44 protein-coding genes (1 of these 44 cut by a window edge) are annotated in these 43,466 nt (G+C 67.1%); 19 read left to right on the top strand and 25 right to left on the bottom strand.

The features are described from left to right. On the top strand, nucleotides 1-84 hold the 3' portion of the coding sequence (locus FBZ90_RS14330; RefSeq protein WP_145733118.1) for a hypothetical protein. 147 nt of this gene lie to the left of the window's left edge; the window shows 84 of its 231 coding nt (coding positions 148-231); its start codon lies off the left edge, out of view; its stop codon occupies nucleotides 82-84. A gap of 48 nt (nucleotides 85-132) precedes the next feature. On the opposite strand, the gene FBZ90_RS14335 is transcribed toward FBZ90_RS14330, so the two are convergent. The 5 genes from FBZ90_RS14335 to FBZ90_RS14345 all read right to left on the bottom strand — a co-directional run bounded on the left by FBZ90_RS14335 (nucleotide 133) and on the right by FBZ90_RS14345 (nucleotide 3,703). Then, entirely contained in the window at nucleotides 133-447 is a 315-nt protein-coding gene (locus FBZ90_RS14335) for an STY0301 family protein (protein WP_145733120.1), read from the bottom strand. Nucleotides 448-458: 11 nt separating this feature from the next. Then, nucleotides 459-821, bottom strand: a complete 363-nt coding sequence (locus FBZ90_RS28805; RefSeq protein WP_420872603.1) for an STY0301 family protein — start codon at nucleotides 819-821, stop codon at nucleotides 459-461. After that, nucleotides 821-1,291, bottom strand: coding sequence for an STY0301 family protein (locus FBZ90_RS28385; RefSeq protein WP_420872600.1), 471 nt, complete (start codon nucleotides 1,289-1,291; stop codon nucleotides 821-823). The genes FBZ90_RS28805 and FBZ90_RS28385 overlap by 1 nt, the downstream gene beginning before the upstream one ends. After that, complete coding sequence (locus FBZ90_RS28810) at nucleotides 1,173-1,463, bottom strand: BPSL0067 family protein (RefSeq protein WP_145733122.1); 291 nt, start codon at nucleotides 1,461-1,463, stop codon at nucleotides 1,173-1,175. The genes FBZ90_RS28385 and FBZ90_RS28810 overlap by 119 nt, the downstream gene beginning before the upstream one ends. Nucleotides 1,464-1,741: 278 nt before the next feature. After that, complete coding sequence (locus FBZ90_RS14345; RefSeq protein WP_145733124.1) at nucleotides 1,742-3,703, bottom strand: S9 family peptidase; 1,962 nt, start codon at nucleotides 3,701-3,703, stop codon at nucleotides 1,742-1,744. A 226-nt stretch (nucleotides 3,704-3,929) separates the two neighbouring features. Between FBZ90_RS14345 and FBZ90_RS14350 the strand changes: the two genes are divergently transcribed. Next, nucleotides 3,930-5,000 (top strand): lysine-2,3-aminomutase-like protein, encoded by a 1,071-nt coding sequence (locus tag FBZ90_RS14350; RefSeq protein ID WP_145733126.1) that lies wholly within the window; start codon nucleotides 3,930-3,932, stop codon nucleotides 4,998-5,000. 141 nt (nucleotides 5,001-5,141) lie between these two features. Here the strand turns inward: FBZ90_RS14350 and FBZ90_RS14355 are convergent, their stop codons facing one another. The 3 genes from FBZ90_RS14355 to FBZ90_RS14365 form a co-directional block, all read right to left on the bottom strand. Then, nucleotides 5,142-5,888 carry a DUF599 domain-containing protein gene (locus tag FBZ90_RS14355; protein WP_145733128.1) on the bottom strand — a complete coding sequence of 249 codons (747 nt, stop codon included), beginning with the start codon at nucleotides 5,886-5,888 and terminating at the stop codon, nucleotides 5,142-5,144. A gap of 92 nt (nucleotides 5,889-5,980) precedes the next feature. After that, complete coding sequence (gene maiA, locus FBZ90_RS14360; RefSeq protein WP_145733130.1) at nucleotides 5,981-6,649, bottom strand: maleylacetoacetate isomerase; 669 nt, start codon at nucleotides 6,647-6,649, stop codon at nucleotides 5,981-5,983. Between the two features lie 27 nt (nucleotides 6,650-6,676). Further along, nucleotides 6,677-7,768, bottom strand: a complete 1,092-nt coding sequence (locus tag FBZ90_RS14365; protein WP_246130408.1) for a fumarylacetoacetate hydrolase family protein — start codon at nucleotides 7,766-7,768, stop codon at nucleotides 6,677-6,679. Between the two features lie 369 nt (nucleotides 7,769-8,137). Here FBZ90_RS14365 and FBZ90_RS14370 point away from each other — a divergent pair, with 369 nt between their 5' ends. Continuing rightward, the gene (locus tag FBZ90_RS14370; RefSeq protein ID WP_145733132.1) at nucleotides 8,138-8,614 is read left to right on the top strand and encodes a MarR family winged helix-turn-helix transcriptional regulator; all 477 of its coding nucleotides are present in this window, start codon (nucleotides 8,138-8,140) and stop codon (nucleotides 8,612-8,614) included. A 200-nt stretch (nucleotides 8,615-8,814) separates the two neighbouring features. Here FBZ90_RS14370 and FBZ90_RS14375 read toward each other — a convergent pair whose 3' ends face one another. Beyond that, nucleotides 8,815-11,013 carry a xanthine dehydrogenase family protein molybdopterin-binding subunit gene (locus FBZ90_RS14375; RefSeq protein ID WP_145733134.1) on the bottom strand — a complete coding sequence of 733 codons (2,199 nt, stop codon included), beginning with the start codon at nucleotides 11,011-11,013 and terminating at the stop codon, nucleotides 8,815-8,817. Between the two features lie 2 nt (nucleotides 11,014-11,015). Then, nucleotides 11,016-11,480 (bottom strand): (2Fe-2S)-binding protein, encoded by a 465-nt coding sequence (locus FBZ90_RS14380; protein WP_145733136.1) that lies wholly within the window; start codon nucleotides 11,478-11,480, stop codon nucleotides 11,016-11,018. A gap of 653 nt (nucleotides 11,481-12,133) precedes the next feature. Here FBZ90_RS14380 and FBZ90_RS14385 point away from each other — a divergent pair. The 3 genes from FBZ90_RS14385 (at nucleotide 12,134) to FBZ90_RS14395 (ending at nucleotide 15,196) form a co-directional block, all read left to right on the top strand. Then, on the top strand, nucleotides 12,134-13,144 hold the full coding sequence (locus tag FBZ90_RS14385; protein WP_145733245.1) for an amino acid ABC transporter substrate-binding protein: 1,011 nt from the start codon (nucleotides 12,134-12,136) through the stop codon (nucleotides 13,142-13,144). Nucleotides 13,145-13,311: 167 nt separating this feature from the next. Beyond that, nucleotides 13,312-14,562, top strand: a complete 1,251-nt coding sequence (locus FBZ90_RS14390; RefSeq protein WP_145733138.1) for a dicarboxylate/amino acid:cation symporter — start codon at nucleotides 13,312-13,314, stop codon at nucleotides 14,560-14,562. 433 nt (nucleotides 14,563-14,995) lie between these two features. Continuing rightward, nucleotides 14,996-15,196: a hypothetical protein gene (locus FBZ90_RS14395; RefSeq protein ID WP_145733140.1), complete on the top strand. Its 201-nt coding sequence runs from the start codon at nucleotides 14,996-14,998 to the stop codon at nucleotides 15,194-15,196. A gap of 146 nt (nucleotides 15,197-15,342) precedes the next feature. Here FBZ90_RS14395 and FBZ90_RS14400 read toward each other — a convergent pair whose 3' ends face one another. The 4 genes from FBZ90_RS14400 to FBZ90_RS14415 all read right to left on the bottom strand — a co-directional run bounded on the left by FBZ90_RS14400 (nucleotide 15,343) and on the right by FBZ90_RS14415 (nucleotide 18,864). Next, the gene (locus tag FBZ90_RS14400) at nucleotides 15,343-15,567 is read right to left on the bottom strand and encodes a hypothetical protein (protein ID WP_145733142.1); all 225 of its coding nucleotides are present in this window, start codon (nucleotides 15,565-15,567) and stop codon (nucleotides 15,343-15,345) included. Nucleotides 15,568-15,885: 318 nt separating this feature from the next. Continuing rightward, the gene (gene hslU, locus FBZ90_RS14405) at nucleotides 15,886-17,196 is read right to left on the bottom strand and encodes an ATP-dependent protease ATPase subunit HslU (protein ID WP_145733144.1); all 1,311 of its coding nucleotides are present in this window, start codon (nucleotides 17,194-17,196) and stop codon (nucleotides 15,886-15,888) included. Nucleotides 17,197-17,204: 8 nt separating this feature from the next. Further along, nucleotides 17,205-17,765 carry an ATP-dependent protease subunit HslV gene (hslV, locus tag FBZ90_RS14410; protein ID WP_145733146.1) on the bottom strand — a complete coding sequence of 187 codons (561 nt, stop codon included), beginning with the start codon at nucleotides 17,763-17,765 and terminating at the stop codon, nucleotides 17,205-17,207. 178 nt (nucleotides 17,766-17,943) lie between these two features. After that, the gene (locus tag FBZ90_RS14415) at nucleotides 17,944-18,864 is read right to left on the bottom strand and encodes a hypothetical protein (RefSeq protein ID WP_145733149.1); all 921 of its coding nucleotides are present in this window, start codon (nucleotides 18,862-18,864) and stop codon (nucleotides 17,944-17,946) included. A 227-nt stretch (nucleotides 18,865-19,091) separates the two neighbouring features. Here FBZ90_RS14415 and hisB point away from each other — a divergent pair, with 227 nt between their 5' ends. From hisB to hmpA, 8 genes are all read left to right on the top strand, one after another. Next, the gene (gene hisB, locus FBZ90_RS14420; RefSeq protein ID WP_040849280.1) at nucleotides 19,092-19,715 is read left to right on the top strand and encodes an imidazoleglycerol-phosphate dehydratase HisB; all 624 of its coding nucleotides are present in this window, start codon (nucleotides 19,092-19,094) and stop codon (nucleotides 19,713-19,715) included. A 31-nt stretch (nucleotides 19,716-19,746) separates the two neighbouring features. Then, nucleotides 19,747-20,412: an imidazole glycerol phosphate synthase subunit HisH gene (gene hisH / locus FBZ90_RS14425; RefSeq protein ID WP_145733151.1), complete on the top strand. Its 666-nt coding sequence runs from the start codon at nucleotides 19,747-19,749 to the stop codon at nucleotides 20,410-20,412. 67 nt (nucleotides 20,413-20,479) lie between these two features. Continuing rightward, complete coding sequence (locus FBZ90_RS14430; RefSeq protein WP_145733153.1) at nucleotides 20,480-21,073, top strand: GNAT family N-acetyltransferase; 594 nt, start codon at nucleotides 20,480-20,482, stop codon at nucleotides 21,071-21,073. Between the two features lie 8 nt (nucleotides 21,074-21,081). Further along, nucleotides 21,082-21,822 carry a 1-(5-phosphoribosyl)-5-[(5-phosphoribosylamino)methylideneamino]imidazole-4-carboxamide isomerase gene (hisA, locus tag FBZ90_RS14435; RefSeq protein ID WP_145733155.1) on the top strand — a complete coding sequence of 247 codons (741 nt, stop codon included), beginning with the start codon at nucleotides 21,082-21,084 and terminating at the stop codon, nucleotides 21,820-21,822. Next, nucleotides 21,822-22,583 carry an imidazole glycerol phosphate synthase subunit HisF gene (gene hisF, locus FBZ90_RS14440; protein ID WP_145733157.1) on the top strand — a complete coding sequence of 254 codons (762 nt, stop codon included), beginning with the start codon at nucleotides 21,822-21,824 and terminating at the stop codon, nucleotides 22,581-22,583. The genes hisA and hisF overlap by 1 nt, the downstream gene beginning before the upstream one ends. A gap of 4 nt (nucleotides 22,584-22,587) precedes the next feature. Continuing rightward, nucleotides 22,588-22,935 (top strand): phosphoribosyl-ATP diphosphatase, encoded by a 348-nt coding sequence (locus FBZ90_RS14445; RefSeq protein WP_145733159.1) that lies wholly within the window; start codon nucleotides 22,588-22,590, stop codon nucleotides 22,933-22,935. A gap of 136 nt (nucleotides 22,936-23,071) precedes the next feature. After that, nucleotides 23,072-23,434 (top strand): histidine triad nucleotide-binding protein, encoded by a 363-nt coding sequence (locus FBZ90_RS14450; RefSeq protein WP_145733161.1) that lies wholly within the window; start codon nucleotides 23,072-23,074, stop codon nucleotides 23,432-23,434. Between the two features lie 197 nt (nucleotides 23,435-23,631). Then, the gene (hmpA, locus tag FBZ90_RS14455; protein WP_145733163.1) at nucleotides 23,632-24,846 is read left to right on the top strand and encodes an NO-inducible flavohemoprotein; all 1,215 of its coding nucleotides are present in this window, start codon (nucleotides 23,632-23,634) and stop codon (nucleotides 24,844-24,846) included. A 94-nt stretch (nucleotides 24,847-24,940) separates the two neighbouring features. Here hmpA and FBZ90_RS14460 read toward each other — a convergent pair whose 3' ends face one another. From FBZ90_RS14460 to dnaK, 3 genes are all read right to left on the bottom strand, one after another. Then, nucleotides 24,941-25,522, bottom strand: a complete 582-nt coding sequence (locus tag FBZ90_RS14460) for an LOG family protein (protein WP_145733165.1) — start codon at nucleotides 25,520-25,522, stop codon at nucleotides 24,941-24,943. An 80-nt stretch (nucleotides 25,523-25,602) separates the two neighbouring features. Further along, nucleotides 25,603-26,745, bottom strand: a complete 1,143-nt coding sequence (gene dnaJ, locus FBZ90_RS14465; RefSeq protein ID WP_145733167.1) for a molecular chaperone DnaJ — start codon at nucleotides 26,743-26,745, stop codon at nucleotides 25,603-25,605. Nucleotides 26,746-26,922: 177 nt separating this feature from the next. Next, nucleotides 26,923-28,842, bottom strand: a complete 1,920-nt coding sequence (gene dnaK / locus FBZ90_RS14470; protein ID WP_145733169.1) for a molecular chaperone DnaK — start codon at nucleotides 28,840-28,842, stop codon at nucleotides 26,923-26,925. Nucleotides 28,843-29,536: 694 nt separating this feature from the next. Between dnaK and FBZ90_RS14475 the strand changes: the two genes are divergently transcribed. Continuing rightward, entirely contained in the window at nucleotides 29,537-29,743 is a 207-nt protein-coding gene (locus FBZ90_RS14475; RefSeq protein WP_145733171.1) for a hypothetical protein, read from the top strand. Between the two features lie 237 nt (nucleotides 29,744-29,980). Here the strand turns inward: FBZ90_RS14475 and FBZ90_RS14480 are convergent, their stop codons facing one another. From FBZ90_RS14480 to FBZ90_RS14490, 3 genes are all read right to left on the bottom strand, one after another. Next, the gene (locus FBZ90_RS14480) at nucleotides 29,981-31,372 is read right to left on the bottom strand and encodes a hypothetical protein (protein ID WP_145733173.1); all 1,392 of its coding nucleotides are present in this window, start codon (nucleotides 31,370-31,372) and stop codon (nucleotides 29,981-29,983) included. Between the two features lie 129 nt (nucleotides 31,373-31,501). Continuing rightward, entirely contained in the window at nucleotides 31,502-32,350 is an 849-nt protein-coding gene (locus FBZ90_RS14485) for an ABC transporter permease (protein ID WP_145733175.1), read from the bottom strand. A 4-nt stretch (nucleotides 32,351-32,354) separates the two neighbouring features. Beyond that, the gene (locus FBZ90_RS14490) at nucleotides 32,355-33,191 is read right to left on the bottom strand and encodes an ABC transporter permease (RefSeq protein WP_145733247.1); all 837 of its coding nucleotides are present in this window, start codon (nucleotides 33,189-33,191) and stop codon (nucleotides 32,355-32,357) included. A gap of 164 nt (nucleotides 33,192-33,355) precedes the next feature. Here FBZ90_RS14490 and FBZ90_RS14495 point away from each other — a divergent pair, with 164 nt between their 5' ends. Further along, complete coding sequence (locus FBZ90_RS14495; RefSeq protein ID WP_145733177.1) at nucleotides 33,356-33,967, top strand: regulatory protein RecX; 612 nt, start codon at nucleotides 33,356-33,358, stop codon at nucleotides 33,965-33,967. Nucleotides 33,968-33,988: 21 nt separating this feature from the next. On the opposite strand, the gene FBZ90_RS14500 is transcribed toward FBZ90_RS14495, so the two are convergent. Continuing rightward, nucleotides 33,989-36,463 carry a mechanosensitive ion channel domain-containing protein gene (locus tag FBZ90_RS14500; protein ID WP_246130409.1) on the bottom strand — a complete coding sequence of 825 codons (2,475 nt, stop codon included), beginning with the start codon at nucleotides 36,461-36,463 and terminating at the stop codon, nucleotides 33,989-33,991. A 302-nt stretch (nucleotides 36,464-36,765) separates the two neighbouring features. Between FBZ90_RS14500 and FBZ90_RS14505 the strand changes: the two genes are divergently transcribed. Further along, nucleotides 36,766-37,464: a sulfite oxidase-like oxidoreductase gene (locus FBZ90_RS14505; RefSeq protein WP_420872601.1), complete on the top strand. Its 699-nt coding sequence runs from the start codon at nucleotides 36,766-36,768 to the stop codon at nucleotides 37,462-37,464. Between the two features lie 10 nt (nucleotides 37,465-37,474). Next, nucleotides 37,475-38,116, top strand: coding sequence for a glutathione peroxidase (locus FBZ90_RS14510; protein WP_246130410.1), 642 nt, complete (start codon nucleotides 37,475-37,477; stop codon nucleotides 38,114-38,116). 15 nt (nucleotides 38,117-38,131) lie between these two features. Here the strand turns inward: FBZ90_RS14510 and FBZ90_RS14515 are convergent, their stop codons facing one another. After that, a complete protein-coding gene (locus FBZ90_RS14515) occupies nucleotides 38,132-40,174 on the bottom strand; it encodes a PAS domain-containing sensor histidine kinase (protein WP_145733179.1) in 2,043 nt (680 codons plus the stop codon). A gap of 234 nt (nucleotides 40,175-40,408) precedes the next feature. On the opposite strand from FBZ90_RS14515, the gene FBZ90_RS14520 reads away from it, so the two are divergent. Beyond that, a complete protein-coding gene (locus FBZ90_RS14520; RefSeq protein ID WP_246130411.1) occupies nucleotides 40,409-40,726 on the top strand; it encodes a DUF1289 domain-containing protein in 318 nt (105 codons plus the stop codon). Between the two features lie 29 nt (nucleotides 40,727-40,755). Here FBZ90_RS14520 and FBZ90_RS14525 read toward each other — a convergent pair whose 3' ends face one another. From FBZ90_RS14525 to FBZ90_RS14535, 3 genes are all read right to left on the bottom strand, one after another. Then, nucleotides 40,756-41,013, bottom strand: a complete 258-nt coding sequence (locus tag FBZ90_RS14525) for a hypothetical protein (RefSeq protein WP_145733181.1) — start codon at nucleotides 41,011-41,013, stop codon at nucleotides 40,756-40,758. Nucleotides 41,014-41,320: 307 nt separating this feature from the next. Next, nucleotides 41,321-42,271 (bottom strand): glutathione synthase, encoded by a 951-nt coding sequence (gshB, locus tag FBZ90_RS14530; RefSeq protein ID WP_145733183.1) that lies wholly within the window; start codon nucleotides 42,269-42,271, stop codon nucleotides 41,321-41,323. Between the two features lie 115 nt (nucleotides 42,272-42,386). Beyond that, complete coding sequence (locus FBZ90_RS14535) at nucleotides 42,387-43,277, bottom strand: SirB1 family protein (protein ID WP_246130412.1); 891 nt, start codon at nucleotides 43,275-43,277, stop codon at nucleotides 42,387-42,389. Nucleotides 43,278-43,466 lie beyond the last annotated feature (189 nt).

A 43,466-nucleotide genomic window follows, 5' to 3' on the forward strand; every position in this document is an offset into this window, starting at 1 on the left:
GCCGACAGCGCCTACCTGGACGGTCTGGCGGCGGAGATTCGGATGCATCCACAGCAATTCGCGGCACGATCCGTGACGCTGTGAGCGGCCTTTCCAACAGGACAGGGGATACAAGGGCTGATCAAGAAGCTTTCAGTGGCAGCGTACCGACAGTTCAATGGGCTTCTTCTCGGTGACCACGCAGCGGTCGACCTTATCCTTCAGTTCCACATCGGTGACGGTACCGCTGGCGTATGTGCAGCGGATAGTCACCATCCGCCCGGCTTTGTAGACTTCACCCACCGTGAAAGTGTCCTGCCCCGCCCCTTCATCATCTGGAGCCAGGTTGAACATGTCCTCCGGCTTGCCGTCGAACACATTGATGTATTGAACGGAATCGCCGGCGCGAACCGGGCACATGCTGGGTACGGTCGCCAGAATCAATGCTGCAAGTACAAGGCCAGTCATGCCACCGCCACCTACTGACACCTGAGCATTTCACCCATCGGGGTATTCTCAGAGAACAAGCATTTACTGATCTTTTCCTTCAATTCGACATCGACGGAAAAGGCGCTGGCATAGTTGCATCTTACGGTCACGAAGCGGCCGTCTTGATAGATGCCTGAAACAGTATACGTATTCCGTCCAGTCCTGTCGTCATCAGGCGCCAGGAACATTTCTTCCTCTGGCTTACCATTGAATATGTAGATGTTTTTGACAGGATCGCCAGGACGGGCTGGGCAAATTTCCTGCGGCGCCGCGAAGGCCACTTCTTTACAAGCGCCGCAGAGAAGCAGAGTTAGTGACGCTCTGATCAATGGACCGCATGAGCAGTGAAACATTAGCGGCACTGAACTGTCACCTCTCCGGACTTCCCTCTTGAGGCCGTGCACTGTTTAACCGGATCTTTCAGCTCCACATCCGCGCTCGCGCCACTTTCGTACTTGCACCGGATGGTGGCCACTCGACCATCTTTGTGGATATAGTCCAGCGTGAACTTGTCCTCCTTTGGATTTTTGCCGGTTTCATCGTCGGGGGCGAGATTTACCAAATCCTCGGGTTTTCCATTGTACACGCTGACGTATTTAACGGGATCACTACCGCGAACGGGACATACGCTTGGCGTTGTCGCCAATGCCGAACCCGATGACATCAAGCTGACAAGTAATGGAAGTAGGAATCGTCGAGCCATATCAGTGCTCGACGATAAAGAATTTATTGCCGGCGTTTGAGACGCCTCGCCCTTTCCATAAAATAAGCCGAAGCGAAACCGCTTGAGGGGCAGCGCCGGTGATCCATTGATCATATACATAAATTCCATCACCGGTTTGATGGTCGTAAATAGCGGCACGTCCATAATAATGGCCATTCGAATCGAATGTCGCTATCACGGTTCCCGCAACAATATTCTTGTTTCCCTTTACGGGGTCACCCCGTCTCCACAATCCCGTGCTTACCGGAAGGGAGGGGCATACCTGCGTCACGTAGGAAACGCATTGCCCACAATAGTCCGGTTGTGTCGGGTATCGTCAGGAGGTGGGGTTCATAGGGCCCTAGCGCCGATATGCGGGAACAGACCCATTTCCCTATGGGCGCCTTGGGATTGGCGGTGTAGCCGATGGCCACGAACGGCATGAGGCATCGCTCCGAAATCCGAACCTGCGATAGGAGGATCGGTCAAAATTCCGGCGCGGCAATGGCCTCGGGGAAAAAAATCGGGCTGCCGTCGACGGGCGGGCGTTTCCACCCGCCCCTTCCCCGCTCACTTCAGATTGTCGATCGCCACCCCCGGCAGGGTGTCCGCCGGCGTGAAGCCGAAGATGCGGCCGTAGAAGTACAGTTCCGCCTCCTGCGCGCGGATGATGCTGTCGGCCTTGCGGAAGCCGTGCTGCTCGCCCTCGAACTCGATATAGGCGACAGGCACGCCCTTGGCCTTCAGCGCGTTGACGATGCTGCGCGACTGGGCGGGAGGAACCACCGCGTCCTCCGCCCCCTGGAAGGTGATGAGCGGGGCGGAGAAGCCGTCCAGGTGCCGCAAGGGGCTGCGGGCGTCATAGACGGCCTTGCCCGCCGGATAGGGGGCCACCAGGCTGTCCAGGTAGCGGCTTTCGAACTTGTGGGTGTCCTTGGCCAGGGCCTCCATGTCCGACACGCCGTAGTAATTGGCGCCAGCCTTGAACACATGCGTGAAGGCCAGGGCCGCCAGGGTGGTGTAGCCGCCGGCACTGCCGCCCCGGATGGCGGCGCGGTTGGCATCCGCCAGGCCGGCCTTGTCCAGATAGGCCACCACCGCGGTGGCGTCCTGCACGTCGGTGATGCCCCAGTTGCCGCGCAGACGGTTGCGATAGGCGCGGCCATAGCCGGTGCTGCCGCCATAGTTCACGTCCACCACGGCGAAGCCCCGGCTGGTCCAATACTGGATGCTCATGTCCAGGGAGGGTTTGGCCGCGCTGGTGGGGCCGCCATGAACCTTGACCAGCAGGGGTGGCTTCTCCCCCGCCGGGGCCCGGAAGGCGGGGTTGGTGGGGGCGTAGTAGAAGGCGTGGGCCATACGCGCCTGGCCGTCCGGGCCGGGCGCGGTGGGGAACACGACGGGCCGGGCGCGGGACACCAGGCCGGCATCCAAGTTTTCCGGCGCCGGGCGGCGCAGCACCGTGGGGGCACCGGTGGCCAGGTCGACCGTCACCACCGCCGGGGTGGCGTCGGCGAAGCTGGCGATCATCACCGCCTGGCCGGGACCAGCCAGGCGCACGCCGGTGATGCCGACGACGGGCAGGTCCAGGTCGCGCGCCGTCCCCGTCTTCAGGTCGATCACCGCCAGCCGGTCAAGGCCCTGGCTGCTGTAGCGCGCCACCGCCTGGCCTTGCCCCGTCAGGGCATAGGTCGTGAGACCCAGGTTCCACAGGGGGCCACCGAACTCTGCCGCTCGCGCCGAGACGGCACGCGTGGCGCCATCCCGCCAAGCGTAGAGGTTCCACCAATCGCTGCGGTCGGAGATGAAGTAGAGGGTGCCGTCGGCATCCCACTGCGGCTCCAGCACCGATTCCTCATGCCCGCCGGCCACCACCGTGGGGCTGCCCAGGCCCTGGGGCGTGATGTCGGCCACGTACAGCGTGGTGGTGTCCCACGGCATGTTGGGGTGGGACCAGGCGATCCACGCCAGCCGCTTGCGATCCGGGCTGAGGCGGGGGTAGGCCACGAAATCGCTGGCGCCGAACAGCACGGTGCCGGCATCGCCCGGCTGGTCCACTGCCAGCGAGACGATCGCGTTTTTCGCTTCCCCGGGGGCGGTGTGATCCTCGCGCACGCAATAAAGGTGGCCGGGCGCGCCGGCCACGCAGTCGGCATAGCGGTAGCCCTCCGGCGTCAGCGGCTGCGCCGCGCCGCCAGCCTCGGGCAGGGTGTACAGGCGTTGGTCGGCGAAGTTGCTGAAGTATAGGCGACCGCCAACGGCCAGCAGGGCGCCGCCGCCATATTCGTGGACGCGGGTGCGGGCGTTGACCGCCGGTCCCGTCAGCTCGCGTATGCCGCCGGCGCCATTGGGCGTCACCACAGCGTAGCGTCCCTTCTCGGCCGGACGGCTTTCCAGCCAATAGGGCACGCCGCCGTCCACCGTCAGGTCACCCAGGCGCACCTCGCTGCCGGCCAGCATCTGGGCGGTGATGGGCGAGGCCCAGGTGCCATGGGCGGCGGTCTTCTTCTCAGCGGCGGTCGCGTTCGTCATCACAAGCCCCATCAGCAACGCCGCCATCGCGGCCCGTTTCAACCCCATCGCCCGTCCCTCGTCCCACTGTTCGCCCCCGCGTTGGTGGGCAGTGTGCCCCAAGCGCGGTGGGCGCGCCAACGCCGATGCGGGGGGCCCATGCGGGCGGGCCGCTTGACGAGGGGGCGCCCAAGGTCGATCTAAACCCGTGTTTCCATTGTTCCACGCACCGCCAGGGAGAGGCCCCATGGGCATCGCCGTTCGCCAGCTCGCCCCGCGCAAGGCCCCCATCCGCACCCCGGATGGCTTGGTCGAGGCCGGCCTGGCCGAGCCCGCCGCCCTGCCCGTGCTGGAACAGGTGGCGGCCAGCTTCGCCGTGTCGGTCACCGACCAGATGGCCGGCCTGATAGACCCCACCGACCCGAACGACCCCGTGGCCCGCCAGTTCATCCCGGCGGGGGAGGAGCTGGAGACCACCCCCGGCGAACTGGCCGACCCCATCGGCGACGGGCCGCACAGCCCGGTGAAGGGCATCGTCCACCGCTACCACGACCGCGTGCTGCTGAAGGCCGCCAACGTCTGCCCGGTCTACTGCCGCTTCTGCTTCCGGCGGGAGATGGTGGGCCCGGGCAGCGAGACCCTGGACGGGGCGGAGCTGGACGCCGCCCTCGCCTATATCGCCGAACACGAGGAGGTGTGGGAAGTCATCCTGACCGGGGGCGACCCCCTGGTCCTGTCCCCCCGCCGCCTGGCCGAGATCGTCACCCGCCTGGACGCCATCCCCCATGTCGGCATCGTCCGTTTCCACACCCGCGTGCCGGTGGTGGACCCCGACCGCGTGACGCCGGAACTGGTGGCGGCCCTGAAGGGCAAGCGCATCGCCAGCTGGTTGATGCTGCACGCCAACCATTGGCGCGAGCTGAACGACGCCGCGCGCGGCGCCATCGCCCGCCTGGTCGACGCCGGCATCCCGCTGCTGTCGCAGACCGTGCTGCTGAAGGGCGTCAACGACGACGCCGACACCCTGACCCGCACCTTCCGCGCCCTGGTCCAGGCGCGGGTGAAGCCGCATTACCTGCACCAGGGGGATTTGGCCAAGGGCACGGCCCATTTCCGCACGACGATCCAGCGTGGCCGCGCCCTGATGCGTGAGTTGCGCGGCGATGTCTCCGGCCTGTGCCAGCCCACCTATGTGCTGGACATCCCCGGCGGCCACGGCAAGGTGCCCCTGACCGCCGACTACCTGGCCCCCGACGGCGAAGGCGGCTGGACCGTCACCGACCCGCGCGGCGGCCGGCACGCTTATAGCGAAGAGTAGTTTTAAAACTCCCTCAGCGCCGGGCGCGGCCATCCGGCCGGCAGGCTTGTCCTCCCTTTTCAGTCCGCTGATGCTCCCCGAAAAGGTCCGGCGGCCGCAGTCGCGGCCTACAGCGGCATGATCAAGATGCCGCCGGTGGGATCAGCCCCCTTCGGGCGGCAGGGGGCGGGTGCGTTCGGGCAGCACCATCTGCACCGCCGTGCCGAAGCGGCGCACGGCGTGGAAGGCGCGGGAGTGGAAGTGGCGGCGGACCAGCACCACGATCACCAGGGCGGTGGAGGCCATGAAGGCCAGGGGGTGGACGAACCAGCCCAGCGCCGCGAAGCCGAAGTAATAGGCCCGCACCCCGGCGTTGAAGCTCTGCACCGCCAGGGAAAGGAGGGTCGCCGCCGCGTCCGCCGCCTCTTCCACATCCACGCTGGGCGGATGGTTGGTGGCGTCGGGCATGGCGCCGATCAGGGCGCAGGTATAGTTGTACTGCCGCACCGCCCAGGTGAACTGGAAGAAGGCGTAGACCAGCACGCCCAGCAGCAGGAACAGCTTCACCTCCACCAGGGCGCCCGACGCGGTGCTGGCAACGTGCATCTTGTCCACCAGGGCGGCCAGCCGGTCGGCATTCACCAGGGCGCTGAGGTCGCCGGCGATCAGCAGCACGGTGGTGGAGGCGAAGAAGGACACGCTCTGGATCAGGTGGCCCAGCAATTGGCCGTCCAGCAGGCGGGTGTCGCGCGCCTGCATGTTGCGCATCCACACCTCGCGCACCGTGCGCATGTGCAGGTTCAGGCTGGCCGGCGCCCCCGGCAGGCGGAAGATGACGTTATAGCCGCCCCACAACACGAAGAAGGTGGTGAGGGCCAGAAGGTCCAGCGGCGCCAGGTCAAAGGGCATGGGCGGGGCTGCGATCGGAGAGGGATGGAAGGCCCCGCATCATGCCTTGAGCCCGCCCGCCAGGCGAGCGGAAGCTTGAGGCCCTCGCGCCGTCAGGCCGCGGGCGGCGCGTCGGCCTGGCACTCCGGCGCGGCATCGGCGAAGGCCGGCAGGGCCAGACAGGCCTGGTCGATGGCCACCAGGGTGGGGCAGGTGGACAGGTCGGCGTTGAAGCGCCGGGCGTTGAACATCTGCGGCACCAGGGTCAGGTCCGCCAGACCGGGCGCGTCGCCGACGCAGAAGCGCCCCACATGGGGCCTCACCATCGCCTCCACCGCCGCCAGGCCGGCTTCCATCCAGTGGCGCACCCAGCGGCCGGCCCGTTCCTCATCAACGCCCATTTCACCCTTCAGGTATTTCTGGACGCGCAGATTGTTGAGGGGGTGGATGTCACAGGCGATGGCCAGCGCGACGGCACGGGCACGGGCCCGGGCGATGGGGTCGGCCGGCAGCAGGGCGGGGGTGGGGTACACCTCGTCCAGATACTCCACGATGGCCAGCGATTGGGTCAGCAGGTGATGGCCGGTCGCGTCATCCACCGCGAGGGTGGGCAGCTGGCCCTGCGGGTTCAGGGCCAGGTAGTCGGGCTTCAACTGCTCCCCGCCATCGCGCAGCAGGTGCACCGGCACCTGCTCGGCCGTCAGACCCTTCAGGTTCAGGGCGATGCGCACGCGATAGGCGGCGGAGGAGCGGAAATAGGTGTACAGCGCGAGCGAGGCCATGAGGCGGTCCTTGTGGAAGATCGCCCGTCAGGGCACCGGGACGGGAACGGGCTCGGGCGCCACCGGCTGGGGCTGGTATTCGGCCACCGTCTGCTCGATGGCGCCGAAAATGCTGGCGCCGGCGGCGTCCCGCATCTCGAGGCGCACGCTGTCGCCGAAGCGCAGGAAGGGCGTCCGGGGTTGGCCCTGCAGCAGGGTTTCCACCGTGCGCACCTCCGCCAGGCAGGAATAGCCGACACCGCCCTGGGCGATGGGCAGGCCCGGCCCGCCGTCCGGCCCCCTGTTGGACACGGTGCCGGACCCGATGATGGTGCCGGCGACCAGCGGCCGCGTGCGCGCAGCATGCGCGATCAACTGGCCGAAATCGAAGGTCATGTCGACTCCGGCGTTGGGCCGGCCGAAGGGGTGGCCGTTGATAAAGGACAGCAGGTCCAGGTGCAGCTTGCCCTCACGCCAGGCGTCGCCCAGCGCGTCCGGCGTCACCGCCACGGGGGCGAAGGCGCTGGACGGCTTGGACTGGAAGAAGCCGAAGCCCTTGGCCAGTTCCCCCGGGATCAGGCCGCGCAGGGACACGTCGTTGACCAGCATGACCAGGCGGATCAGGCCGCGCGCCTCCGCCGCCGACACGCCCATGGGCACGTCGCCGGTGATGACCGCCACCTCCCCCTCCAGGTCGATGCCCCAGGCCTCGTTGGCCATGAGGATGGGATCGCGGGGGCCGAGGAAGCTGTCGGATCCGCCCTGGTACATCAGCGGGTCGGTCCAGAAGCTGGGCGGCATGTCGGCGCCGCGCGCCTTGCGCACCAGTTCCACATGGTTGACGTAGGCCGAGCCGTCCGCCCACTGGTAGGCGCGGGGCAGCGGCGCCATGCAGACGGCCTCGTCGAACGCCTCGAACGGGGCAATGCCCTCATCCAGTTCGGCGGCCACCTCCGCCAGGCGGGGGGCCACCTGGGCCCAGTCGTCCAGCGCCTGCTGCAGCGTGGCGGCGATGCCCGGCACCGCGCGGCAACGCGCCAGGTCGGCCGATACGACGACCAGGATGCCGTCACGGCCCACCTTGGCCTGCAAGGCGCCATCCAATGTCCGGTCCAGCGATTTCAGGGTAGCCAACTTCATGGGGGCCCTTCTTCAGTCGTCTTCACGGCCGCCGCGACCTTGAGGCGGAGCCCGGCGGGCCAGCAGGGTCGGCAGGAAAAACGGCGCCCTCAAGGCGGCCGACACATCCACGAGGGATGGCGGCGCCTTGAGACCACGAAAGAACGGGGCTGTTTCCTCCCAACCCGTCTTCCATCCCCGGGGCGGCGCCCGTTAAGGCAACCCCAATGACGGGATGGACAGCGGTCGGTTTTATCGTTTCAAATGAAACGTTATAATTACAGTAGGCTGGGTTGGCTTGCCCTGTCAAGCGGCCCCCTGCCGCAGGCGCCACCGCCACCGTCTTGTTACAGGCCTCTTGTTGCAGGCCCCCTTGGTCATAGGCCCCCCATGCCCCCCGATTTGCGTCTGAACCGCTTCCTGCCCTATCGCCTGAACATCCTGTCGAAGAAGGTCAGCCTGGCGCTGGCCACACGCTATCAGGAACGCTTCGGCCTCAGTATTCCGGAGTGGCGGGTGTTCGCCACCCTGGGCCAGGAACAGCCGCTGTCGTCCAACGACATCGTGGAGCGGACGGCCATGGACAAGGCCAAGGTCAGCCGGGCGGTGAACCGGCTGGTGGCCGCCGGGCTGCTGGACCGCCAGCCCCACCCCCATGACCAGCGCCTGTTGCGCCTGTCGTTCAGCCGCAAGGGGCGCGACCTGTACGCCCAGGTGGCGCCGGAGGCCCTGGCCTGGGAAGCGCAGCTGCTGTCCGTGCTGACCGACGCCGAACGCGCCCAGCTGTGGGCGCTGATCGAACGGCTGGAACAACGGGTGGCCGAGGAGATTCCCGCGTCCACGCCGCTGTCGGATTCTTTGGATTAATTCCTCAGGCGCCGGCAGGCCCATCCGGGCCTTTGGCTCATCCTCAGCTTCCAGTCCGCTGCGCTCCCCGGAAGCTTCCGGCGGCCATCTATTTACATAACAAAAGGTCGCAGCCTACAGCGGCACGAGGCCAAACCTCCTGCCGCTGCTTGGCGCGTCAAGGCGACGGTGGCGGGACAAGGGCCACCGTCGCGCTTCACTCACACGCTGACCGACCCGGCGAAGGGCAGGTCGCGGATGCGCTTGCCGGTCAGGGCGGCGATGGCGTTGGCCACCGCCGGCCCCAGGGGCGGCACGCCCGGTTCGCCCACCCCGGTGGGCGGGTTGGCGCTGGGGACGATGTGCACCTCCACCTTGGGCATCTCATCGATGCGCAGGCAGCGGTAGCTGTCGAAGTTGGACTGGTCGACCACGCCGTCGGTCATGGTGATGGCGCCGAACATGACAGCGCCCAGGCCGAAGCCGATGCCGCCCTCCATCTGCGCCTTGACCACGTCCGGCGTGACGGCGATGCCGCAATCGACGGCGCAGACCACACGCTCCACCTTGATGCGGCCCTTGTCGTCCTGCGACACCTCGGCCACATGGGCGACGACGGAACGGAAGCTTTCCGCCACCGCCACGCCCCGCGCCCAGCCCTTGGGCAGGGGCTTGTCCCAGCCGGCCTTTTCCACCGCCAGGTTCAGCACCGCCAGGTGGCGCGGGTGCTTTTCCATCAGCGTGCGGCGGAAGGCCACGGGGTCCTGCTTGGCCTCAGCCGCCAGTTCGTCGATGAAGGTTTCCACGGCGAAGGCGGTATGGGTGGACCCCACCGACCGCCACCACAGCACCGGCACGGGCGAGGTGGTGGTGTGCAGGTCCACCAGGCGGTTGGGGATGGTGTAGGGGATTTCCGCCGCGCCCTCGACCGAGGTCGCATCGGGCTTGCCCGGCTGGTCGAACGGGCCGCCGGCCATGATGCTCTGCCCGACGATGCGGTGGCGCCAGGCCAGCACGCCGCCGTCCGCGCCCAGCTTGGCCTCCATGCCATGGACGTACAGCGGGCGGTAGCGCCCGCCACGGACGTCATCCTCCCGCGACCAGATCAGCTTCACCGGCCGTCCAGCCAGCTTGCCGCCCTGCACCTTGGCATCCGCCAGCGCCTTGGCGATGGACACACCCTCGACGATGTAGTCCGACTCGACATTGGCGCGGCGGCCGAAGCTGCCGCCGGCATAGACGGTGTGGATGGTCACCTGTTCCGGCTTCAGACCAGCGGTCTTGGCGGCGTTGCCCTGGTCGATGGTCTGGAACTGGTCGCCCGCCCAGATCTCACAGGCATCCTTGTCCAGCTTGACCACGCAGGTCAGCGGTTCCATGGGCGCGTGGGCCAGATAGGGGAAGGTGAATTCCGCCTTCACGGTCTTGGCCCCCTTCACGGCGTCGACATCGCCCTCCTTGGTCACCAACTGGCCGGGCTTGGGCAGCAGGGCCTTGTAGTCGGCGATGATGGCGTCGGTGCCGCGCTTCTCGGCCTTGGACTCGTCCCAGGTGACTTTCAGCGCCTCCCGCCCCTGATGGGCCGCCCAGTAGGAGGTGGCCAGCACGGCCACGCCGCGCGGAATCTCCACCACCTCGACCACGCCCTTCACCGCCTTCGCCGCCTTGGCATCGATGGTCTGGGCCGTGGCGCCGAAGCGGGGCGGACGCTGCACCACCGCCACCAGCATGCCCGGCTGGACGACGTCGATGGCGAAGGTGGCCTTGCCGGTCGTCTTCTCCGCGCTGTCCTTGCGCGGCAGCTTGGTGCCCACCAGGGTGAAAGACTTGGGGTCCTTCAGCGGCACGTCCGCGGGCACGGGCAGGGTCGCGGCCGTCGCGGCCAGATCACCAAAGGTGGCCTTGTGCGTGCCGGAGGACACCACGCCCTTGGACACGGTGATGGCGGAGGCCGGCACGCCCCAGGTCTGGGCGGCGGCGGCCACCAGCAGAGCGCGGGCCGTGGCGCCGGCCTGGCGCAGCTGGGTCCAGGAATTATAGACGGAGGTGGACCCGCCCGTCCCCTGGATGGGACCGAAGGCGGTGTTGTTGTACAGCTTGGCGTTGGCGGGGGCGTGTTCCGCCCGCATCTGCGCCCAGTCGGCGTCGATCTCCTCCGCCACGATGGCGGTCAGGCCGGTGAAGACGCCCTGCCCCATCTCCAAATGCTTGATCAGCACGGTGACGGTGTTGTCCGGCGCCACCTTGACAAAGGCGTTGGGCTCGAAAGCCTTGGCGGCCACCGCGGCGGCCTCGGCCCGGCGGCTGGTACCGGTCCAGGTGAAGCCCACCATCAGGCCGACGCCGGCCCCGCCGGTGACCTGCAGGAAACGGCGGCGGGAGGCGCCTTCGGGGCTTTGGGTCATGTGTCCATCGGGCATGATCAGATCTCCAGCGCCTTGGCCGCTTCGTGGATGGCGGCGCGGATGCGGACATAGGTGGAGCAGCGGCAGAGGTTGCCGCTCATGGCGCTGTCGATGTCCTGGTCGGTGGGCTTGGCGTTATCGGTCAGCAGGGCGACGGCCGACATGATCTGGCCCGACTGGCAATAGCCGCACTGGACGACGTCCAGCTTGACCCAGGCGTCCTGCACCGCCCTGGCCACCTTGCCCTCGATGCCCTCGATCGTGGTCACCTTGGACCCGGCGATGGAGCCGATGGGGGTGGAGCAGGCGCGCACGGGCTGGCCGTCGACATGCATGGTGCAGGCGCCGCACTGCGCGGCGCCGCAGCCGAACTTGGACCCCGTCTTGCCCGCGATCTCCCGCACCGCCCAGAGGAGCGGCATGTCGGGATCGGCATCGACCGACCAGGGCTTTCCGTTGAGGGTGAGTTTGATGGGTGGCATGGCTTCCAATCCTGGGGGCTGGTCGTGCGGTTTCCCGTTCCACCCGCGCCCCCTGACGGCCATCCGGCGGGAAGCATGGGCCCAGGCCAAAGCCCACCCGATGCGGCGGATGGCGAAGGCGGCCCCTGATCAGGGATGCGAGGATGCGGGATGGCGGGCAACCCCACGCCCGCCGAAGTCATCGCTTTACCATGATCGTGTAGAAATGGCCAACTCGGCCAAATGGTGGTCTTGCGAAATCGCCCGATTATTCCCATGTGACAGCCGGTCCGGACGCCCCTGTCGCGGCCTTTACTTTGCTGGACCCGCTATTTCCATTCAGATATAGCGTTCATTCCATCAATCCAAACAGTTGACCTTATTGTTGTCATCGCGCGGAAACATCGTCCGCCGAGCCCTCGGCACTAGGCGCGCGCCCGGCCCTTTTGTATCCTGCGGCCGACGGCGACGACGCCTTGGACGCCAAACGGCGAGGGGGACTAAGCCGTTGAGGGGCAAGGCGACCCTCTCCGCACGGGACTCGGGGCAATGGTATGGGGCGGGGCATGGGGCGAGCCGGAATAGCGCAGGCCACACGATATGGAGCGCGGCACGCACTGCGGCGGCGTGGCGCGCGCGCGGCGGTGTCACTGCTGCTGGGCCTGGCGCTGACGATGGCCGCCGCGCTGGCGCCCCCGGCGCGGGCGGCGGCCAAGGCCCCCGTCGCGGGCGGCACGCTGGAGCAGGTGCGCCAGCGCGGCGCCCTGCGCTGTGGCGTCAACACCGGGCTTCCGGGGTTCGGCGCGCCGGACAGCAACGGGGAATGGTCGGGACTGGACGTGGATGTCTGCCGCGCCGTCGCCGCCGCCGTGCTGGGGGACGCGCACAAGGTGCATTTCATCCCCCTGGGCAGCCGCCAGCGTTTCAGCAGCCTGGCGGCCGGTGAGATCGACCTGCTGTCGCGCAACACCACCTGGACGCTGAGCCGCGATGTGCAGGGCATGGAATTCGCCCCGCCCGTCTATTACGACGGCCAGGCCTTCATGGTGCGCCGGTCCTTCCATGCCCGCAGCGTGCGCGAACTGGATGGCGCCACCATCTGCGTGCAGCAGGGCACCACCACCGAGGTGAACCTGGCCGATTATTTCCAGTCCACGGGCATGAAGTACACCCCCCTGGCCATCGAGGACCTGGGGGAGTTGGTGGCCGCCTTTTTCGCCGGCCGTTGCGACGCCTACACCACCGACGCGTCGGCGCTGGCCGCCACCCGCGCCGCCCAGACGACCAGCGCCGACGATTACCTGATCCTGCCCGAGCTGATCTCGAAGGAGCCGCTGGCGCCCGCCGTGCGCAAGGGGGACGAACAGTGGTTCGATATCGTGAAGTGGACCATCTATGCCCTGATCGAGGCGGAGGAGCGCGGGATCACCAAGGCCAACGTGCAGGACAACCTGGCCTCGGCCGCACCGGGCGTGCAACGTTTGCTGGGCGTGCGTACCGGGGCCGGCCTGGGCAAATCGCTGGGCCTGGACGACCAGTGGGCGGTGCGCATCATCGCCCAGGTGGGCAATTACGGCGAAGTGTTCGAGCGTAATGTGGGCCGCAATTCCGTGCTGCGCCTGAACCGGGGGCTGAACGCCCTGTGGAACCAGGGCGGCCTGATGTACGCCATGCCCATACGGTGATCGAAAGACACAACAATTCCGGTAGGGACGAGCCTTCCGGGCAAAGGCCGCCGTTGTGTCGGGACCGGTTTCAAGGCAAGTAGACAGCAACAGAAAATTTGACCGCGCCACAGTCGCCCCGCCGGATCGACCGGGGCGGGGCGCTGGCCATCGGGGGATAGGTTTCAATGCAGCAAAAGCGCTTCACGCTGTTCGTCCTGGGCGCGATGGTCGCCGGCATCGCGGTGGGCGCCGTCGGGCACAGCCTGCCGGCGGCCGATGGGGCCTCGCTGGCCAGCACGCTGTCCATCCTGACGGACATCTTCCTGCGGCTGATCAAGATGATCATCGCCCCCCTGGTGTTTTCCACCCTGGTGGTCGGCATCGCGCATATGGAGGATGTGGCCGCCATTGGCCGCGTGGGCGTGAAGACGCTGGGCTGGTTCCTGTTGGCCGGCATCGTCTCGCTGGTCCTGGGCCTGGTCATGGTGCAGATTCTGGAACCCGGCGTGGGCATGGCCCTACCCGACCCGACCACGGGCGGCAAGGCACCGGACGCCGCCGTCTTCACCCTGAAGAACTTCATCGAGCACACCGTGCCCCGGTCGGTCATCGAGGCCATGGCGAACAACGAGATCCTGCAGATTGTCGTCTTCTCCATCTTCGCCGGCATCGCCATCGCCTCGGTAAAGGACAAGGTGCCGGTGGTGGTGCACCTGGTGGAACAGATCGCCACCGTCATGCTGAAGATCACCAGCTACGTCATGATGTTCGCGCCCATCGCCATCTTCGCGGCCCTGGCCGCCACGGTGACGACGCAGGGGCTGCAGGTGCTGGGCAGCTACGTGAAGTTCGTGGGCGGCTTCTACCTGGCCATGGCGCTGCTGTGGGGGGTGCTGCTGCTTGCTGCCGTGCCCTTCATTGGCGGCCGCGTGCGCGAACTGGTCAGCGCCATCCGCCAGCCGGTGCTGCTGGCCTTCTCCACCGCCAGTTCCGAGGCGGCCTACCCGCGCACCCTGGAACGGCTCCAGGCCTTCGGGGCGGCCCGCAAGATCGTCAGCTTCGTCCTGCCGCTGGGGTATTCGTTCAACCTCGACGGCTCGATGATCTACTGCACCTTCGCCACCATGTTCATCGCCCAGGCCTATGGCATCCACATCAGCATTGGCCAGCAGGTGGAGATGCTGGGCCTGCTGCTGCTGACCAGCAAGGGCATCGCCGGCGTGCCGCGCGCCTCGCTGGTGGTCATCGCCGCGGCCCTGCCCTTCTTCCACATCCCGTCGGAGGGCATGGTACTGGTGCTGGCCGTCGACCACCTGCTGGACATGGGACGCAGCGCCACCAACGTGGTGGGCGTGTCCGTGGCCGCCGCCGTCATCGCCAAGTGGGAAGGATTGCTGGGCACCGGCCACTTGGCCGACGGGGAAGAGGACATCTGACCGCCTCTGGTAACGGCATCCTTTGGGTGGTGGAAGGACGCACCCCTGATCAACGGCGGGCCCTCGGGCCCGCCGTTTTCCGTTCCGCTTTTGGCCGGCATTTGGTTAACGGCTTGTACCGCCACGCCTTTCTGGCCCTTCCTGCGGCAGGGCGCCCTACCCCGCCCGGAGCGCGACAATTCCAGGGCCCCGGCACCGTACAACCGATTATACGGCAAGGGTATGCCCGATGGCTGCTGACATTGGCGTCCACAAACCCGACATGCCCCTGTCATAGCCGTCTGCCATGGTCATGCTTGACCCATGGCGGCGGATGGCCGGCCTGGCCCCTGGTGAAAAAGGGGGGTGGGCCTTGGAACCCCGGGCCTGACGCAGGCTTCTGACGCAGGCTTGGGACGATGCCCGAGACGGGCCCCAGAAGGGAGGGTGAAACATGATGATGGTGCACCACGAACCCCGCCTGACCGACATGCTGGAGGACCCGGTGGTCCGCCTGATGATGGAGCGCGACGGCGTTTACCGCGACGATGTGCTGAAACTGATGCGCAGCGTGGCCCAAAAGACCACCAAGCCCGCCGTCAAGGCGGCCCCTGCCAAGGTTCCTGCGGCGGATGCCGTGCTGGGACATGCCTGATACCGCCCGCCGTCAGCCCGCCGCCCCCTGAACCACCGCTGGGGCGGCGGCGGAAGCGTACCCTGCAAACGAAACTCAGCGATTCGACAAATAAAAAGGGCGACCCAAAGGCCGCCCGGCGAACAACGGAACCTGATCAAGCCAGGTTATTGTTCGGCCGGAGCCCCCGACAATTGGGCCGGTACCTTGGCGGGAGCGGCATTTGACTCGCCCGATGACGACCACGCCGCCAGCAGGATCATGCCCACGGCGGTGACGGCCAGCAAAAGCCAGCGCCCGGCGCTCTTGTCCGCCGTTGGTCTCACCCGAACCAGTGGCAGGTCCGCCACCGTCTCTCCTGCATCGCTGTTCATCTTGCCCCCGGATGTCATGTTCCTGGGTTGATCCTGTGCGGGAACAATAAAGTTACCCGTGGGGCCTATCAAACCCCCCTTAAGGTATAAATAGTCTATATTTTCATTAAACAGAGTCTCTGTGTCATAGATCACACACTTCGGTCGCAAATGAAATTTAAGTCAAATAATCCATTAACGGATTAAAAAGCCAAGACACCGTTGTCTGAACCCGGCGTCCGTGTCCCGTCTTGGGTGGACGTGACGGCGGCGCGCGGCGCCCCAAAAAGCGCTCACGAAAAAGGGCGGGACCCTACGGCCCCGCCCTTCCCGCTGTCGACCCTCGGGCCGACGGCGTTACAGGATGAACTTGCTGAGGTCGGCGTCCTTGGCCAGGTCCGACACCTTCTCCCGCACATAGGCGGCGTCGATGGCCACACTGCTGCCGGCCTGGTCGGCGGCGGTGAAGCTGATCTCCTCCAGCAGGCGTTCCAGCACGGTGTGCAGGCGCCGTGCACCGATGTTCTCCACCGTGCTGTTGATCTGCACCGCCAGGCGTGCCAGTTCGTCGATGGCGTCGTCGGTGAAGCTGAGGGCCACGTCCTCGGTCTTCAGCAGGGCCACGTACTGCTTGATCAGGCTGGCCTCCGGCTCCGTCAGGATGCGGCGGAAGTCCTCCTCCGTCAGCGGCTTCAGTTCCACGCGGATGGGCAGGCGGCCCTGCAGCTCGGGCAACAGGTCCGACGGCTTGGCGACGTGGAAGGCGCCGGAAGCGATGAACAGGATGTGGTCCGTCTTCACCGCGCTATGCTTGGTGTTGACCGTCGTACCCTCGATCAAGGGCAGCAGGTCGCGCTGCACCCCCTCGCGGCTGACGTCGCCGCCGCCCCGGTTCTCGGAGCGGGCGGTGATCTTGTCGATCTCATCCAGGAAGACAATGCCGTTCTGCTCCACGGCGTGGATGGCCTCGGCCACCACCGTCTCGTTGTCCAGCAGCTTGTCGGACTCCTCGGCCATCAGCACCGTGTGGCTTTCGGACACGGTCATGCGGCGGGCCTTGGTACGGCCGGCGAAGGCCTTGCCGAAGATGTCGCCCAGATTGATCATGCTCATGCTGCCGCCGGGCATGCCGGGGATGTCGAAGGCCGGAGCGGACGCGGCGTTGTCCTGCACCTGGATTTCGATCTCCTTATCGTTCAGCTGGCCCTCGCGCAGCATCTTGCGGAACTTCTGCCGGGTTTCGGCCGAGGCCCCCTCGCCCACCAAGGCGTCCAGCACCCGCTCCTCGGCGCGCAGTTCGGCCTTTGCCGCCACCTCCTTGCGCAGGCGCTGGCGGGTCAGGGTGATGGCGATCTCCACCAGGTCGCGGACGATCTGTTCGACGTCGCGGCCGACATAGCCCACCTCGGTGAACTTGGTCGCCTCCACCTTCAGGAAGGGGGCCTGGGCCAATTTGGCCAAGCGGCGGGCGATCTCGGTCTTGCCCACGCCGGTCGGGCCGATCATGAGGATGTTCTTGGGCAGAACCTCCTCCTTCAGGCCTTCCGGCAATTGCTGGCGGCGCCAGCGGTTGCGGAGCGCGATGGCCACGGCGCGCTTCGCATCCTTCTGGCCGACGATGTAGCGGTCCAGTTCCGAGACGATTTCGCGGGGGGAGAACGAGGTCATCGCCGGGCTCACATCTTTTCCAGGGTGATGTTGCGGTTGGTGTAGACGCAGATGTCGGCGGCGATGCCCAGCGCCTTGCGGGCGATGGCCTCCGCATCCAGGTCCGGCTGGTCGATCAGGGCACGGGCGGCGGCCAGGGCGTAGGGGCCGCCGGAGCCGATGCCGATGATGCCGTCCTCCGGCTCCAGCACGTCGCCATTGCCGGTCAGGATCAGGCTGGCTTGGCGGTCGGCCACGGCCATCATCGCCTCCAGGCGGCGCAGGTAGCGGTCGGTGCGCCAGTCCTTGGCCAGCTCCACGGCGGCGCGGGTCAACTGGCCCGGATACTGTTCCAGCTTGGCCTCCAGCCGCTCGAACAGGGTCATGGCGTCGGCCGTGGCGCCGGCGAAACCGGCCATGACCGAACCGCCGGCCAGCGGCCGCACCTTGCGGGCGTTGGACTTCATCACCGTGTTGCCCACAGACACCTGGCCGTCACCGGCCACCACCACCTGTCCGTTCTTGCGGACGGAAAGGATGGTGGTGCCGTGCCACTGGATGGGGTCGTGGGTCTTGCCATAGTCGGACATGGGAAGCGGTTCCGGTTGGAAAGCGGGAAATCGGATAAGGGCCCACGGTATGTGGGATGGCGATGATGCGGGTCAAGCCAGGGCCGGACCGGCGGCGTTGAGTTCGCAGCGCGAAAAAGGCCAGACTCTCGGGAGCCTGGCCTTTCACTGTCATCACAATTGAGGGACCCGGTGGGCCTTAAAGCGGGATGGCCGGATAGGCATCGTACGTGCCTTTCAAATCCAGGCGGGTGAAGCCGGCTGCTGCCAGGCGGTCAGCCGCGGCCCCGTCGTCGGAACTATACATGACGGCGCCATCGGGATGTCCGGAGGCCGCCTTGGCCGCAGCGACGACGTTGAAGTGGTCCTGGAAAATTGTGACGTTGACGGATCGGGCGTTGGCGGCCTGCTCCTGGGCGGCGGCGGCCGTCGCCCCCAGCGCTGACGCCTGGGCCACCGACGCCTGGTATTGCGCCATCAAGTCGTCGGGAACGGCCTGCCCCGAGTCGGTCAGCTTCTGAATTTGCTGCTGAATGGCACCCGCGTTCCCGACGGCCGAGAACACAGCGCCATATGCGGCCTGCGCCACGGCCTGACGATCGTCCCGCTGGGTGGCCAGGGCCTGTTCATCATTGGACAACGGAACCTGCGCCATCGCCTTGTCGAAGCTGGTGGTGTCCGCCCAATATTGCAGGCCCTTCACGGCGTCTTCAGCGCTGACCTGGCCGCTGTTCACCAGCCCTTCCAGCTTCGCCTTGGCCTTGTCATCCATGACGTTGAAGAAATCCGCAGCCCGCCCGGTCAGGGCCGCCCCCAGCTTGCTGACCATCACCGCATCGCCCTGCGCCGGGGAGACGTCGCTGCTCTTGCCCTGGGTCGGCACGCTGCCAAACGTCTTCGCGGCGGCGGATTTCTTACTGGGCTGGAATAGGGCGCTGGTCGTATCGGGCATCGTGGCTTGGCTTTTTTTACCCAGCACGGACTTGAGGATCGACTGACCGGCGCCGGCATTCAACACGCTGAATAAATCGGAACTGGTCACGTCAACATCCCCTTCCCTGACACTCAGATCGAGATCGATCAGGTTGACAACACCCAAGCCTTTACGACCAAAGGCCACATTATCCAGCCTAGGGCATTCTATCAAAGAGAGAATAAATAAATGAAACTATCGTTAACGCATGAGCCGGCGGCGCCATCGTTGGCGCCGCCCCAAGCCCCGCGACGGGCACGCGCGCCCCCTGCACGGACGTTGTGCCGTAAATCCCGGCCCGCAACGACCACCCATGCGCCAAACAGGGCCTTCCGCCCCTTTCACGGTAACAGCCTTGCTGCTAAGTAGTGCTTATGGACAGGAACGAACCAGCAGGCGCCCGCAGCAGCACTGTGGAGCGCAAGACCAAGGAAACGCAGATCAGCGTGACCGTGGATCTCGACGGTACCGGGCGCTACGACGTGTCGACCGGCATCGGCTTCCTTGACCATATGCTGGAGCAGCTGTCGCGCCATTCGCTCATCGACCTGACGGTGCGCGCGGTGGGCGACCTGCACATCGATTTCCACCATACGACCGAGGATACCGGCATCGCCATCGGCGAGGCCGTGGCCAAGGCCCTGGGCGACCGGCGCGGCATCAACCGCTATGGCCACGCCTACATCCCCATGGATGAGACGCTGACCCGCGCGGCCATCGACCTGTCCAACCGGCCCTACCTGATCTGGAAGGTGCATTTCACCCGCGACAAGCTGGGGGAGATGGACACGGAACTGTTCAAGGAATGGTTCCAGGCCTTCGCCTTCGCCGCCGGCGCCACCCTGCACATGGAAAACCTGTACGGGGAGAACAACCACCACATCGTGGAGAGTTGTTACAAGGCCCTGGCCCGCGCACTGCGTGCCGCCATCGAGATCGACCCGCGCAAGGCCGACGCCGTGCCCTCCACCAAGGGTGTGCTGGGCGGCTCGCTCTGATCCTTCCTTCCAGTCACAGGGTTCGCCTCCCATGACCGCGACCTCTCCCGCCTCCGTGGCGCTCATCGACTATGGTTCCGGCAACCTGCGTTCCGCCGCCAAGGCGGTGGAACGGGCGGGGCATGAGGCGGGCCATCACGGCCTGACGGTCAGCGTCACCGCCGACCCGGACGCCATCGCCAAGGCCGACCGCATCATCCTGCCCGGCGTGGGCGCCTTCGCCGATTGCATGGGCGGGCTGTTGGCCGTGGACGGGCTGCGCGACGCGCTGGAAGAGGCCGTCATCCATCGCGGCCGGCCCTTCCTGGGCATCTGCGTCGGCATGCAGCTGATGGCGCGCGAGGGCCGGGAACACGGCGTGCATCCTGGCCTGGGCTGGATCGATGCGGTGGTGGAACGATTGGCCCCGGCCGATCCCACGCTGAAGATTCCGCACATGGGGTGGAACGAGCTGGTGCTGGACCAGCCGGAGCATCCCCTGCTGGACGGCATCGCCCCGGGCGCGCATGTCTATTTCGTGCATTCCTATGGTCTCAAGGTGGGCGATCCCGCCCTGCTGAAGGCGCACGCCGATTACGCGGGGGTCGTGCCCGCCCTGGTTGGCCGCGACAACCTGGCGGGCACCCAGTTCCATCCGGAGAAAAGCCAGGCCACCGGCCTGCGGCTGATCGCCAATTTCCTGGGCTGGACACCCTGACCCCGGCCCCCCAGCTATGGGATGCGGCCGCCCCTGGTCGTGCCCCATCCCCCGTCTCGAGGTTACCATGACCGGTGCTCACCAACCGGCCGTCCCCGGCACCCAGATCTCCGTGGAGGTCGTGGAGCGCCTGCGCCCCGGCGACATGGATGATTTGTGCGATGCCGCCGACCTGGCCATCCGCGATGGCGGCGGCTTCGGTTGGGTGACGCCACCGGCCCGCGAGGCCATGGAGCGCTATTGGAAGGGCGTGATGGCGGTGCCGGAGCGCACGCTGGTGGTGGGCCGGCTGGACAGCGCCATCGCGGGCTCCGCCCAGTTGGTGCGCCCCACCCGTAATAACGAGGCGCAGAGCTTCGCCTGCAACCTGACCACCAGCTTCGTCGCCCCCTGGGCGCGCGGCCATGGCTTGGCGCGCGCGCTGACCCTGGCGGTGGAGGCGGAGGCGCGCGCGGCAGGCTTCCGCATCCTGAACCTGGACGTGCGCGCCACCCAGGGGGCGGCCATCGCGCTGTACCGGGCACTGGGGTACGTCGAATGGGGCAGCCATCCCCACTATGCGCGGGTGGACGGCCGGGATATCCCGGGCCTGTTCTTTTATAAAGACCTGACTGAACCCAGCCGGCAGGAAGACCGGCCACCAGACATCAAGCGGGACTAGGGCGAACCATGATCATTTATCCGGCCATCGACCTTAAGGACGGCGCCTGCGTGCGCCTGGTGCGCGGCGACATGGACCAGGCGACGGTGTTCAACACCGACCCGGCCGACCAGGCGGCGCGGTTCGCGGCGCAGGGCTTCGAATGGCTGCATCTGGTCGACCTGAACGGCGCCTTCGCCGGACGGCCAGTGAACGGGGACGCCGTGGCCGCCATCCTGGACCGGGTGAAGCTGCCGGTGCAGCTGGGCGGCGGCATCCGTGACCTGGCCACCATTGAGGACTGGCTGAAGCGCGGGGTGGAGCGGGTCATCCTGGGCACCGTCGCCGTGCGCGACCCCGAGCTGGTGAAGCAGGCCTGCCGCCTGTTCCCCGGCCGGGTGGCCGTAGGCATCGACGCCCGCGACGGCCGCGTGGCGGTGGAGGGCTGGGCCGAGGCCTCGGACATCACCGCCCTGGACCTGGCCCTGAAGTTCGAGGATGCCGGCGTGGCCGCCATCATCTACACCGACATCGACCGCGACGGCGCCCTGGGTGGGGTGAACGTGGAGGCGACGGCGGACCTGGCCTCCCACCTCACCACGCCGGTCATCGCCTCGGGCGGGGTGTCCAGCATCGCCGACCTGACGGCGCTGAAGCGGCAGGAGGACACGGGCATCACCGGCGTCATCTGCGGCCGGGCCCTGTATGACGGCCGCATCGACCCGGTGGCGGCGCTGGCCCTGCTGAACCGCCCCAAGGAGATGGTGTGATGCTGAAACGCCGCATCATCCCCTGCCTGGACGTGAAGGATGGGCGCGTGGTCAAGGGCGTCAACTTCGTCGACCTGGTGGATGCCGGCGACCCGGTGGAGCAGGCGCGCCTGTATGACGCCGCCGGGGCGGACGAGCTGACCTTCCTGGACATCACCGCCAGCCATGAGGGCCGCGACACCATCTTCGACGTCGTGCGCCGCACGGCGGAGCAGGTGTTCATGCCCCTGACGGTGGGGGGCGGGGTGCGCGCGGTGGAGGACATCCGCAAGCTGCTGCTGGCCGGCGCCGACAAGGTATCGATCAACAGCGCCGCCGTCAGCCGGCCGGAATTCGTGCGCGAGGCCGCGCAGAAGTTCGGTGCCCAGTGCGTGGTGGTGGCCATCGACGCCAAGCGCGGCCCAGATGGGCGTTGGGGCGTGTACACCCACGGCGGCCGCAAGGAAACGGGGCTGGACGCGGTGGAATGGGCCCGCCGTATGGCGGAATACGGCGCCGGCGAAATCCTGCTGACCTCCATGGACCGCGACGGCACCAAGAGCGGCTTTGACCTGGAACTGACCCGCGCCGTGGCCGACGCCGTGCCGGTGCCGGTGATCGCCTCCGGCGGGGTCGGCACCCTGGACCACCTGGTGGAGGGCGTCACCCAGGGCCATGCCTCGGCCGTGCTGGCCGCCAGCATCTTCCACTTTGGCACCTATTCCATCGCCCAGGCCAAGGCCCACATGGCCGCCGCCGGCATTCCCATGCGCGGGGTGTGATCTCATGGCCGGCAAGAGCCCAATGGTCACCAAGGGGGGCGATCCCCTGAAAGACCTCTACGCCACCATCCTGGCGCGCAAGGGGGCGGATCCCGAAACCTCGCACACCGCCCGGCTGTTCAGCCGCGGCACGGCCAAGATCGCCCAGAAGGTGGGTGAAGAGGCGGTGGAGGCGGTGATCGAGGCCATGCGTGGCGACCGCGACAAGCTGGCGTCCGAATCCGCCGACCTGCTGTATCATCTGCTGGTGCTGTGGGCCGATGCCGGCCTGACGCCGGATGACATCTATGCCGTCCTGGCCGCCCGCCAGGGCATCAGCGGCATCGAGGAAAAGAAGAGCCGCAAGGGCTAACGCGCCATAAAATTGGGCTATACCAGGCTGGCGACCGCCAGCCCCGGAGCGAACACCGCCCAGTCAGTGTAAAGGGGCGGAGCGAGGACAAGCCAAGGCCACGAACGTGGCCGCCCGGCGCCTGAGGGAGAAAAATATGTCCTACGACACCAACAACATCTTCGCCCGCATCCTGCGCGGCGAGATCCCCTGCAGGAAGGCCTACGAGGACGACCACGTCCTGGCCTTCCATGACATCCACCCCCAGGCCCCCACCCACATTCTGGTGATCCCCAAGGGCTCTTACGTCAGCGCCGCCGACTTCGGCGCCAAGGCCAGCGATGCCGAGATCGCCGCCTTCACGCGCGCCGTCAGCCGTATCGCCGCCGAGGCGGGGGTTGAGGGTTCAGGCTATCGCCTGATCTCCAACCACGGGGCCGACAGCCACCAGGAAGTGCCGCATTACCATGTCCACATCCTGGGCGGCCGCCCGCTGGGCCGGCTGGTGACGCCGCTTTAACCGTCGTCACGGCAGACACGGACAAGACAGACGCGAACAAGGCCGCCGAGGGGTTCCCGGCGGCCTTTTTCATGGGCGCATTCCTATCCCGAAGCGTCGATGCATCCTCAAAAAGATGCATTTGACATACGACATATGGCCGAGCACAAATACATTCATTGAAAATGAATGTTATGCCGCCACCACAGGAGCTTGAAATGCCGACGCCGCTGAGCCCGGAAACCATCGCCCTGGTCAAGGCCACGGTGCCGCTGCTGGCCGAACACGGCCCCGCCATCACCCAGGCCATGTACCGCCGCCTGTTCCAGGACGCGCATATCCGCGCCCTGTTCAACCATGCCAACCAGGGCAAGGACGGCGCCCAGGTGCACGCCCTGGCTGGTGCCATCCTGGCCTATGCCCGCAATATCGAGAATTTGGGCGCCCTGGTCCCGGTGGTGGAGCGCGTCGCCCACAAGCACGTCGGCTATCACATCCTGCCGGAGCATTATCCCTTTGTGGCGACCGCCCTGCTGGGCGCCATCAAGGAGGTGCTGGGCGACGCAGCCAGCGATGCCGTGCTGAACGCCTGGGGGGAGGCCTACTGGTTCCTGGCGGAGGTGCTGAAGGCCCGCGAGGCCGTGCTGCGCGGCGAATTGGCGGCGCAGAAGGGGGGCTGGACCGGCTGGCGCCGCTTCACCGTGGCCGACAAGGTGCGCGAAAGCGGGGTCATCACCTCCTTCATCCTGCGCCCGGCGGACGGTGGCGCCGTCCCGCGGCACAAGGCGGGCCAGTACCTGACCTTCCGCTTCCCTCTGGCGGATGGCACCGAGGTGAAGCGCAACTACTCCATCTCCTGCGCCCCGCAAGACGGGCAGTACCGCATCTCGGTGAAGCGGGAGGCCAACGGCAACGGCGGCTCGCGTCACCTGCATGACCATGTCCAGGTGGGCGACGTGATCGAGGCCACGCCGCCGGCCGGCGACTTCTTCCTGGCCGAGACGCCGACGCGTCCGGTCATCCTGCTGTCAGGCGGGGTGGGCCTGACCCCCATGGTCAGCATGGTGGAGGAGATCGCGGCCCGGCACCCGGGGTTGGAGACGCACTACATCCACGGCGCGCTGAACGGCACCACCCATGCCATGGACGCCCATGTCCGGGCCCTCGCCACCCAGCATCCCACCATCAAGGTCGCCACTTTCTACAGCGATCCGCGCCCGCAGGACCGGCTGGGCATCACCCATGATGGGGAGGGGTTCATCAGCATCGATTGGCTGCGGGAGAACACGCCGCTGCATCAGGCCGACATCTACCTGTGCGGGCCCAAGCCCTTCCTGCGTACCTACCTCCGCGGCCTGGCCCTGGCGGGCGTAGCGGCGGATCGCCTGCATTATGAGTTCTTCGGCCCCGCCGATGACCTCATCGCCGCCTGAATCACGGGCCCTGAATCACGGGCCCTGAATCCGGGCAAGGAAAAGGCCGCCGGGATCATCTCCCGGCGGCCTTCATTCTTTCCCCTGTGTCCTGTCAGCGCTCGTCCGCCTTGATCCATTTGGTCACGGCCGGCGGCTGATAGGCCCGCAGCTTGTCCAGCAGCGCCTCCGCCGTGTCGGCCGTCACCAGCATGTCGCGGTGGTTCTGCTTCATGAAGCCGGAGGCCACCACGCTGTCCAGGAAGGCGGTCAGGCCGTCATAGAAGCCGGCGACGTTATAGATGGCACAGGGCTTCTGGTGATGGCCCAACTGGGCCCAGGTCCAGACCTCGAACAATTCCTCGAAGGTGCCGATACCACCGGGCAGGGCGATGAAACCGTCCGACAGTTCCGCCATCAGGGCCTTGCGCTCGTGCATGGAAGCGACGACGCGCAGGTCGGTCAGGCCGGCGTGGGCGATTTCCTTCTTTTTCAGCGATTCCGGGATGACGCCGATGACCTGGCCGCCCGCCGCCATCACGGCATCGGCCACGGCGCCCATGAGGCCGACGGAGGCGCCGCCGTAGACCAGCCCGATGTCGGCCGCGGCCAGCGTCCGCCCCAGGCCGCGCGCGGCCTCCAGGTACTGCGGATCAAAGCCGGGGCTGGAGCCGCAGAAAACGCACAGACGCTTCATGATCTTCCCCAAAAGAAAACGCCGACGGGTCCCCCCCAAGGACCTGGGCAGGGGCGGCGCGCCGGCGTGTTCAACAACCCTTATTCCTTCAGGTCGGCCCACAGCTCCTTCACCTTGGCGAAGAAGCCTTCCGATTCGGGGTGGGTGCCGCCCTTCTCTTCCCCAGCCTTCTCGAACTCGCGCAGCAGTTCCAGCTGACGCTTGGTCAGGTTGACGGGGGTCTCGACCAGCGCGGTCACGTACATGTCACCGCGCTGGGTGCTGCGCAGCACGCTCATGCCCTTGCCCTTCAGGCGGAACTGGTGTCCGCTCTGGGTGCCGGGCGGGATGGAGACGCGGGCGCGGCTGCCGTCGATGGTCGGCACCTCGACCGTGCCGCCCAGGGCCGCCGTGGTCATGGGGATGGGCACCCGGCACTGGATGTTGGCGCCGTCCCGCATGAACAGCGCGTGCGGGGCGATGGCCAGGAAGATGTAAAGGTCGCCCGGGGGTGCCCCACGGGCACCGGCCTCCCCCTCGCCCGAGAGGCGGATGCGGGTACCATCCTCGACACCGGCCGGGATGTTGACCTGCAGGGTCTTTTCCTTGCGCACGCGGCCGTGGCCGCCGCAGTTGCGGCAAGGATCCTTGATCACCCGACCAGCGCCGGAGCAGGCCGGGCAGGTGCGTTCGATGGTGAAGAAGCCCTGCTGCGCCCGCACCTTGCCCGCCCCGTTGCAGGTGGGGCAGGTAACGGGCTGCGTGCCCGACTCGGCACCGGTGCCGTTGCAGACCTCGCACGCGACCGAGGTCGGCACGCGCACCGTGGTGGAACTGCCCTTGAAGGCGTCCTCCAGCGAGATTTCCAGGTTGTAGCGCAGGTCGCTGCCGCGGCCGGGCCCCTGCCCGCCCCCGCGCCGGCCACCCATGAAGTCGCCAAACATCTCCTCGAAGATGTCGGCGAAGCCGCTGCCGAAATCGAAGCCGCCGGGTCCACCGCCGGGGCGGCCGCCACCGTTCTCGAAGGCGGCATGGCCGAAGCGGTCGTAGGCCGCGCGCTTCTGCTCGTCCTTCAGGACCTCGTAAGCTTCGCTGACTTCCTTGAATTTCTGCTCGGCCGCCTTGTCACCCTGATTGCGGTCGGGGTGATACTGCATGGCCAGCTTGCGGTACGCTTTTTTCAGATCGTCGGCCGAGGCGTTCTTCGCCACGCCGAGAAGTTCGTAATAATCCTGCTTCGCCATGTTCGGCCCTAAGCCCTTTCAGGGAGTGTCCAGAACCCGGGTCCTGCCTAGCCCCCATGAGAGTCCAAGGCCCGCGTGGGCCAGGCCCCTGATGGGGCACAGGCCCGCCCCCCGGCTTTCACCGGCGGGCGGGCCCGATACCTAGTGGATCATTGCCCGGATCATCTTAAGAAAGACTTAGGCGGACTTCTTCTTGTCTTCGTCGACTTCCTCGAAGTCGGCGTCGACGACCTTTTCCGAGCCTTCGCCATGGGCGGCGCCATGGTCCTCGCCACCGGCGGCGCCGGTGTCCTGGCCAGCCTTGTACAGCTCTTCACCCAGCTTCATGGAAACCTGGGCCAGGGCTTCGGTCTTGGCCTTGATGTCGGCCGCGTCCTCGCCTTCCAGCGCGGTCTTCAGCTCGGCGATGGCCTTCTCGGCGGCGGCCTTCTCGGCGGCCGGCAGCTTTTCCGCGTTCTCCTTCAGCGTCCGCTCGGTGGAGTGCATCAGGCCATCGGCCTGGTTGCGGGCTTCCACCAGCTCCTTACGCTTCTTGTCGTCGGCGGCGTGGCTTTCGGCTTCCTTGACCATGCGCTGGATGTCGGCGTCCGACAGGCCGCCGGAGGCCTGGATGCGGATCACCTGCTCCTTGCCGGTGGCCTTGTCCTTGGCTTGGACGTTGACGATGCCGTTGGCGTCGATGTCGAAGGTGACCTCGATCTGCGGCACGCCACGCGGGGCCGACGGGATGCCGACCAAGTCGAACTGGCCCAGCATCTTGTTGTCCGCCGCCATCTCGCGCTCACCCTGGAAGACGCGGATGGTGACGGCCGTCTGGTTGTCCTCGGCGGTGGAGAAGGTCTGGCTCTTCTTCGTCGGGATCGTGGTGTTGCGGTCGATCAGGCGGGTGAAGACACCGCCCAGGGTCTCGATGCCCAGGGACAGCGGGGTCACGTCCAGCAGCAGGACGTCCTTCACCTCGCCCTTCAGCACGGCACCCTGAATGGCGGCACCGACGGCCACCACCTCGTCCGGGTTCACGCCGCGGTGCGGCTCACGGCCGAAGAACTGCTTCACCGTCTCGATGATCTTGGGCATGCGGGTCATGCCGCCGACCAGGATGACCTCGTCGATCTCGCTGGCCTTCAGGCCGGCGTCCTTCAAGGCGGCCTTGCAGGGCTCGACCGTGCGGGCCACCAGATCCTCGACCAGGGCTTCCAGCTTGGCGCGGGTCAGCTTGACGTTCAGGTGCTTCGGACCGGTCTGGTCCGCGGTGATGAACGGCAGGTTGACTTCCGTCTGCATGGCGGAAGACAGCTCGATCTTGGCCTTCTCGGCGGCTTCCTTCAGGCGCTGCAGGGCCAGCCGGTCCTTGCGGAGATCGATGCCGTTCTCCTTCTTAAACTCGTCGGCCAGGTAGTCGATGATGCGGCTGTCGAAGTCCTCGCCACCCAGGAAGGTGTCGCCGTTGGTGGACTTCACCTCGAACACGCCATCGCCGATTTCCAGAACGGAGACGTCGAAGGTGCCGCCGCCCAGGTCGTAGACCGCGACGATGCCGGAGCCCTTCTTTTCCATGCCGTAGGCCAGGGCCGCGGCCGTCGGCTCGTTGATGATGCGCAGCACTTCAAGACCGGCGATGCGGCCGGCGTCCTTGGTCGCCTGGCGCTGGCTGTCGTTGAAGTAGGCGGGAACGGTGATGACGGCCTGGGTCACCTTTTCGCCGAGGTAGTTCTCGGCCGTTTCCTTCATCTTTTGCAGGATGAAGGCGGACACCTGGCTGGGGCTGTACTTGTCGCCATGGGATTCGACCCAGGCGTCACCGTTGTCGCCCGAAATGATCTTGTAGGGCACCAGGCCCTTGTCCTTCTGGGTCAGCGGGTCGTCGTAGCGGCGGCCGATCAGGCGCTTGATCGCAAACAGGGTGTTCTCGGGGTTGGTCACCGCCTGGCGCTTCGCCGGCTGGCCGACCAGGCGTTCCCCGCCCTGGGTGAAGGCGACCATGGACGGCGTGGTGCGCGCGCCCTCGACGTTCTCGATCACCTTGGCCGACGTGCCTTCCATGACGGCCACGCAGGAGTTGGTGGTGCCGAGATCGATACCGATGACTTTGCTCATAGCTCAAACCCTTCCGATGTGGCAGACGCGCGGCGGCCCTTCCGGCACCGGGGCGCTCCCCCTGTTAAAACGGGACACGTTCAACACGATCATGGCCCAGCACCCTGCTGAGGCGCCTGCCATGGCACGGCCCTCCCAATCCTGAAAGCGGGAGCGACCGCATCGCAACGCAGATATAGGCAGGGCCGGCCCCGGCTGCAACCGGCTTTGCGGCGCTCCGCCCCCGGAAAACGCATGGGGCCGCCGTCAACGCACGCCCCTTATTTCATAGCGCGGAAGCGTTACCGGTCCCATGCCGCGCTCCCGCGGGCCAGCCATAGGGGTGGCGTTGCCGCGGTGGCACCACTTATTGCGCCGCCAAGGTTGAGAACCCGCTACTCGCGATTTGATGCATCAAGTTACAATTTGTCAGAATTCAGGCACCCCAAGTGAATGTCGTGTGAATATCGCCCAAATACCACTCCTGCAGAATTAACACAGAGTTAACGGGCCGATTTACAGCCCGTTATTGCTGCAAATTTATAACTTATTGCCGACCACAACCAGGCAACCACCGCCGGACGGGACATGGCGTATCACTGGTTGAGTTTTTATTCTTCCTGTTGACTTGAAGCGCCAGATCTGTGCTTTAATTACTTCAGGGGCCGCCGGGTCCCCGGGCGAGGGGTCGCCCGCACTCTTGGGGCACAAAGTCATGACCGACACGCGCCGCACTACCGCCATCGCCATCAAGCATTGCCTGGACAATCTGGCGCTGGACGCCCGCCGCAATAACATGGGGGAATTGGTCCACCTGCTGGGCCTCGCCTCCTTGGCCGCGGAGGACGCCGCCAAGGCCGCCGACAGCCGCGTCGTGGGCCTGCAATCGCTGCTGGACCGCACTCCGCAGGGGCGCTGCTGATCGCCTGCCCACGCCCTGCGGATGGGCAAGGCCCCGTCCGATAGGCGCCAGGCAGGTGACCCAGGGGCAGATTCTTCAGAGGCTGAGTGAACCTGGGCGGCGGTTGACTTGACCGTTGCCCTTTTGGTTCATTTTGTCAGGTGTGGCGCGCTTAGGCGCGTGCCCCATGGCCATGTCGGGCATGATCCTGGCGGGGCACCCCGGCGGGAAGGCGGGCCCTGTCAGGCCCGCGACGGCTCAATTCTTGGCCGGATCGTCGCCCTTGCGGCGGGGATGGCTACCATCCTCTTCATCCGAGTCGATGACGCCGTCCTCGTCGAAATCGTCATCATCCTCTAAGCCCGCGTCGTCCTCATCCCAGCTGCCGGCATCCCAGCCGCCAGCGGGCCATGCCGGGGCGACGCCCGGCAACAGGCCGTCATCACCGTTGCCGGGACCATCGCCAACGGGCAGGGACTCGTAGCCGCCGATCTGGGCGCGGCGGATTTCCCGTTCCAGCATGGCGACGGCATCGACCGCCAGGGGCGACCCCTGCAGCCCCTCGGGCACGCCATAAGAGAAGACGGCCAGGGTGGCGCGCCCCCCGACCACGGCCCCGCGCAGCCACAGGTGACAGCGCCGGCGCCGCCCATCCTCCACCGCCGTATGGGTGAAGCGGGCCAGAACCTCGTCATCGGCCAGGGTATCGACGCTGCCCAGGCCCACCTGGCCATCCGGCCCATCGGCGAACTGCGCCGCGATGCGCTGGAGCAGGACGGCCGGGGGCAGGGACTCGCCCTCCCCAAGGGTGACCGCTTCCCAGTCCAGGCCCGCCGCCAGCGCCGATTCCAGGGCCAGTTCCGGTTCCATGTCGTCGGGCGGGGGATAGTCGTGGACCACCACCCGCAGGATCTCATCCGCCTCGGCATCGTCGGGACGGCGGAACTGGCTGGTCTGCGGACCGCCCAGGTCGTCCTCATCCTCATCGCTGCTGCGCCAGTCCCAGGGTAGGCGGAAGCGCAAGACGTCGGCATGCACGATGTTGCGCATGGTCACGGCGCTGACGGGACCCTGGTCGGCGGGACCGAATTCCATGCGACCGATCTCATCGCCCAAGCGGTCCAGCAGGCCGCCCAGGCCGGGAACCCAAAACTCCTCGCCCGGCACATACAGTTGCAGCGTGGCGACGCGCACCCGGTCCGGCGGCCGGAAGTCCGCCATCTTCCAGACGAAGATCTGCGCCTCGGCGACGCGTCCACCGGCAGCGGGGGGCGCACCGTCCCCTTCCGGGGCCGGGGCGACCGGCAGGGCGGCGCAATAGGCGATCCACCGGCGCTCGCCGGAGGCCATGGCGGTCACGCCGGGGGGCAGCAGGTGGTCGCGGTCCAGGTACTGCAACGCGTCTTCGGCATCCACGCCATAGTCATTGGCGTAGGTCGTGACCGATACCAGCAGGTCCAGCGGATGGCCGCCGATGGGATGCCCCGCAGTGGACGACCAGATCGCCGGTGATTGCAGGGCCAGGCCGCCGTCATCGCGATAGATGCGCGTCCAGGTCGCGGGCAGGCAAATGCGCACGGCCCCGCCATGCACGGCCATCCACTGCCAGTCACCCCCGGCGAGGTCTATGTCCAAAGTCCGCTGTCCCATGGCGCGGCACTCTAGGCAAGCCGGCCTCCGGTTGCAAACCCTCCGCCAGCAGGCCAGCCAGTACACTCGTGCCGCCCGCACATGGCTGGCGGGGCCCCACGTTCGCGAAAGCGAGAAAAATCAACGGGCTCAGTTACGCAGGCGGTAGCCGCGGTGCAGCAGGGTGGCGGCGATGGCCAACAGCGCCCCGTTCACCCCCACCAGCACCAGGGCGGCGAGGGCGGCCTGATCCTGGCCCTGGCCCAGGAAACCGATGCGCACACCCTCGATGGCGTAATAGATGGGGTTGGCCTGGACGATGGCGCGCAGGACCGCCGGCATGCTGGTGACGGGAGCGAACAAGCCGGACAGGAAGATCAGCGGGGTGAAGACGAAGGTCATGGCCGCCGAGAGGTGGTCCCATTTCATGCTGATCAGCCCGGTCAGGACGCCGAAGGTGGCCATCATGGAGGAGCCCAGGACGACGAACAGCAGCACCAGGGCCGGATCGGCCATGGGCGCCTGCCAGAAGACCAGGAAGCCGATCCAGACGGTAGCACCGCTGGCGACCCCCGCCGCCATGGCCGACAGGACGTAGGCGGCCATCATCTCCGCCGCCCCCACCGGCGCCATCAACTGGTCCAGGATGGCGCCCTCCAGCTTGGCGTAGAGGATGGAGAAGGAGGGGATCTGCACGGACTGGGTCAGCAGGGAGAGGGCGACCAGACCCGGCACCAGAAAGGCCAGGATGGCGTCGCCCTCCGGCGTGTCGCGCCTGTCGCCCAGACCGAATTCGAAGACGGTGAAATAAAGGGCGGCGGACAGGCAGGGCGCCACCAGGAACAGCATGGCCAGCTTGCGCAGGCGCTTCACCTCCCGGCCCAGCAGGGTCAGGAAACCCAGGGTGTTGAAGCGGCCAAGATGGCGTTGCCGGTCGGGACGGTAGGCCCCGGCCGGCGGCGGCATGTCGGTGGCGTTCCCGGCGGCCGGCATTTCCATGGCGTCAGGCTTTCAGCTTGTAGCCGGTGGAAACCATGCGCAAGGCCACCAGCCACAGGACGAGGTTGGTGCCCAGCATGACCGCGATGCCGGTGCCCAAGGTGCCGTCGGTATGGCCAATGAAGCCGTAGCGGAAACCGTCGATGAAATAGAAGAAGGGGTTCACGTGCGCCAGCGTGTGGAAGAAGGGCGGCGCGCTGTCCAGCGTGTAGAAGGTGCCGGACAGGAAGGACAGGGGCGTGATCACGAAATTGGTGACGGCCGCCATGTGATCGAACTTGTCCGCCCAGATGCCGCCGATGAGCCCCAGCAGGGACAGCAGCATGGAGGCCATGACGGCGTGGAAAAGCACATAGACCGGGGCATGCATGCCCAGCGGCACCACCATCTCGATGACGATCCAGGTGACCAGCCCCACCAGGAGCCCGCGCACGACGCCGCCGGTGACGAAGGCGGAAACGAACTCCAGGGAGGACAGCGGCGGCATCAGCACATCAACGATGTTGCCCTGCACCTTGGACACCAGCACGGAGGATGAGCTGTTGGCGAAGGCGTTCTGCGCCATGCCCATCATGATCAGGCCCGGTCCCAGGAAGCGCAGGAAGGGCACATCGCCCACCATGCGCACCACGCCGCCCAGGGCCAGCGCGAACACGGCGTAGAACAGCAGGGTGGTCACGACCGGCGCGGCGATGGTCTGCACCCAGACCTTCAGGAAGCGGCGGATTTCCCGCTTGGTCAGGGTGGCGAACCCAACCCAGTTGATGGCGCCCAGCGCCCGGGGCGCCGGCGCGGGGACACCAACCAGGGACGTGCCAGAAGGTGGGGAATGCTGCAGCATGGTCATGGAATGAGGGTGCCCGTCGCGAAGGCCCCGGGGTTGACGCCCCCGGCGAGGCTGGGCCCGACCTTAACGCCGCAACCCCGCCCCGGCAATATGAGCGGCGTCACAGAAGGCGCCGGATACCGTGGCGGAGACACCACCCCCGGCGCTACCATGGCGGCATGACCGACGACCTTTTCGACCCACGCCCCACCCGTCCCGCCACGGGCCGTTCCGCAGCCCGGCGAGGGCCCAAGCGCGTGAGCGCCGCCTATCTGGAACGGGCGGCCCTGCATTATCTGGAGCGCTTCGCCGCCTCCACAGCGTCCCTGCGCCGGGTGCTGATGCGCAAGGTGGAGATGTCGGCCGCCGCACACGGCACGGACCGCACGCAAGGGGCGGAGTGGGTGGAGGCGCTGATCGCCCGTTATCAGCAGAGCGGCCTGCTGAACGACCGCGTCTATGCCGAAGGCCGGGTGGCCAGCCTGCACCGCCGGGGCGGGTCCACCCGCACCATCCGCCAGAAGCTGGCGGCCAAGGGTGTCGACGCCGGCCTGGTGGACGCCGCGCTGGACGAACTGGACGGCGCGGAGGAGGGATCAACCGACCTGCGCGCCGCCCATGCCTATGCCCGCCGCCGGCGCCTGGGCCCCTTCCGCGCCGGGGAGGAGGAGCGGGCGGCCAAGCGGGACAAGGATATGGCCACCCTGGCCCGCGCCGGCTTCGACTTCGACACCGCCGCGCGCGTCATCGACGCGGCGGACCCGGATGACATCGGGCTGGATGGCCTCTGACCGGACAACGGCCGCCGAGCCTTAAGCCGGGAAGGGGATGCCCTCCTTATCGAAGCGCAGCTTCAGGCGGCGGTTGAACTCGCGGCCCACGGCGTACTGCCGGCGGGGACGGGTCTTGATGCGGAACTTGATCTTCACCGCCTTTTCCGCGAACTCGCTGACGCCCAGGATTTCCATGGGTGCCAGGATGCCGCTGCCAAACAGGCTGTCACTCTGCAACTCCTCGCCGATCTCGGTCATGATCTGCATGGCGCGGTCCAGGTCGGTGGCGTAGGCGATGCCGAAGTCGGCGGTGAAGTAGCTGTAGTCCTTGGTCAGGTTGGAAATGCCGGTGACGGCGCTGAACGGCACCGTATGCACGGCGCCGCTGTCGTCACGCAGACGGATGGTGCGGATGGTCAGGCCCTCCACGGTCCCGGTGTAGCCGGCCAGCGTCACGGAATCGCCGACGGAGATGGTGTCCTCGAACAGGATGAACAGGCCGGTGATGACGTCCTTGACCAGGGACTGGGACCCGAAGCCGATGGCGACGCCGATGACACCGGCACCGGCCAGCAGCGGGGCGATGTTGACCCCGATCTCCGCCAGCACGGTCAGACCCACCATGACCAGCAGCATGACCAGCACGGCGTTGCGCACCAGGGGCAGCAGGGTGCGGATGCGCGCGCTGCGTTCCACCAGGCGGCCATGCCGGTCGGTGGTGTTGAGGTAGCGCTCGATGGCGCCGCTGATCAATTCCCACACGATCAGGGCGAACACCACCATGAGCACGATGGTCAGCAGGGAGGCACTGATCCGCTGGCCGAAGGGGGTGCTGAGCCAGCCGAAGCTGTCCACGCCCCAGGCCTGCAGCAGGGTCAGGACCGCCACGATCCACACCACGACCTTGGCCCCCCGGTGCAGGATGGGCAGGTAGCGGTTGGCGCGGGATTCCAACAGGGGGTATTGGCGCTTCAGATCGTCAGGGATGGAGAAGCCGCGCCGGATCAGCCGGTCTGCCCCCTCCATCAGCAGGCGGGCGACGATGATGGTGATGACGCTGACCAGCGTGGCGCGGGAAACGAAGCCGAAGCCGCCCTTCACCTCCAGCGCCCAGATGCCATAGATGGCCACCAGGTAGACGATGGCCAGGATGTGCCAGATTTCCGCCAGGCGGCGGCGGACCAAACCCCAGGCGCTGGGGGCCGGCGGGGCCGCCACCAAGGGGGCGTCGCCGGAAATCTCGGCGGCCAGTTGGGCCTCCAGCGCGCCATCCTCGTGCAAATCCTCGGGCTTCAAGGGCTCGCGCCCCCGGATCCAGTCGGCCACGCTCAGCCGGTTCTGCAGCACCAGGATCACCAGCATGATGCCGACGACCAGGCCCACCACCTTCAGCAGCGCCATGTAGGGGCGGGTGGGCAGGCCCAGCTGATAAGCCACCTGCGCCACGAAATACCCATACACCGCCGTCAGGGCGATGCGGCGTACCCAGATGTAGACATAGTGCGCCGTCTCGTCGCCCACGGGCAGCAACCGCAGGAACGGGGCGCCCGGCGACAGAAGGAAGCGGGCGGCCAGCGTCGTTCCCTGGACCAGCAGGCTGGACAGGATGATGCCCAGCGCCGCCATGGCCGCGGGTTTGGGCGGATGGGTCAGGGTCTGCACGCCATAGGCGGCCACGGCGAAGGTCATCATGGGCACCGCGTCCAGCAGCGTGCGGGCCAGCAGCAGGCCTATCCGAACCCACAGATTGCTGGACTGGCGGCGTTCCAGGACGTGACGGGGCCGGCTCAGCGCCCAGAAGGTGGCCAGCCGGGCCACATAGCCCGCGATGACCACCAGCAGCACCTCGCCGATCAGGATGCCCCACTGCTGGCGCAGGCGGGGATCGGATATCTGCCGGTCCAGCCAGCGATAGGCCTTCGGCAGATCCAGCAGCGCCTGGCCGGCGGCCGCGATCTCCTCACTCAATTCCTCGATGCGGTCCGACAGGGCGTCCAGCATGCGGGTGCCCAACGTCTCCACCTCGGATTCCTGGGCCGGCGGGGTGGAATCGGACGGGGCGGCACTGGCCGGCGCGGCAGCGGTACCGGATGGGGGCGGAACGGAAACGGCAGTGGATGGCGACGCCGCGGCCGGTGCGGCCGGATTGGCGGCGGCCAGCAGGCTCAATTGCGCGATCAGCGCGTCGCGGCGCTGCGGATCCTGCAAGGTCTGCAACAGGGCCGCCGCCTGGGAAGCGGCGGCGGGGGAAACGACGCCCGCCGGAACGTGGGTGGGAAGCGGCGCATGCTCCTTGGGGGCCTCTTTGGGTGGCTCCGCCTGAGAAGATGTCTCATGCGGTGATGCGGCGTCCGGCGTGACGCCATCGGACGGTGCAACCGGCGCGGCCTGGTCCGGTGGGGCCGAGTTGACGGCGGGCGCCTCCGACGTCTGCGCCCCCGCCCCCCGGGAAAGAAGCGACGGCGGCAGGGACGCCGACAGCGCAAGAACAACGGCAAGGAGAGCTTTCCGCATCGTCCGCAACCATCCACTATAGGCAAGACTAAGGAATATGAGGCGGGCGAACGTTAGCCTTAACGGATAGGCCTGCCAACGGTCTGTACAGGCGGCGTTGCCGTAAAGCACAGGCCCCTAAGCACAGTTCCCGCCAAAATGTACCTTGGGACGTAGGCAGGCGGGCTGGGGCGCACTATCCTTATTCCCGGTGAGTTCGCGGAAGACACGCGGGAGCGGCCGGGTATTCGCCAGACTGACCCGCCCGGGGGCGCCGCCCCGCGGGCATCCGCCATTTGATCCCCTGATGAGTGACCCGGTCCATGGCCAAGGACAGCCCTGATGACATGATGGCGGAGGCCGGCTTACCCCAGGGCGGCGATCCAACGGAAAGCAAATTGATCGAAACCAAGCGGGCCTGGGCGCGGGAAGGCCGGCTGTTGACCGGCGCGGCGCCGGCGGCCGAGCGGCCCCGCCTGCCCCCGGGTCAACGTTTGGTGACCAGTTGGCCGGTGCTGGACCTGGGCATCCAGCCCGAGGTGGACACCGACACCTGGACCCTGACGGTGGACGGGCTGGTCGACCGGCCCTTCACCTGGAACTGGGCGGACTTCCTGGCCCAGCCGGTGGTCAGCGACACCTCCGACATCCACTGCGTCACCTCATGGTCGCGCTATGACAACCACTGGCAAGGGGTTTCCGCGCGGCACCTGGTGACCCTGGCCCAGCCCCAGCCTGACGCGGCGCACGTGCTGCTGCACAGCCATGACGGCTATACCACCAACCTCCGCCTGGCGGTGTTCGACGACGCCGACGTCCTGCTGGCCACCCGCTGGGAGGGCCAGCCCCTGACGCGGGAGCACGGCGGACCCGTGCGCCTGGTGGTGCCCAAGGCCTATTTCTGGAAATCGGCAAAATGGATCCGCCGCATCCAGTTCATCAACGACGACACACCGGGGTTCTGGGAAGTGCGCGGTTACCATAACGAGGGTGACCCCTGGACCGAGCAGCGGTACGGTTGAGGCGGCGGCGATGAAGTTCCAGACCCATCCCCGAATGACCCATTCCCCACTGGCCCATCCCCAGTTTGCCCAACCCACCCCACCTATGGCCGGTGGCACGCCAGCCGCGCAGGCATACCCGCCGGGCGACACCCCGGGGCAGACGAGGCCGCGGGCGCGGCCGAACGCCCACAACTTCGCCTTCCCCAGTCTGACGGGGGACGCCCCTATCCGCATGGAGGCCTTCAAGGGCCGGCCGGTGCTGGTGGTGAACACCGCCTCCGCCTGCGGCTATACCTCGCAATATGCGGAGTTGCAGACACTATGGACGCTGCTGCGCGGCCGGGGCCTGATGGTTCTGGGCGTCCCCTCCAACGATTTCGGGGGACGGGAGCCGGGCGGCGCAGAGGAGATCGCGCGGTTCTGCGCCGACACCTATGGCGTCGACTTCCCCCTGGCGGGCAAGCAGACGGTGATCGGCCCCGCCGCGCACCCGTTTTTCCACTGGGCGGTCAGCAGTGTGGGCGAGGCCGGGTGGCCCCGGTGGAACTTCCAGAAATACCTGGTCACCCCGGACGGCCGGCTGGCGGAAATCTGGCCGTCGCCCGTGCGGCCCCTGGCCGACGTGGTCCTGGAGAGAATCCAGGCGCTGCTGAACAAGGCCGGCCTTTAGCTGGAGTGCAATGGCTCAGGTCGCCGCGACCAGGCCCATGTCCGGCCACACCCGATCGGCCGGCATGATGACGCGGGCGGTGGTGCCCATGCCGGGCTCGCTCTCGATCTCCAGCCGGCCGTCATGCAGTTCCACCAGGGCGCGCACCAGGGGCAGCCCCAGGCCCGCCCCGCCGGTGGTGCGGGTAAGGGGGTTCTCGATCTGGCGGAAAGGTTCCAGCGCCCGGCCGATATCCTCCGCCCGCATGCCGATGCCGGTATCGGCCACGGTGATGACCAGGCGCCCCTGGCCATCGACCATGGCGCCCAGGGTGACGGTGCCGCCCTTCAACGTGAACTTCACGGCATTCGCCAGCAGGTTGGACAGGAGTTGTTTCAACGCCACCTCATCCGCCCGCAGACGGGGCAGGAAGTCGGCGTACTCGGTCTGAAGGTTGATGCCGCCCCGGATGGCCCGTTCCTTCACCACACGCAGGCAGGAGGCGAAGACCCGCGGCAGGTCGACCATATGCTCGTTCAGCTCACGCTTGCCGGCCTCGATCTTGGACAGGTCCAGGATGTCGTTGATGAGATCCAGCAGCATGCGGCCGCTGTCATGGATATCGCGGGCGTATTCGGCATAGGCGGGGTTGCCGATGGGCCCCAGGGACTGGCTGCCGATGATTTCGGAAAAGCCGATGATGGCGTTCAGGGGCGTGCGCAGCTCATGGCTCATATTGGCCAGGAATTCGGTCTTGGACCGGCTGGCGAACTCCGACTGCTCCTTGGCCAGGCGCAGCGCCACCTCCGCCCGCCGCCGGTCGGTGATGTCGTCGGCGGTGCCCTGGATGGCATAGGCCCGGCCAATGCCGTCCAGCAGCACCCGGGCGGACAGGGAGGCCCAGAGGGCGCTGCCGTCCTTGCGCCGGATTTCGGCGGCGAAGTCCTGGATGGCGCCCCGCTCCACCACGTCCCGGGGGAAATCCACCCGGGCCCGGGTATCGATGAATAATTGCGCCCAGGCATCCGTCATCGCGTTCGCCAGATCCTCCTCCGACGCGTAGCCCAGCATGCGCACCAGCGCCGGATTGGCGGACAGGAAGGCGCCGCCGACGGTGATGGTGAACATGCCCTCCACCGCGTTCTCATAGATGTCGCGGTACTTGCGCTCGCTGGCGTGCAGGACGGCGTTGGCCTGTTCCAGGCTGTCCATCAGGATGATGCGGTCGTGGGCGCGGCGCCGGCTGACCATCAGCACGAGGCTGACACCCAGGGTCAGCGCGGCGCCGAATATCAGGACGGCCTCCACCTCCCACGCCTGCCGGGCCAGGCCGGCCTGCAGGTCGCCGGTCATGTCCAGCCACCAGACGCCGTCGCCGATGGACAGGGCGCGGCTGAACTCGGCGGTGGCGGTGGCGGCATGCCCCGTCTGGACGAAGGCCGCCTCGCCCGCCCGCGACCGCAGGCTGAGCCGCGTCCACAGCGCGGGATCGGCCTGCCCGTCCATGCGCAAGGTCAGCAGGTCGCGCAGGTCGATACGGGCGACCAGGGATGCCCCAGCGGCGGTGGCGTGCGCCAGCAGCAGGCTGGCCCCATCACCGCCCAGGCGCACCGTCACGGCACCATCGCCCGTGGGCATCGCGGTGCCCGGCGTGGGCCCGCCCTGCGGGATCGCCGTGATCAGGTCGGCCAGGTCGGTGGGATCGATCTCCGCCCCCGCGGGGCCGGTGCGCTGGGCGCGACCGCCCGGCCCCACCCAGGACACCGACCTGATTTCAGGCCGCAGGTCGATCAACAGCGCGACCTGCCGGTCGAACTCCGACGGCGCCGGGTTGGCGGTCAGGAAATTACCCTCGGCGCCCAAGGTGGCGGTGATACGGTCCAGACGCTGCTGCACGTGGCGGCTACGGGCGTCCGCTTCATCCGCCAGCCGGGCCTGAGCGACGCCGGACAGCATGGAATGCACATAAAAGGCGGCAAGGACGGTCAATACGATACCGGACAGCGCGGCCAGAATCGGGCCGCGAGTCAAAAAAAAGACGGCCGGGCGGCGGCGCCGCGCGGTCTCCAACACTGACATCCTGGTACTACCCTTTCCGCTTCCCCTTGATTGGGGCCCCCTGCGGCCGTGCAGGCCCCCAGGATAACCCCATTCCCAACCCCAAAGAAACAGCAGCGCGTTAACGTGCCGCTGACAAAGGGGCCAAGCCGGGGGACCAAGCCGGGGAGCCAAGTGGGGGGTGGGCAAGCCGGAGGGCGATGCAGGGTGACAAGGAGACGGGCGACAAGGGTAGCCCCATGCCGCTATACCTGAATGACGGTGATCATCCCCCTGATCGACCCCCTGATCGACACTGCCGTGACTGATATTCCTGAAGCGTCCATGGCCGACACAGCCGCCACCGGGCCCGGAGCCTCGGACCCCAATGACTATGTGGCCAGCCCCTGCACCCGTGTCTGCCGTATCGACGGCCGTACGGGCCTGTGCGCAGGCTGTCAGCGCACGCTGGAAGAGATCACGCTGTGGGGCGGCATGACGGCGGACCAGCGTCGCGCCGTCCTGGCGTGCCTGCCTGACCGGCGGCGGGATAAGCGCAGGCTGATCCGATGGCGCCGGGGCGAGGGCCCATAACTATACGGCCAACAAGGGGAAGGGGCGGGTCAATCCGCCTGGGTTTCCGAGTCGTCGCCCCCGGCGAAGGCGCGGGCGCCCCACATCAGACGTTCGATTTCACGGATGCGGTCGCCCTGCAGGCGCATGCGCTCTGCATTGACCACAGTCCCCCCCGCCGGGCCACCCGCCGGCGCGCCATCAGGCGCAGAGCCGTTGGATGCCGGGCCGCTGGGTGACGGGCTGCCGGATGCCCTGGCCCCCCGCTTGGGGCCGTCCTCCTCGCCGTGATCGTCCGCGCCAGCCATCGACCGCCTCATCGACCGGACGCCACTCCCAAGCCACGGGCGCCCTCTGGTTCATGCAAATATCACGAAGCGTATCATGGCCCCTGGCCCCCCGCATCCGGGAAAGCCCGCCAAATCGTTCGGACAGGGTGATAATAAGTACACGGTGTGACCTGATTTCAACGGTCTCCGCCTCACGCTTTCGCAGTAGGCTGCCGCTGGGGTTCCGGCGGGGAACTGGCGCGGCGGAAATGTCGCACCAATCCCACCAAGCCCCCTTCTCGCCCGCCGGCTCTACCGTGACACGGCGTACCGCCGCTCGATGGCATCACCGTGACGCGGCGTACCGCCGCTCGATGGCATCCCACAGCGTCGACTCGATGGCGCTGCCGTTCAGGCGGTTGATTTCCTGGATGCCGGTCGGGCTGGTGACGTTGATCTCGGTCAGGTAGTCGCCAATGACGTCGATGCCCACGAACACCAGGCCCTTTTCGCGCAGCACCCCGCCGATAGCCGCGCAGATCTCGCGCTCACGCTGGGTCAGATCGGTCTTGGCGGCACTACCGCCCGCATGGAAGTTGGCGCGGGCCTCGCCATCCTGGGGCAGGCGGCTGACAGCGCCCACCGGCTCGCCATCCACCAGCAGGATGCGCTTATCGCCCTGGCGGATTTCCGGCAGGTACTTCTGCACGATGATGGGCTCCCGATACAGCTGGGTGAAGGTTTCCAGCAGGGCGCCCAGGTTCTCGTCGTCCGGCTTCACATGGAAGACGCCCGATCCGCCGTTGCCGAACAGCGGCTTCACGATGATGTCCTTGTATTCCCGGCGGAAGGCCAGAACCTCGTCCTTGGCGCTGGTGATCAGCGTGGGCGGCATCAGGTCGGGGAAGTGGGTGACGAACAGCTTTTCCGGCGCGTTGCGGACGGAGGCCGGGTCGTTCACCACCAGCGTCTTGGGATGGACGTGTTCCAGCAGGTGCGTGGCCGTGATGTAGGCCATGTCGAAGGGCGGGTCCTGGCGCATCAGCACGATGTCGACGCTGGCCAGGTCCAGCGTCTCCGCCAGGCCGAAGGTATGGTGGTTGCCGCGCTCGCGCCGGACCTGCAGCGGCCGGGCGGTGGCCACCAGGCGGCTGTGGCGGAAGGCCAGGTCCTGGGGCAGGTAGTGATACAGGGTGTGACCCCGCCGCTGCGCCTCCAGCGCCATCATGAAGGTGCTGTCGGTGTCGATGTTGATGGAATGCATCGGGTCCATCTGAATGGCAACGGACAGGCTCATCCTCAATCTCCCCCACCCCGGCGTCCGGCGGTGCTTTGGCGTGTGACGGTTTGGACTGTGGCCCCCCGTGGACCGGCCCGGCTGCGGCGCCGATCACAGGGGAATTTACATCAGATCAATTCAGGCGGTTCCGCAGATGCTGCACCAGGGTGGCCGCCTGGTCCAGCAGTTGGGCCGAGGTGCCGGCGCGGGCACCCAGTTCCAGGAAGGTCTCGAACGCGGCGATGGCGGCGGCGATGTGGCCGAGCTGCGCCTGCAACAGGCCGGATTCACGCCACAGCGGCACCTGGCCCGGCGCCATCAGCAGCATGGCCTCGACCGCCTCGGCCGCCAGGTCGGGCCGCTCGCCACGCATGTGCAGCAGCTTCACATTGTTATGCAGGCGCAAGAGGATGTCGCGGTTGCCCACAGGGGCGTAGTGGTCGGGCTCCAGCTCCGCCGCCGTGCCGGAGGTCTGCTTGATCAGGTCGCGCAGGTCGACCACGCTCAGGACCCGCCCGCCGCCAAAGGGATCGATGATGGCCCGCTCGCCCCCGTGTTCCAGGCGGATGAGGAAATGGCCGGGAAAGTTCAGTCCCACCATGGTCCAGCCCTGGGCGCGGGCGGCGTGGATGTAGAGGATGCCCAGCGCCACCGGCAGGCCCCGCCGCCGGTCGATGACCCGGGCCAGGTTGGCGTTCTGCGGATCCTCATAGGTGGCGCTGTCGCCCTCGTACCCCATGCGGTCCACCAGAACACCCCGCAAGGCATCCAGGCATTGGCCGAGGGTCAGCGTCTCGCGTGGTCGGATGGCCAGCTGAGCCGCCACGGCGGTGGACAGGGTGGTGAGATGGCGGCGATAGGAGGACAAGGCGCCCTCGCCCCCCGACAGGGCGGCCAGCGCCAGGGCGGTTTCCGCCAGGTCGATGTCCTCGTCGCGCATCTGGCCCACGGCGCGCAGCAGCGCGCGGGCTTGCGCCTGGCCCTTGCCGGCGCGGCCGCGATTTGGGGACAGCTGGCTGGTCACGGACTGGATGCTCCCTCCGGCATCGGGTTTCCGGGACATAGCGCATCGCCGGGGCGGGTGTCGACCACCAAAGCCGCCGGAACCCTTAATGAATGCTTGTATGAGTTCCACTCATCGGGCCGCCTCCTGGTAGGATGGTTGGCCTGATGGCCGGGAGAGGGTCGCCGCAGAACGCTCGAAGTTATGTCT

This window comes from Nitrospirillum pindoramense, from assembly GCF_007827955.1.
Classification (GTDB): Bacteria; Pseudomonadota; Alphaproteobacteria; order Azospirillales; family Azospirillaceae; genus Nitrospirillum; species Nitrospirillum amazonense_B.

Excerpts from the sequence above, each read along its gene's own strand:
- FBZ90_RS14335 (WP_145733120.1), bottom strand. The coding sequence starts at position 447 with ATGACTGGCCTTGTACTTGCAGCATTGATTCTGGCGACCGTACCCAGC.
- FBZ90_RS28805 (WP_420872603.1), bottom strand. The coding sequence starts at position 821 with ATGTTTCACTGCTCATGCGGTCCATTGATCAGAGCGTCACTAACTCTG.
- FBZ90_RS28385 (WP_420872600.1), bottom strand. The coding sequence starts at position 1,291 with ATGTATATGATCAATGGATCACCGGCGCTGCCCCTCAAGCGGTTTCGC.
- FBZ90_RS14345 (WP_145733124.1), bottom strand. The coding sequence starts at position 3,703 with ATGACGAACGCGACCGCCGCTGAGAAGAAGACCGCCGCCCATGGCACC.
- FBZ90_RS14350 (WP_145733126.1), top strand. The coding sequence starts at position 3,930 with ATGGGCATCGCCGTTCGCCAGCTCGCCCCGCGCAAGGCCCCCATCCGC.
- FBZ90_RS14355 (WP_145733128.1), bottom strand. The coding sequence starts at position 5,888 with ATGCCCTTTGACCTGGCGCCGCTGGACCTTCTGGCCCTCACCACCTTC.
- maiA (WP_145733130.1), bottom strand. The coding sequence starts at position 6,649 with ATGGCCTCGCTCGCGCTGTACACCTATTTCCGCTCCTCCGCCGCCTAT.
- FBZ90_RS14365 (WP_246130408.1), bottom strand. The coding sequence starts at position 7,768 with ATGAAGTTGGCTACCCTGAAATCGCTGGACCGGACATTGGATGGCGCC.
- FBZ90_RS14370 (WP_145733132.1), top strand. The coding sequence starts at position 8,138 with ATGCCCCCCGATTTGCGTCTGAACCGCTTCCTGCCCTATCGCCTGAAC.
- FBZ90_RS14375 (WP_145733134.1), bottom strand. The coding sequence starts at position 11,013 with ATGCCCGATGGACACATGACCCAAAGCCCCGAAGGCGCCTCCCGCCGC.
- FBZ90_RS14380 (WP_145733136.1), bottom strand. The coding sequence starts at position 11,480 with ATGCCACCCATCAAACTCACCCTCAACGGAAAGCCCTGGTCGGTCGAT.
- FBZ90_RS14385 (WP_145733245.1), top strand. The coding sequence starts at position 12,134 with ATGGCCGCCGCGCTGGCGCCCCCGGCGCGGGCGGCGGCCAAGGCCCCC.
- FBZ90_RS14390 (WP_145733138.1), top strand. The coding sequence starts at position 13,312 with ATGCAGCAAAAGCGCTTCACGCTGTTCGTCCTGGGCGCGATGGTCGCC.
- FBZ90_RS14395 (WP_145733140.1), top strand. The coding sequence starts at position 14,996 with ATGATGATGGTGCACCACGAACCCCGCCTGACCGACATGCTGGAGGAC.
- FBZ90_RS14400 (WP_145733142.1), bottom strand. The coding sequence starts at position 15,567 with ATGACATCCGGGGGCAAGATGAACAGCGATGCAGGAGAGACGGTGGCG.
- hslU (WP_145733144.1), bottom strand. The coding sequence starts at position 17,196 with ATGACCTCGTTCTCCCCCCGCGAAATCGTCTCGGAACTGGACCGCTAC.
- hslV (WP_145733146.1), bottom strand. The coding sequence starts at position 17,765 with ATGTCCGACTATGGCAAGACCCACGACCCCATCCAGTGGCACGGCACC.
- hisB (WP_040849280.1), top strand. The coding sequence starts at position 19,092 with ATGGACAGGAACGAACCAGCAGGCGCCCGCAGCAGCACTGTGGAGCGC.
- hisH (WP_145733151.1), top strand. The coding sequence starts at position 19,747 with ATGACCGCGACCTCTCCCGCCTCCGTGGCGCTCATCGACTATGGTTCC.
- FBZ90_RS14430 (WP_145733153.1), top strand. The coding sequence starts at position 20,480 with ATGACCGGTGCTCACCAACCGGCCGTCCCCGGCACCCAGATCTCCGTG.
- hisA (WP_145733155.1), top strand. The coding sequence starts at position 21,082 with ATGATCATTTATCCGGCCATCGACCTTAAGGACGGCGCCTGCGTGCGC.
- hisF (WP_145733157.1), top strand. The coding sequence starts at position 21,822 with ATGCTGAAACGCCGCATCATCCCCTGCCTGGACGTGAAGGATGGGCGC.
- FBZ90_RS14445 (WP_145733159.1), top strand. The coding sequence starts at position 22,588 with ATGGCCGGCAAGAGCCCAATGGTCACCAAGGGGGGCGATCCCCTGAAA.
- FBZ90_RS14450 (WP_145733161.1), top strand. The coding sequence starts at position 23,072 with ATGTCCTACGACACCAACAACATCTTCGCCCGCATCCTGCGCGGCGAG.
- hmpA (WP_145733163.1), top strand. The coding sequence starts at position 23,632 with ATGCCGACGCCGCTGAGCCCGGAAACCATCGCCCTGGTCAAGGCCACG.
- FBZ90_RS14460 (WP_145733165.1), bottom strand. The coding sequence starts at position 25,522 with ATGAAGCGTCTGTGCGTTTTCTGCGGCTCCAGCCCCGGCTTTGATCCG.
- dnaJ (WP_145733167.1), bottom strand. The coding sequence starts at position 26,745 with ATGGCGAAGCAGGATTATTACGAACTTCTCGGCGTGGCGAAGAACGCC.
- dnaK (WP_145733169.1), bottom strand. The coding sequence starts at position 28,842 with ATGAGCAAAGTCATCGGTATCGATCTCGGCACCACCAACTCCTGCGTG.
- FBZ90_RS14475 (WP_145733171.1), top strand. The coding sequence starts at position 29,537 with ATGACCGACACGCGCCGCACTACCGCCATCGCCATCAAGCATTGCCTG.
- FBZ90_RS14480 (WP_145733173.1), bottom strand. The coding sequence starts at position 31,372 with ATGGGACAGCGGACTTTGGACATAGACCTCGCCGGGGGTGACTGGCAG.
- FBZ90_RS14485 (WP_145733175.1), bottom strand. The coding sequence starts at position 32,350 with ATGGAAATGCCGGCCGCCGGGAACGCCACCGACATGCCGCCGCCGGCC.
- FBZ90_RS14490 (WP_145733247.1), bottom strand. The coding sequence starts at position 33,191 with ATGCTGCAGCATTCCCCACCTTCTGGCACGTCCCTGGTTGGTGTCCCC.
- FBZ90_RS14495 (WP_145733177.1), top strand. The coding sequence starts at position 33,356 with ATGACCGACGACCTTTTCGACCCACGCCCCACCCGTCCCGCCACGGGC.
- FBZ90_RS14500 (WP_246130409.1), bottom strand. The coding sequence starts at position 36,463 with ATGCGGAAAGCTCTCCTTGCCGTTGTTCTTGCGCTGTCGGCGTCCCTG.
- FBZ90_RS14505 (WP_420872601.1), top strand. The coding sequence starts at position 36,766 with ATGGCCAAGGACAGCCCTGATGACATGATGGCGGAGGCCGGCTTACCC.
- FBZ90_RS14510 (WP_246130410.1), top strand. The coding sequence starts at position 37,475 with ATGAAGTTCCAGACCCATCCCCGAATGACCCATTCCCCACTGGCCCAT.
- FBZ90_RS14515 (WP_145733179.1), bottom strand. The coding sequence starts at position 40,174 with ATGTCAGTGTTGGAGACCGCGCGGCGCCGCCGCCCGGCCGTCTTTTTT.
- FBZ90_RS14520 (WP_246130411.1), top strand. The coding sequence starts at position 40,409 with ATGACGGTGATCATCCCCCTGATCGACCCCCTGATCGACACTGCCGTG.
- FBZ90_RS14525 (WP_145733181.1), bottom strand. The coding sequence starts at position 41,013 with ATGGCTGGCGCGGACGATCACGGCGAGGAGGACGGCCCCAAGCGGGGG.
- gshB (WP_145733183.1), bottom strand. The coding sequence starts at position 42,271 with ATGAGCCTGTCCGTTGCCATTCAGATGGACCCGATGCATTCCATCAAC.